Genomic DNA, 57,671 nt, shown 5'->3' with positions numbered 1-57,671 from the left:
CGGGCTCGACCCGTACGACGACGCGGCGAAGATCGTCGAGCATCTCGCGCTGCTCTGCGTGCAGCCGGTCGATCCGGTGGTGAAGGGCCAACGGGGGGTACCCCTGCAGTCGCACTGATGTGATCGGCCCCGCCGCTGCGGCGGCGATGCACCGGGGTGACGCCGCGCGGCGTCACCCCGTTCCGTGCGCCGGGAGGGGACCCCGGCCGGGTCAAGGCACTCCGGGCTGCCGCACCAGAAGCACAGAGAGGACCCCGGGCACGGCGACCAGGGCTGACGACCACAGGTTCGTGGTGGTCAGCCCTGGTGCCCCGATTGTCAGCGGCGAATGCCCGCCCAGTCGTGGTGCCGGCGGACGGTGGAGAGGATGAAGTCGACCACCCGCCGGGAGGTGTCCGGCACCTGGTAGTCGACCGGGCAGGGCACCCCCTCGGCGGCGACCTGGGCCACTGTCACCTCGACCGCCTCGACCACGCCCTGCGGGTCGAGGCCGGTCATGATGATGCCGCCGGAGTCGAGCGCCTCCGGACGTTCGATCGACTCGCGCAGCGTCACAGCGGGGAAGCCAAGGATGGCGGCCTCCTCGCTGATCGTCCCGCTGTCCGACAAGGTGCAGTACGCCTTGGTCTGCAGGTGCACGTAGTCGAGCAGGCCGAACGGCTCATGGAAGGCGATGCCGTCCAGGGCGGTGGCGTCCGGGGCCAACGCCTCCAGCCGTTTACGGGTGCGCGGATGGGTGGAGACCAGCACCGGGAGGGCCCACCTGTCCCGCACTGCGACAAGACAGTCCAGCAGCCGACGAAGCCGGTCGGGACGGTCCACGTTCTCCTCGCGGTGGGCGCTGACCAGGAAGTACCCGCCTCGATCGAGCTCCAGCCGCCGGAGAATGGTCGAGCTGGCGATCGGTGCACGATAATGCTCCAGCACCTCCCGCATCGGCGAGCCGGTGTGCAGGATCCGCCGCGGGTGCAGGCCCTCGGCGAGCAGGTTACGCCGGGCGTGTTCGGTGTAGACGAGGTTGAAGTCGGCCACGTGGTCGACCAGCCGCCGGTTGGTCTCCTCCGGCACGTTCAGATCGAAGCACCGGTTGCCGGCCTCCATGTGGTAGACCGGCACCCGCATCCGTCGCGCCATCAGCGCGGCGATGCAGCTGTTCGTGTCGCCCAGCACCAGCAGCGCATCCGGCCGCAGCTCGGCGATCGCCTGTTCCATGCCGACCAGAACGCCACCGAGTACCCGGCCGAGCGAGGAGGTGTCGACCTCCAGGAACCGGTCCGGCTGGCGCAGTCGCAGCTCGGTGAAGAACACGTCGGACAGGGTCGGGTCCCAGTTCTGCCCCGTGTGAATCAGGGTGTGGTCGACAGTGCTGTCCAGTCTGGTAAGCACCCGGGACAGTCGAATGATCTCCGGCCGGGTGCCGACCACTGTCATGATGCGGGTCATGCCCGTCCTCTCTGCGCTGCCACCTTGGTCAGGATGTCTTCGAACTGGTCGACGCCCACGCGCAGGGACATCCGATCGCGGTACACCTGGCGGGCCCGGTCCGCCATGGCCTGCCGCGTGGCGGCCGGCTGTTCGGACGCTTCCACGAACCTTTCGGCGAGCGCCCGCCAGTCCTCTGGCGGACAGACGAGACCGACCCCGGTCGACCGGACAAGGGCCCCGGTGTCGCCCCCGGCGGCAGCGATCACCGGAACACCGCAGGCCAACGCGGCCTGCAGCTTCGACGGGACGGCAGCGCGCAGGGCGGGTACGTCGCGTAGGCACACAAGTTGCCAGTGCGCTGCCGCGTACAGCTCCGCCATCTGTTCGGGCGGACGCCGACCGATGAACCGCACGTTGTCGGCGCCCAGGTCGGCGGCCAATCGGCGGGCGCCGTCCTCACCCGCGCCGGAGCCGACCAGCACCAGGTCCATCCGGTCACTGGCGGCGGCCGCCGCCCGGATGGCCGTCTCGATGCCCTGCAGGAGCCCGAGGTTGCCCGCGAACATCACGGTGCAGCGCTGGCGGTGACCGAGCGCCGCACGGGCCTCGTCGGTGACCGGCAGCGGCCGGAACAGCGCGTCGTCAGTCCAGTTCCAGACCACCCGCACCCGGTCCGGGTCGGCGCCGCCGGCCACCACCCGCTCAGCCATCGTCGGCGAAATCACCACGATGGCATCGGCCAGCCGGTACGTCCCACGCATCAGCGCCCCGATGGACCGCTCCAGCCATCGCCCGGCCCGGCCGGTCGGTGCCATCCCGGACTGCGTCACCGACTCGGGCCACAGATCCTGCAGGTGGAGCACGATCGGTGTTCGGCGGGCCGCACGCTGCAGGGCCGCAGCGGCGATGGCCGTGGGCGGCGGGTGGTAGACGTAGGTGACGTCGACGTCAGCGAGCCACCGCGCCCCAGCCACCGCGCTGGTGGCACCGAAGGAGAGGTGGCTCAGGGCGCGCCGGACGGTGGAGGTGTCGTGGCTGGGATAGGCGGGCACCCGCCGGACCATCACCGGCCCCTCGGTCTCCCGATGCCGCCAGCGCTGTTGCCAGCCAGGAAAGACTCGGCCGTACGGATAGCTCGGGAATGTGGTGAGGACCTTGACCTCGTGGCCACGGCCGGCCAGTTGGTGCGCCAGGTTACCCGGTATGAAGACGCCCTCCGGCGGATACCACTGGCTGATCAGGCCAATCTTCACGCCCCGACCGCCACCGGCGCCGGTCGGGCCGCCACCACCGCCTCAGGCCAGGTATCCGGTCGGTCCGGGTCGAAGATCTCGTTGGTCCAGAACATCGTCACCAGCTCATCCGGCCCGGTGTTCACCAACTTGTGTGCCCACATCGTCGGCATGTCCACGAGTACCGGCTCGTCGCCGCTCACCGGGAAGCGCAGGACTTCGGTGTCACCCACCCGCCGCAGGCTGATCTCAGCAGAGCCGCGCAGCACCACGAACCGCTCCACCTTGGCCAGGTGGAAGTGTTCGCCGCGGGTGATCCCGGGCAGCGTGGTGGAGCAGAAGGTCTGGCCGGCACCGCCGTGCGCCTTGACCGTCTCGACCAGCTCACCCCGGGCATCCGCGCGGCGGGGCAGCGCCAGGGGGTAGTGCGCCGGAAAACAGTGCGACCGGTATGTGTTGAAGAGCCGCACATCATGCCGCTTCAGCAGGTGCGGGATGTCCCCTGTCCGGTACGTCGCGGCGATCTCGGTGAGCCGGTGGGCCAGCCCCTGCACTCCGATGCGCAGCGGCGGCATGGCCGGATCCCATGAACCGCCGGCCGGCACACCGATGAGCCGGGCGGCCGCGTCGGTGACGTGCACGAGGCTCAACTCACGGTCGGCGTGCACCTCCGGCCGGCCACCCTCCGCGAGCACCCGACAGAACGTCGCCACCGCGGAGTTGTAGTATGGGCGTCCGTGCTCGCCGTAGAGGTTCGGCAGCGACACGTCATCGAGGTCGACGCCGGTATCCGCCAGCACTCGCGCAGCGGTGGCCTTGGCGTCGCCGTACGCAGTGCCGTTGCCGGCCTGCACCGAATTGGCGTAGACAACCCGCGTCGGCGGGTTCGCGCAGTGCTTGAGTCCCTCCGCGAGCTGCGCGGCGAGCAGGACGTTCCCGGCAGCGACATCGGCCGGCTCACCCCGGTTCACGCCGGCCAGGTGCAGCACCCGGTCGACTCCGTCCACCTTCGCCGCGACCAGGTCGGGATCGGCGAGGTCGCTCCGGGTCACCACGACCGGTTCCGGCCAACCCAGAGCGCGCAGCAGCACCCGGACGTGCCAGCCGAGGAAGCCGCCGGCACCGGTGACGGCGAGCCTCAGCACGCCAGCACCGGATCCCGCAGCGCCAGCTCCGCGCGCACCTCGGGCAGCGTCTTCAGCAGTTCGATGATCTCGGGTACGCCGAGCTGTGGCGCGTTCGACGAGTTGAAGTCCTCGGTCCGCCCGTCGCCGAGGCCGCCCTCGGAGACGTAGAGCGCGTAGTTGAGGTCACGGCCGTCGAGCGGCACCCGAAGGAAGTCACCGAAGTCCTCGGCATGAGCGAGTTCCTCCCGGCTGGCCAGCGTCTCAGCCTGCTTCTCCCCGTGCCGTACGCCGATCACGTCGAGCTTGGAGGGCACGTCGAAGAGTTGACAGAGCGCCTCGGCCAGGTCGCCGACGGTGCAGGCGGCGGCCTTGCGGATGAAGATGTCGCCGGGCCGGGCGTGCTGGAAGGCGTGCTCCACCAGCTCCACCGAGTCGGCCAGCGACATCAGGAAGCGGGTCATCCCCGGGTCGGTCACGGTAGGTGCCCGGCCCGCCTTGATCTGCTCGATGAAGAGCGGAATCACCGAGCCACGGGAGTACATGACGTTGCCGTACCGGACGCAGGAGACCGTGGTGGCGCTGTTCGGGTTGTTCCGAGCGTGTGCCTGGGCGACCTTCTCCATCATCGCCTTGCTCATCCCCATCGCGTTGACCGGGTATACAGCCTTGTCGGTGCTGAGCACCACGACCGAGCCGACGCCGTTGCGCTCGGCGGCCTCGACGACATTGCTGCTGCCCAGCACGTTCGTCCGGACCGCCTCAAGCGGGAAGAACTCGCACGAGGGCACCTGCTTGAGGGCGGCCGCGTGAAAGATGTAGTCGATGCCCCGGCTGGCCTTGAGCACCGAGTCGTAGTCCCGCACGTCTCCGACGTAGTAACGGGCCCGCTCGTCGCCGAGCAGCCGACGCATGGCGTCCTGCTTGGCCTCGTCCCGGCTGAGCACCCGGACCTCGCCAACTCCACGGTCGAGGAGTCGGCGCACCATCGTCTGCCCAAAGGAACCCGTACCGCCGGTGATGAGCACCCGGCGTCCGGTGGTCAAGTAACTCACTGACGCTCCGTTCGTTCATGGTGGCTCGCGTAGGCCGCGCTGGTTGGGGCCGTGGTGCGGCCACAACTGCCGCAACGAGTGGAATCCCGCGAGAGAAACGCCCACATCGGGACCAAAAGCACAATGGAGTTGCTCTAGATCCTGATGGTCCTGGTGCACCACCAGATGGTCAGGCGTCGGGCCCGCGTGCCGCCGTCATCGGGTGGGCGCCATCGGCCGCGCGGGGCGGGCCGCAGGCGTCCGGTAATTGCCGACCAGGTGGTTCGGCGCCACCGCCCCGGAAACCCGCCAACCAAGCAGCAGGATCACCGCGGCCAGCACCAGCAGTCGCCCACCTCCGCGCACCACGTAGGTGAAACTGCCCACCCAGAGGAGATCGAACAGACCGACCGCGGTGACGATCGCACCGGCGTAGACGCCCACGGCGTACGGCGTCGTCAGCGGGCCGGACGAGGCCCAGGCCAGGACCCTGTCGATGAACCGGACGGCCAGGCCGGTCACCGGCACCATCAGCCCCAGGCCCAGCAGGCCAAAGTTGTACAACCACTCCCCATGCGCGAGCGCCGCCGCGGAATGTCCCGTGCCGACCAGTTCAGGGCTCAGAAAGGCGACGAGGTCGGAACCGAAACCGATCGGCTTACCCTCCCACAGCGCGCGAGGCACCAGACCCACGGCGGCGTTGGCAAACGTCTCCCCCCATCCGCGCGGCAGCAGCCCCACCTCGTTCAGGCGCAGCAGCTGGGCGAACGAGTGAAGCGGGCTGATCGCGGACCCGAATCCGTCCTGGTCGACCATCGCAGCCGAGCCCTGTGAGCCGGTGGCGCGCAGCCCGGCGAGGAACAGCAGAGCCGGCGCCGCTCCACCGAGGACGAGGAGTTTGGTGTAGGGCCGCTGGTCCCGGTGGGCCGATATCACCAGCAACGCGAGCGCCAGCGTACCGACGACTATCCGCCCGAAGCCATTGAAGAGGTAGGTGAAGTAGAACGCGAAGGCGACCAGGAGAACCAGTCCCCAGACGAACGTGTGGCGTGCCATCGGGCCCCGCAACAACCCCACCGCGAGGAGCACGACGCCGACGAAGCCGATCGGGTTTGCCACCGGCGGTGAATTCGGTGCGACCGTTGCCATGCCCACTCCGAGCACCAGCAGGACCAGACCACACTTCACCGCCCACCCTGCCGTCCTGCCGTCCGCCTGGCCGGCAGCCGGTGGCAGCCGATGCGGCGCGGTGCTGCTCCAGAACAGCAACCACGTCACGACCTGTACGAAGTAGCAGATGGCAAGAGCGGTGAAGAGCGGGATGCCGGGATCGATCGTCCATGCCTTCACCGTTTGGTAAAGCCCGCTGAAGCCGACAAAGAATGCGAAGGCGAGGTTGTAGAGCCCTACGGCGGTGATGCGGCGACCGCCGTCGCGCCAGAAGACCCAGGCGCCGAAGAGGGTCGCCAGCAGGCTCATCGCGAGGTTTCCGTCCCTGCTCCACCCAACGGAGGAGTTTCTTTCCAGGAGCAGGCACGCCACGCCCAGCACGAGCCAGGCCAGCCCGGCGAAGCAGCGCCAGAGTCCGCTGGTCGGGAGCCTTGCCTCATCCTCGGGTACGCCGCGTGCGTGACGTGGACGCGCGCCTTGATTCCCACCTGCCATCGGGCGCGCCCCTGTCATTGACTCCATGACAGCGGAGCATATATCCGGACTTCCATTTCGGCCGCCTGTCTCGCGATTTCGGCGCCGATCGCCGCCACATCGCACAGACCGATCCTCCGTGGCGTCACCGATCCACACCGCCCATCGTTAGCCGGACGTGGCCGAACCCTTCGACGTGCTACACGACGACCTGACCCCCGCAGCCGCGAATGTCATTCGCGATTCGCCAATTCCGGTCCCCACACCGCCATATCGCGTGCTGTTGACGTGTGACTTCTTCGAACCGGGATTCCGCGCCGGCGGCCCTGTCCGTTCCGTTGCCCAACTGCTCGACGTCGTATCGCCAGCGATCGAGGTGACGATGGTGACGAGAGACCGCGATCTCGGCTCCGCGGAGCCGTATCCCGGTCACTCCGGTCACTGGATCGACCGGGGCCACGCTCGCATCTACTACCTCGATCCAGGTCGCCTCCGCCAGTGGTACGCCCTGCTGAAAGCGCTCCGATCAACCAGATTCGACCTCCTCTACGTCAACAGTCTCTGGGCGAGGTCATCGGTTCTGCCGATTCTCGCGGCGCAGGCACGCATCATTCGGGTCAAACAGATACTCGTCGCCCCTCGGGGTGAGCTGGCGGCGAGTGCGCTAGGGGTCAAGAGCTTGAAGAAGCGATTGTTCCTACGCGTTTGGCGACCCATTCTCAGACGGCTCAGGGTCCACTGGCACGCCACCAACCCGCACGAAGCGCAGCTGATCAGGAACCTCTTTCCGTGGGCCCGGATCGAGATGCGACCCAACGAGGTGTCGCTTCCGCCAGAGCCAATCCCACCCGAAGAGACCGGTGGTTCCTCGCGGCTCGTATTCATCGGTCGCATCAGCCCGATCAAGAATCTGGCGAAGGTGATCGAGGCCCTCGCGCTGGTGACGCGGCCGGTGGTTTTCGATATCTACGGCCCTATTGAGGACAGGTCCTATTGGGCCGAATGCCAACTGCTTGCCCAGCGGTTGCCGGCGTCCGTGACGCTCTCCTATCGGGGAGAGCTCGCGCCCCGCGCGGTCCGGTCCACCTTCGCGGAGTACGACATGTTCGTCTTTCCGACTCAGGGGGAGAACTTCGGCCACGTCATCGCGGAGAGCCTCTCCGCGTCGTGCCCGGTGATCTGTTCGGACGAGACCCCCTGGAGCCCGGTGCTCCGGGCCGGCGGAGGAGTCGTCCTGACGGATGCCACGGTGGCGACTCTGGCTCACCAGATTGACCAGTTCGCCCAGCGCAGCCAGGAGGAACGGCTCGCGGCACGCCGGGCGGCGGGGCAGGCCTATCGGTCCTGGCGGGCCGAGACCGAAGGGCCGAACATCCTCGACCGGATCAGGTTGACAGTCGCGGAGCGCTGACCCCCGCCCGTCGGCGGGCGGTGCCCAGCCGCCGTGAAAGGACCACGATTGAAGGAACGGTCGACTCCAGAGCAGACGCTCTCCGAGCCCACTGAGTCTGTCCGCCCCCAGGGAGGTCGCCGGTCGGGGGTGCGGTCCAATACCGTCGTGGCGTCGGCGTCCAGCCTGATGAGCGGACTGCTGAACGCCGGGATACTCGCGTACAGCGCGCGGCAGGGCCAGACCGCCGAAATCGCGGCTTACAGCGTGATGACGGCCGCGCTGACCTGGGTGGCGAACCTGGTCATGGGTGGATCATCCCTGCTGTATGTATCCGGCAATGACGAGGAACGCCGCGCGGCGCACAGTCAGCGAATCCTGGTGGCAGTGCCTGCCATGGCCACCGCCACCCTGGTGATCGCTGCGCTCTATGCTGGCCAGGGATACGGCGCGGCAGCCCTGATCAGCGCCGGCGGCGTGATGATCTTCAACAGCCTCGCCGACCTGCGCTTCGGCGACCTCGCCCGACAGATGCGCTTCATCGCGGCCTCGGCCGCGATGACCAGCACCCGACTCCTCGCCATGGTGCTGCTGATCGCCGGCACGCCACTGACGACCGCACTGCTGGTTGGTGCCGCCACCTACCTGCTCAGCACGGAGATACTGGCTTGTCGAGGCCCGGCCGGCCCGCCACCAATGTGGAGGGGACTGTCGCCGCGGGCAGCGGGGCGCGCCTTCCGGTTGAGCCGTCCGCTGTTCACCTACAGCCTTGCCGAGGCGTTCACCGGCCGTGCCAGCACTATCGCCCTCTCATTGGTGGCGAGCCCTCAGGTCGTTGGCTGCTACGGCGCCCTCGTCAGCATCTACCAGGCACTGGTCGCCGTCACGTTCAGCGGACTCCGGGTGCCGATGGCGATCCGGACCCGGCGACGACACAACCTCGGCCCCACAGTGGCGATCAGCCGGGAGAGCGAGATTATCGCCGTCATAGGTGCGACCGTCATCGCGGCCGCTGTCATCGCCACCGCGCCGTGGCTCACGACGAGCCTGCTCTCGCTGCCGATACCCGAGTCGGCGCTTTGGCTGCAACTGTTGGCGCTCGCCCTACCGTTCACGACCATGAACCGCGCCGTTGCGCTCAACCGCATCGGCGACGGGAACTACGTCGCCGCCAGTCGTCTCGCCCTGTCGATCGGTATGCTTTTGGGCGGCGCTCTACTCGTCCAGGCGGCGACACTCGGCCCGACAGGTGCCGCCGCCGCGACCACCGTCGCGGAGATGCTGGTCGCGGGGATCCTCGTGCTGGCCGCGGTGTCGCGTCGATACCGGCGGCGCGGATCTCATCGAGCAAGACATATCTCCCCTGAACAGGAGCGTCAGGCGGCGCCGCCCGTCGACCTCATCGGCAGGTGAGGCCGTAGTGCCACTCGGATCAGGAAACGAACAGGGCGTGCTTGCCTGCACGAGTGCGAGCCTGGTCGGCAACCTGGTGGAACGTTATCGACTCTGCGCGGAGGTCAGGGTGATCTTTCCGCAGCTCGCGAACGAAGTACAGACTCACCGCTTCCAGATCAAGCTCGTGGTCTGCCTGTAGGTAGATGTGCAGGGCGTCAGGTCGCTCCTGACGGAACTGAACGCCGACGATGTCCGGGAGGGTCTTGAGGATGTGCACCGGCAGGATCGGGGAAAGGTCGAGAATCCCGTGCGCCGAGCCGACCTGGACGATTTCCTGCTGTCGGCCGAGGACCGAGCGGATCTCGAACACGTTACCGTCGACGACGTCAGTTGGTTCGACCTGGTCCCCGATGGCGTAGTTGACCAGTGGAAACAGACGGTCGTCGAGGGTCGTGACCGCAAGCGAACCACCATCATCGACGAGACAGATGAAGCTGTCCCAGATGACCTGGATGGGCCGTGCCTCCTGGCGGGACATCGCCACCAGGCCGGTCTCGGCAGCGCCGTACTCGATGACCGCCCCTGCTCCGAAGACCCGTTCGATCAGTGCGATGTCCGCGTCACTGGCCGTCTCCGCGGTCAGGATCACCGCCCGCAGCCGACTCACGTCGCCCAGGTCCAGCGTGTTGCGCTCGATGTAGCGGGCGACCTTGAAGATTGCGGAGGTGTATCCGACCAGCAACACGGGTTGCCGGGACCGGATCGCCTCGTAGTGCCCTCGAAGCGCAGGATCACTGAGGTCGTAGGCGTTCAACCGAGTGATATTCACCAGGCGGTCGGCGACGCCGCGCCGCAACCGAGCGACTTGGCTGGCCAGCCCGTCGCCGAAGAGGTGCGAGTGCCCCCAGAGCAGGACCTGCGGCTCGAACGGCTGGACTCCCCGCCAAGCTCGCCCGAGATAGTTGTTCGCCCACCGGTCGGTCGACTCGCCCCGCCCCCGAGGAAACTTGGTGGGCTGGCCGGTGCTCCCGCCGGTGCTGTAGGCCTGCTTCGTCGAACCACCCGCGAAGACCTCGGCAGAGCGGCTGATCAGCAGCTCTTTGTCGAGCATCGGAAAGTGGCGAAGGTCCGACGGCCGCGAGATGCCACTGGGTAGATCGTGCTCCTTCCGCCATGACCGGTAGAACGGCACCCGTGTCAGGCAGTACGCCCACATCTTGTTGAAGCGTTCGACCTGGATCCGCTCGATCTCCGCGCGGGACAAGGGCTTGTTGTAGAGGGCGATCTTTCGTTCGAGGCGCCGACGGCGTTCCGCGAACAGCCACCCGCGCTCCATCAACGCACGCACGTCAAGTCGCCTCCTGGCTCCGCTACACCCTCCGAAGCAGAGCTGACGTCCATCAGCCCGCTCGTTCATCAGCACCCTTTCAACGATGCGACAAAATCCCAGTTACGAGGCAGGTCGTCCATCCATCACACACGGCACCGACACCAACACGGTCAGCAAACCTTGCACCCATCGACCTATTGACACTGATCACGCCGCACCGAAGGCTCGCGTCTACAGGTCCTTCACCCAAGGAGGCGCGATGAGACCGAGACGACTGGCGATCGCCGGCGTGGTCACCCTGCTCGGCGCACTGGCACTGACCCCACCGGCCAGCGCGCGGCCCCCGTCCGACCCGGGTGTCCGCGACGGCCTGGAGGTGTACGTCGGCGTTGTCGACGCGAAACAGCGGGAGCAACTGCGCGCGGCGGGGGTCGACCTCGGCCACGACGCGAAGGCGGACTCGTCCGGCCGCACGACTGTCGAGACGGTCCTCAGCCGACGGCAGGCGAAGCGGTTGACCGACAAGGGCGTACCGCTGTCGGTGAAGAAGGTGCGGGGCAAGGACGCGTCGCAGGCGCTGCGGGAGCAGGCCGCGGCCGGCTGGACGAGTTTCCGTCCCTACGGTGAGCCGGGCGGCCTGCGAGACGAACTGAACGCCACGGCGGCCCGGTATCCCAAGCTGACCAAGGTGGAGACGATCGGTCGCAGCCAGCAGGGGCAGCCGATCGTCGCGGTGAAGGTCACCAAGAACGCGCGGACCGTGGCGGACGGCAAACGACCGGCGGTGCTCTACGCCGGTGCCCAGCACGCCAGGGAGTGGATCACACCGGAGATGACCCGCCGGCTGATGCATCACGTGCTGGACAGCTACGGCACCGACCGGGAGATCACCCGTCTGCTGGACACCACCGAACTGTGGTTCCTGCCGGTGGCCAACCCGGACGGCTACGACTTCACCTTCACCCCCGGCAACCGGCTGTGGCGCAAGAACCTGCGGGACAACAACGGTGACGGGCAGATCGGCTCCGGCGACGGCGTCGACCTCAACCGCAACTTCAGCTACAAGTGGGGCTACGACAACGAGGGCTCGTCGCCGGAGCTGAACAGCGAGACCTACCGGGGCCCGGGCCCCAACTCCGAGCCGGAGACCAAGGCGCTGGACCGGCTCTTCAAGCGGGTCGGGTTCGAGTTCTTCGTCAACTACCACTCGGCGGCCGAACTGCTGCTCTACGGCCTGGGCTGGCAGGTGAGCACCCCCACCCCGGACGACGAGATCTACAAGGCGATGGCCGGTGACGACGCGCACCCAGCGGTGCCCGGCTACGACCCGGACATCTCCGCGGAGCTTTACACCACGAACGGTGACACCGACAGTCACGCCACCGTCAGGTACGGCACGCTGGGCTTCACCCCGGAGATGTCCACCTGCGAGGCCGCCTCGGCCGTCGACCCGGACGACCAGTGGCGCCCGGAGGACTGCGTCAGCGGCTTCATCTTCCCTGACGACGAGGCGCTGATCGCCGGCGAGGTGAGCAAGAACCTACCGTTCGCGTTGGCGGTGGCCCGGTCGGCGGCGGACCCGGACGACCCGGTCTCGGTGGTCGGTCGCAGCACTCCGGACTTCGTGGTGGACGCCTTCGACACCTCGTACGGGCGGACCCAGCAGGTCGCCGCGATCACCCGTCGGGCGCTGAGGAACGTGCGGATGCACTACACGGTCAACGGTGGGCGGCCCAAGACTGTCGCGGTCCGCGAGTGGCGCGGCGGCGAGCGGTACGGCAACACCCACGACGACTACTACGCCGAGCTACGGGGCACTGTCAGCGGCGCGAAGCCGGGCGACCGGGTGGAGGTCTGGTTCACCGGGAACAAACCGCGCGCCGGGGTGGTGGCCAGCGAACACTTCACCTATCGGGTGCACGACGACGTCGGCGGCGACGTGCTGGTCCTCGCTGTGGAGGACGTCACCGGCCTCAGCCCGGCGCAGACCGGCACCACGGCGAAGTACGCCGACGAGGTCGCGGCGTCGCTGGGCGCCGCCGGGCGCAGCAGTGACGTGTACGACTTCGACGCGATGGGCCGCAAGGCGCCGCACCCGCTCGGCGTGCTGTCGCACTACGAGGCGGTGGTCTGGGAGACCGGCGACGACGTGATCCTGCGCTCCCCCGGTCAGGTGGCCGGCACGACGGCCAGAGCGGCGCTGGACACCGAGCTGGCCGTTCGGGACTACCTGAACGAGGGCGGCAAACTGCTGGTCAGCGGCCAGTACGCGTTGTTCGCGCAGGGCGCCAACGGGTCGTACGTCTATCACCCGGACGCGCCACCGGAGTGCACCGACGCCGAGGCTGCCAGCTGTCTGCCGCTGTTCAACGACTTCCAGCAGTACTGGCTGGGCGCGCACACCTATGTCAGCGACGGCGGAACGAGCCCGGACGGGGAGCCGTACCCGGTCGCCGGCACCGATGCGGCGTTCACCGGCTTCGACGGGCAGCTGAACGCCTCCGGCTCGGCGGAGAACCAGGCGCACACCGCGTCGTTCCTGACCACGTCGAGCTTCCTGCCGCCGGACGAGTTCCCGCAGTTCGCCAGTTCCGCGCCGGTGGGCTGGTCCCGACCGGGCGGCGCGCCGTTCGATCCGCGTACCGGTGAGTGGTACCTCTACAGCGGGCAGACCGACGAGTCGTACAAGCGGCTCACGCGCACTGTGGACCTCACCGGGGCGAGCAGCGCGGAGTTGCGCTTCTTCACCTCCTACGAGATCGAGCAGGACTGGGACTTCATGTTCGTCGAGGCGCACGAGGTGGGTAGCGACGACTGGACGACACTGCCGGACGCCAACGGCAAGACCAGCACTGTCACCGGGGACAGCTGCCCCGAGGGTTGGGTGGAGCAGTTGCACCCGTTCCTCGCGCACTACCAGGGCGCTGACTGCTCCCCCACCGGGAGCACCGGCAGCTGGAACGCGGCGAGCGGGTCGTCGGGAGGCTGGAAGGAGTTCGTGGCCGATCTGTCGGGCTACGCCGGTAAGCAGGTCGAGGTGTCGATCACGTACGCCTCGGACTGGGGCACCCAGGGTCTCGGCGTCTTCCTGGACGACGCCCGGGTGCTGGTTGACGGGTCGACGGTGGCGGAGACCTCGTTCGAGTCGGCCGACCTGGGTGGCTGGACGGTGGCCGGCCCACCGCCCGGCTCCGCTGGCAACGCCAACGACTGGTCGCGCAGCCAGCAGGCGTTCGAGGAGGGCTCGGTGGTGGTCACCGGGGACACGGTGTATCTGGGCTTCGGGTTGGAGGGTCTGCCTCCGGCGGCCCGCGACGACCTGGTCGCCCGCTCGCTGACCCACCTCACCGGGCAGCCCCGCCCCTGATGGCGGCGAGGTGCGCCGACGGTCCGCGGACCGTCGGCGCACCTTCGGTGTACGCCGGGTACGGTCGCCGCCGATGTGGTGAGCTGTACGGGTGTCGGGGCTGGGACTTGTGCTGCACCCCACCCGGGATGTCACCGAGGTGGTGGGGATCATCGAACGGTGGGCGAAGCGTCACCACAAGACGTTGATGGTGCGCGAGGAGGACCAGCACCGCGTCTCGTCCTGCATCGTGCCGGTGCCGGCGGACGAGGTGGCGGCCCGCGCCGACGCCTTGATCAGCATCGGTGGCGACGGGACCATGTTGGGTGCGCTTCGATCCGCCGTCCTCGACCCGAAGCCGGTGCTCGGCGTACACCTGGGTCGTGTGGGTTTTCTCGTGGAGATCGAGCCGCCGGAGCTGCCTGAGGCGCTGAGCCGGTTGCTGTCCAAGGAGTTCACCGTCGAGTCGCACGCCTGCCTCGCCTGCGACGTGTGTGGCGACGACGTGGTGGCGTTCAACGACATCGCGCTGGTGCGCCAGCCCGGCTCCGGCTTCGTCAACGCCACACTCGCCATCGACGGCCAGCAGTACGGCTACTACCGGTGCGACGCCGTGGTGGTCAGCACCCCGATCGGCTCCACGGCGTACAGCTACGCCGCCGGCGGCCCGCTGATCTCCCCGGCGGCGGACTCGATGGTGGTCACGCCGTCGGCGCCGATGGCGGGCATCTCCCGGTCGGTGGTGCTCTCACCGGACGAGAAGATCCGGCTGGAGCTGGAGCCCGACTCGTCCCCGGTGGTGGTGGAGATGGACGGGTTGGTGTTCCGCGACCCGGCCACCGAGGGAGCGGTGGAGATCAGGTACCGCCGCAACGCCGGCCTGGTGGTGCGCTTCGACCCGCTGCGCTACCAGGAACGCAACCAGTTGAAGATGACGCTGCTCGACCTGCCGTTCCTGCCCGAGCAGCTCCGCGAACTGCTCCCCGAGGAGCTGCGCCGCACCCAACGAGAACTCCCGCCACCCTGCTGACCCCGCGGTTAGGGGGCCAGGGCTTGGTCTACCAGGGCTTTGGCCTCTTCCTGGATCTTCTTGAGGTGGTCGGGGCCCTGGAAGGACTCGGCGTAGATCTTGTAGACGTCCTCGGTGCCGGACGGACGGGCGGCGAACCAGCCGGACTCGGTGCTGACCTTGAGGCCACCGATCGCCGCACCGTTGCCGGGGGCGGTGGTCAGCGTCGCGGTGATCGGCTCACCGGCGAGCTCGGTGGCGGTGACCTGCTCCGGGGAGAGCTTGCCGAGCACTGCCTTCTGCTCCCGGGTGGCCGGGGCGTCGATCCGGGCGTACGCGGGCGCGCCGAAGCGTTCGGCCAACTCCGCCCAGTGCTCGCTCGGGCTGCGGCCGGTGGTGGCCTGGATCTCGGCGGCGAGCAGGCAGAGCAGCAGGCCGTCCTTGTCGGTGGTCCAGGTCGAGCCGTCGCGTCGCAGGAACGACGCCCCGGCGCTCTCCTCGCCTCCGAACCCGACCGCGCCGTCCAGCAGGCCGGGTACGAACCACTTGAAGCCGACAGGCACCTCCAGCAGCGGGCGACCCAGGTCGGCGGCGACCCGGTCGATCATCGACGAGGAGACCAGGGTCTTGCCCACAGCGGCGTCCGGCCCCCACTCGGTGCGGGTGCGGAACAGGTGACGAATCGCCACCGCCAGGTAGTGGTTGGGGTTCATCAGCCCGGCGTCCGGGGTGACGATGCCGTGCCGGTCGGCGTCGGCGTCGTTGCCCGTGGAGATCTGGTAGTCGGCCCGCGCGGCGATCAGCGACGCCATCGCGTTCGGCGAGGAGCAGTCCATCCGGATTTTGCCGTCGCCGTCCAGGGTCATGAATCGCCAGGTCGGGTCGACAGTCGGGTTGACCACTGTCAGGTCCAGGCGGTGCCGCTCGGCGATCTCACCCCAGTACGCCACGCTCGCCCCGCCCAGCGGGTCCGCGCCGATGCGGATCCCCGCGTCGCGGATGGCGTCGATGTCGATCGCGGCCGGCAGGTCGTCGACGTAGTTGGCGAGGAAGTCGTACTCCCCGGTGGTGTCGGCGGCCCGCGCCCGCGCGTAGGTGATCCGGCGGACCTCCTTGAGCCCTGCGGCGAGGATGGCGTTGGCCCGGTCCTGGATCCACCGGGTCACGTCGGTGTCGGCCGGCCCACCGTTTGTGGGGTTGTACTTGAAACCGCCGTCGTCGGGCGGGTTGTGCGACGGGGTGATGACGATGCCGTCGGCGAGCCCGCTGGTCCGCCCACGGTTGTGAGTGAGGATCGCGTGCGACAGCGCCGGGGTCGGGGTGTAGCCGTCGCGGCTGTCCACCAGCACTGTGACCCCGTTGGCGGCGAGCACCTCCAGGGCGTCCACAGCGGCCGGCGCGGAGAGCGCGTGGGTGTCCCGGGCGAGGAAGAGCGGCCCGTCCAGCCCCTGCTCACGCCGGTAGTCGCAGAGCGCCTGGGTGACCGCGAGGATGTGGTCGGAGTTGAACGCGTTGCGCAGGCTGGAGCCGCGGTGGCCGGAGGTGCCGAAGGAGACCTGCTGGGCCGGGTCCGCGGGGTCCGGATGCTCGGCGTAGTAGGCGGTCACCAGGCGCGGCACGTCGACCAGGTCGGCGGGCTCGGCGAGCTGGCCGGCACGGGGGTGGGTCACTGCGGGATCCTCCTCGGGGAGTGCCTGTCGGTCACGGCACGACCTTCTGGCCCTTGCCGATCACCACGATGCCGTTGTCGGAAACGGTGTAGCGCTGCCGGTCCTTCTCCAGGTCGACGCCGATCTCGACGCCCTCCGGGACGAACACGTTCTTGTCAAGGATGGCCCGCCGGACCACAGCGTGCCGGCCGATCTCCACACCCTCCATCAGCACCGAGCCCTCGACGTGCGCCCAGGAGTGCACCCGCACCTTCGGCGAGACGATCGAGTTCTCCACCAGCGAGCCGGAGATCACCACACCCGGGGAGACCATCGAGCCGACCGCCCGGCCGACCCGCTCACCCCACTGGTGCACGAACTTCGCCGGCGGCCACGGCGGCTGCTCCGTGTAGATCGGCCAGTCGAAGTTGTACATGTTGAACACGGGGTGCACGTTGATCAGATCCATGTGCGCGTCGTAGAACGAGTCGAGCGTTCCCACGTCCCGCCAGTAGCCGCGATCACGGTCGGTGCTGCCCGGTACCTCGTTGTCGCGGAAGTCGTAGACGTTGGCCTCGCCGCGCTCGACGAGCATCGGGATGATGCTGCCGCCCATGTCGTGCTTGCTGGACTTGTCCTCGGCGTCGCGCTCGACCGCCTCGCAGAGTGCCCGAGTGGTGAAGACGTAGTTGCCCATCGAGGCGTAGATCTCGTCCGGCGCGTCGGGCAGACCGACCGCGTCGGTGGGCTTCTCGCGGAACGCGCGGATCCGCTTGCCGTCCTCGCCGACCTCGATGACGCCGAACTGGTCGGCCATCGACAGCGGCTGGCGAATGCCGGCCACTGTCACCGCCGCGCCGGAGGCGATGTGGTCCTCCACCATCTGCCGCGGGTCCATCCGGTAGATGTGGTCGGCGCCAAAGACGATCACGTAGTCGGGCTGCTCGTCGTTGATCAGGTTGAAGCTCTGGTAGATGGCGTCGGCCGAGCCGGCGAACCACCACGGGCCACGACGCTGCTGCGCCGGCACCGGGGTGACGTAGTTGCCGAGCAGCGTGGACATCCGCCAGGTCTTGGTGATGTGTCGGTCGAGGGAGTGGGACTTGTACTGGGTCAGCACGACGATCTTGAGATAGCCGGCGTTGGCCAGGTTGGAGAGGACGAAGTCGACCATGCGGTACATCCCGCCGAACGGGACGGCCGGCTTGGCCCGATCCGTGGTGAGTGGCATCAGGCGCTTGCCCTCCCCACCCGCCAGGACGATCGCGAGCACCTTGGCAGCCATGCCCCGACGCTATCCACCCGCGTCGGACTTCACCACTCGTACGGGGAGTCTTCTGCACTAGGGTGCGGGGTCATGACGGAACCCACCCCGCTGCGCGTCGATCTGCTCACCCGCGAGTACCCGCCGGAGGTCTACGGCGGCGCGGGCGTGCACGTCGAGTACCTGGCTCGGGAGTTGCGCAGCCTCGCCGACGTACGGGTGCACTGCTTCGGCCTGCCGCGCACCGAGCCGGGCGTCACCGCGTACGCCGAACCGCCGGGCCTCACCGGCGCGAACGCCGCGCTGCGCACGATGGGTGTGGACCTGGAGATGGCCGCCGGCGCGGCCGGCACCGACGTGGTGCACAGCCACACCTGGTACGCGAACCTGGCCGGCCACACCGCGAAGCTGCTGCACGGGGTGCCGCACGTGGTGACCGCCCACAGCCTGGAGCCGCTGCGGCCGTGGAAGGCCGAGCAGCTCGGCGGCGGTTACGCGCTCTCCTCCTGGATCGAGCGCACCGCGATGGAGGCCGCCGACGCGGTGATCGCGGTCAGCGGCGGGATGCGCAACGACGTGCTCACCGCGTACCCGCAGATCGACCCCGACCGGGTCCGGGTGGTCTACAACGGCATCGACACCGTCCAGTACGCCCCGGATCAGGGCACCGACGTGCTCGACCGGCTCGGCGTCGACCCGTCCCGCCCCAGCGTGGTCTACGTGGGCAGGATCACCCGGCAGAAGGGGCTGCCGTACCTGCTGCGGGCCGCCCGGGAGTTGCCGGCGGACACCCAGCTCGTCCTGCTCGCCGGCGCGCCGGACACCGCCGAGATCGCCGCCGAGGTGGAGGAGTTGGTCGCCGAGCTGCGGGCCAACCGTTCCGGTGTGGTCTGGGTGGCCGAGATGCTGCCCAAGCCCGAGGTGATCCAGGTGCTCACGCACGCCACGGTCTTCGTCTGCCCGTCGGTCTACGAGCCGATGGGCATCGTCAACCTGGAGGCGATGGCCTGCGAGACGGCAGTGGTGGCGACCGCGACCGGCGGCATCCCCGAGGTCGTGGCCGACGACGAGACCGGCCTGCTGGTGCCGATCGAGCAGGCCACCGACGGCTCCGGCACCCCACTGGAGCCGGACCGCTTCGTGGCCGACCTGGCGGCCGCGATCAACACGCTGCTCGCCGACCCGGCGCGCACCGAGCGGTTCGGCCTGGCCGGCCGGCGGCGCGCGGTACAGCACTTCTCCTGGGACGCCATCGCCCGGCAGACCCTGGAGGTCTACCGCTCCGTCGGCGCGGCCTGAGGCAGACGGACGTCAGATCGCCGTGCCCGGCGGAGACTTGAGCAGCGACGTCGCCTCGGCAGCATGACCACCACGCCCGTTCCGTAGCGCGCTGGCCGCGATGCGGATGAGGTCGATGTTGACCCCGGCGGCGCCACTCGGGTCGTGCACCTTCAGCTTCACGTCGAGGCTCACCGCTGTCTCACCCCAACCCTGCGCCTCAAGGTTGAGGTGAGCCACCTTCTGCGACGCGAGATGTGGCAGGTAACCGAGCGGGGCCACCTCGACGCTGTCCGCCTCCGAGAGGGCGTTGAGCTTGGACTGCTTCTTGGTGTTGGGGTTCTCGACCAGGTTGCGGAAGTCCTCGGTGCCGCCCAGATTGACCTGGTAGGAGCTGACCAGCGTCAGGCCGCGCTCCTTCAGGAGCCGCAGCAGCGCGTTGTGCAACACCGAGGTGCCGAACTGGCTCGCCAGGTCGTCGCCGAGCAACGGCAGACCGGCAGCCTCGAAGCTGTCCAGCAGCTGTGGATCGCGGGCGACCGGGTCGGCGGTGGTGTTGATGAAGGCGACGCCCGCCGTGTGGGCCGCCTCGGCGTACGCCCGGGCAGTCTCCGGTCGGCCACTTGGCGCCGAGTAGAGCAGCACCTCCGCCCCTGCCAGCGCCGCTGCCACCCGCTGCACCTCGCTCGCGTCGACGAGGCCCTTCGTGACCGGCACACCCGCTCTGGGCAGGTCGCAGTTCAGCCGGGGGAAGTTGTTGGGCGCCAGGAAGATCGCCTCGGTCAGGTCCCGACCGATCTTCTCCTCGGAGGTGGCGAAGGCCGCCACGATGTCGATGTCCCCCACCCCGAGGCCGTCGATCATCGGCCTGCGGATTCCGACCAGGCTGCCGCCCTGGCGGTAGAGAGCAAGCCCCTGCACCAGTGCGGAGGTGTTGTTACCGACACCGACGACCGCGACCTTCACCCGTTCGATCATGGCGGGAGGCTACGTCACCTCCGGTTCGGCGGTCCGCCCCGGCGAGACCGTCAACGGTGCCGAAAGTTCGGTCACGACGGCCAATCCCCCGAAGGTCCACCGCGCTGACTGGTTCCCCCCGCACCGGCCCGCCACCATCCGCCAGGGAGACCAGGTGGCGGCCGTCAGGCGACACCGAGGGTGGTGGCGAGCTGGACGATGCCGGCGGGCGCGTCGGCGGAGCGCCACACGACGGTGACCAGCTTTCGTACCGCCGGCCGGTCGTGCACCTCACTTCGGGCGGTGCGCTCCGCGTCGAGGACCGCCCGGCCCGCGCGGTGCATCTCGCCGGCCAGGGCGTACACCCGGGCCACATCGAGGAGGTATGCGGCCCGGTGCTCGGGCGACAGGCTCCGCCACTCGTCGCCGGTCACCAGCCGCTCGTGCCGGGCCGTCGCCACGGTGACGTCGCCGAGGGCCGCATCGGCCACCACCCGGGCCGCCTCGACCGCCGCCTGACCGAAACCCCCGACACCGAAGACCGCACCGCCAGAGCCCGAACCCTCGGAGCCAGCACCACCCCCGGAGCCGTCCGGGCCGACGGCTCGGGCGATCATCTCGGCCTGGTCGAGTGACTGACGGGCGACGCGTCCGTCTCCCCCGCCTGCCGCGGCGAGGGCGGCTTGAAGAAGCAGCGTCCCGCGTAGTCCCACGCTGGCTGGGGACACACCGCCGACCCCGTGCGCGCCGATGCGGTCCGCGGCGACGAGCGCGGCGTCCAGCGCGGAGCGCCGTCGACCACGGGACCGCAGGGCCTGACTCAGTGACACGGTGGCGAGGCCGGCCAACTGCGGGTCGTGGGTCGCCAGGGCGGCGGTCATTCCACGGTCGGCGGCCAGCCAGGCCAACTCCCCCTGGTCGACCTTGACCAGCACCAGCGCGACGAGTGCGTACACCGACACGAGCAGCGCGTCCGTCGCGATGGGGCGAGCGGCGTGCGCTTCGCGGACGGCGTCGAGCAGACCGGGCAGCAGTGCCAGCAGGGCCGGGTACCGCGCGTGCCGATAGCTCTGCTCGGCATGCTCCAGCCGAGCAGCCAACTCCTCCACCAGCGGCGGTCGGTCCGCGCCCGGTAGCTGGTAGCGGGCCAGCGCCGTCCGGACCCCGTCCAGCCCGGCAACCGGAGTCGGCCGCGCGGGCCGGGCCGCCAGCAGGACCTCCACGTCGATGCGCAGCGTCTCGGCGACCTCCCGGAGGTTGGACACCCGCTCCAACCGGCGTACCCCACGCTCGACCTTGTCCACCCAACTCTTCGACTTGCCGAGCCGGTCGGCGAACTGCTGCTGCGTCATGTTCCGCCGGACCCGCCACTGCGCGACCCGGCGACCCACCGGCAGCTCGTTCACCGCCGGCCCGTCGCGCTCACCGCAGGACCCCAATCACAACCAGCACGAGTACGACCACCGCGATCGCGATGCCGTAGGCGTACTGCCGCCGGGTGAGCGGCGCCCGCGTCGGCCGGGCTGGAGCGCGCACCCGATCCCCGTCCGGCTGCGGAGGTCGCGCCCCGGCAATGGGGTACGCGGGCGGCAGCGGCCCGTCCGGCAGTCGCTCGTCCAACTGTGCCTCCTCGGGGCGCGACGAATTGATGGGTGATGGAGGTACCGACTGCTGGGAGTGGTTGGTGATGGGGGATGCAGGTCAGAGGCGGTATGACACGGGAAGCCACCCGCCCCTGATGAGGCACTCCGCTGCTGACGAGAGGACCTCCGACATAGTCCAACTTAGGACCCTAAGTAGCCAGGGTCAACACAGGGTCCAGACTGTGTCGCGCGTGGTGAGACTCTGTACAGGCTGACGAGAGGTGGTCCCACCATGCCCCGCAAGCCTGTCTACGAGCAGGTCGTCGATGACATCACGACGTCGATCCGAAGCGGCACCCTCAAGCCCGGCGACAAGCTGCCAACCATCGCTGAACTCGCCCGCCAGTACAACTCGTCCGACAACCCGATCAAGCGGGCTCTGTGGATCTTGGATGAGCGGGGCTGGATCGAGGTGCACCAGGGCAAGGGGTCGTTCGTGGCGCCGAACCCGCCCGCCTGACTCCGTTCTGCCCCTCACCCGGCCTAGATCCACTCGGGTTTCAGGAAACCGTCGCATCTGGGTCGCGCCGACACCGCCGCTGCATGACGCTGGAGTGGCTGTTCGTCAACGCCCGCACCGCCTCGTCGATCATGGAGTTGTGGTGGGTGACGAAGTGCTAGTTATAGCGTCAAAACAGGCACCACAACTCCATGATCGACGGGACCAACCTCGATCTTGCACTTTCTGTCGTCGAAATGCGCGGAATGCTCTTTATATCGCGACAGAAAGTGCAAGATCGCGGAAAGGACGGAGCGAAGGAAGTCCTCCGCCGGCAACGCCTCGTCCAGCTCCTCGATCCGGTCGAAACGGACCGACACCTCGGCGTACACGATGGGGTTGATCACCAGGTTGCCCGCGGCCCCGGGTTTCGGCACCGTGGACTCGAACGATGCGGAGGGCACCGCCCTCCTCGACCACATCAACCTCGTCGCCCTCGTGCAGGTTGTATCGAGCCCGCAGCGCCGCCGGGATCGTCACCTGGCCCTTGCTGTTCAACCGCATGCTCTGCACCTCCGTCACGTAATACTGCCGATACGTGACACTTCTCGACGCGCGGTCTGAGCGATGTCGCCGCGGGGAGCTGGGAGGAGTAGCGGGTGGGGTGCTTGGCCGCGCGCGAACGGATCTCGCGCAGTAGGTTGGCGGGGTGACTGGACGGTTCCCGATCGAAGACGTCTCCCCTGTCGTCTCGTGCGGGCGATACCCGGCCAAGGCGGTGGTCGACGAGCCCGTTCCGGTGTCGGCGCGCGCCTACCGGGAGGGGCACGACGCGCTGGGCTGCAACGTGGTGTGGGCTGGTCCGGACGGCGCGAGCCGGCCGTTCACCCGGATGCGCCCCGGCGAGCCCGGCCAGGACCGCTGGCACGCCACCATCGCACCGGACGCCGTCGGCTCGTGGACCTTCTCCGTCGAGGCGTTCCAGGACCCGTACCTGACCTGGCAGAACGCGGTGACCAAGAAGATCGCCGCCGGGCAGGGGCCGGAGGACCTGGCCAACGACCTGGCCGAGGGCGCGCGGGTGCTCGCCGCCGCCCGGGGCCTCGTGCCGACCGCCGATCGGCCCCGGGTCGCCGACGCGCTCACCGCGCTGGTCGACACCGACCTGCCGCTGGCGCAGCGGGTCGACAGGGCGCTGGCCCTGGCCGACCTGCTCTGGGAGCACCCGGTGCGGGAGCTGGTCACCGCCGGTGACACGTACTCGATCTGGGTTGACCGCAAGCGGGCGCTCTACTCGGCCTGGTACGAGTTCTTCCCCCGCTCCGAAGGAGCGGCAGACGGCCGGTCCGGCACCTTCGCGACCGCCACCGAGCGGCTGCCGGGGGTGGCCGCGATGGGCTTCGACGTGCTCTACCTGCCGCCGATCCACCCGATCGGCCGGGTCAACCGCAAGGGCCCGAACAACGCGCTCACCGCCGGGCCGACCGACGTGGGCTCGCCGTGGGCGATCGGCGCCGCCGAGGGCGGCCACGACACGATCCACCCCGATCTGGGTACGCCGGCGGACTTCCGGGCCTTCATCCAGGCGGCGGCGGCACAGGGCCTGGAAGTGGCGATGGACCTGGCGTTGCAGTGCGCGCCGGACCACCCCTGGGTCACCGAGCACCCGGAGTGGTTCACCACCCGGGCCGACGGCAGCATCGCGTACGCGGAGAACCCGCCGAAGAAGTACCAGGACATCTACCCGGTCAACTTCGACAACGACCCGGAGGGCATCCGGGCCGAGGTGCTGCGGGTGGTGCTGCACTGGGTCGGCGAGGGCATCCGGATCTTCCGGGTGGACAACCCGCACACCAAGCCGTTCGACTTCTGGCACTGGCTGATCGCCGAGGTGAAGGCGGTCGACCCGGACGTGCTGTTCCTGGCCGAGGCGTTCACCCGGCCGGCCATCATGCACGGCCTCGGCAAGATCGGCTTCACCCAGTCGTACACCTATTTCACCTGGCGCACGACGGCGGCCGAGATGCGGGCGTACTGCGAGGAGCTGATCGAGGCGGCCGACTACATGCGGCCGAACTTCTGGCCGAACACCCCGGACATCCTGCACGAGTCGCTGCAGCACGGCGGCCCACCGATGTTCAAGATCCGGGCGGTGCTGGCCGCGCTGCTCTCCCCCTCCTGGGGCCTGTACGCGGGCTACGAGCTGTTCGAGCACGTGGCCCGACCGGGCGCCGAGGAGTACCTGGACAACGAGAAGTACCAGCTGCGACCCCGGGACTGGGCCGGCGCCGAGGCGCAGGGCCGCTCGCTGGCGCCGTTCCTGGCCACCCTCAACCGGGTACGCCACCACAACCCGGCCCTGCACCAGCTCCGCAACCTGCGCTTCCACGAGATCGACAACCCGGCGCTGCTCTGCTGGTCGAAGCACGACCCGGAAACGGGCAACACCGTCATCGTGATCTGCTCGTTCGACCCGCGCGTCGTGCAGTGGGGCAACACCACCCTCGACATGCCGGCGCTCGGCTTCGACTGGCACGAACGGTTCACGGTGCACGACGAGCTGACCGGCACCAGCTACGACTGGGGTCAGCGCAACGCGGTACGGCTCGACCCGTACCTGCAACCCGCGCACGTGTTGACAGTGCGTCGCCCGACCCCGCCGACCCCGCCGGAGCCGGCGGGCGCCGAGCCGGCCGACCTCACCGTCGCCGAGGTGCCGGACGACCTTTCCGGCGGCACCGCGCCGACAGCTCCCGTCCCGACACCTCCTGCGCCGACACCTCCTGCGCCGACAGCTCCTGCGCCGACAGCTCCTGCACCGACGCCTCCTGCTCCGGCGCCTCCTGCGTCGACAGCTGCCGCGTCGACAGCTCCCGTTCCGACTCCGCCCCGCCGGTCGGGCCCGGTTCCGACCCCACCGCGCCGAGCGGCCACCCGCCCGTCCGCCCCCGTACCGACCGACGCCGCTCCGAAGGACGACCGATGGACCAGCTGATCTCCGGCGCGACGCACGACCCGCACGCGCTGCTCGGCGCGCACCCCGCCGACGGCTCGACGACGATCCGCACGATGCGCCGGGGCGCCGGCGACGTCGCCCTGATCGTCGGCGACGAGCGGCACCCGATGAAGCGGGTGCACGACGTGGGTGTCTTCGAGGCGCAGGTCGACGGCACCGTGCTCGACTACCGGGTGGAGGTCGACGGCACCGCCCACGACGACCCGTACCGCTACCCGCCGACCCTCGGTGAGCTGGACCTGCACCTGATCCGCGAGGGCCGGCACGAGCGACTGTGGGAGGCGCTCGGCGCCCGGGTCTTCGACGAGGGCGTGGCGTTCAGCGTCTGGGCGCCCAACGCCCGTGGGGTGCGGGTGATCGGCGACTTCACCGGCTGGGGTCCCGACGACGGCTGGCCGATGCGGTCGCTCGGCTCCAGCGGGGTGTGGGAGCTGTTCGTCCCCAACGCCCGGGCCGGGGCCCGCTACAAGTACCGGGTGCTGGGCGCCGACGGGCAGTGGCGGGACAAGGCCGACCCCCTCGCCGCGTACGCCGAGGTGCCGCCGGCCACCGCCTCGGTGGTGCACCACTCGACGTACCGGTGGGACGACGCGGACTGGCTGGCCCGGCGGGCCGAACGACAGCCGCACCAGGAACCGATGAGCGTCTACGAGGTGCACCTTGGTTCGTGGCGGCCCGGCCTGGGCTACCGCCAACTGGCCGAGCAACTCACCGCGTACGTGACCGAACTGGGCTTCACGCACGTGGAGTTCCTGCCGGTGATGGAGCACCCGTTCGGCGGCTCCTGGGGCTACCAGGTGACCGGCTACTACGCGCCGACCTCCCGATTCGGCGACCCGGACGAGTTCCGCCACCTCGTCGACCGGCTGCACGCCGCCGGCATCGGCGTACTCCTGGACTGGGTGCCCGCGCACTTCCCGAAGGACGAGTGGGCCCTCGCGCGCTTCGACGGCACCCCGCTCTACGAGCACCCCGACCCGCGGCGCGGCGAGCACCCCGACTGGGGCACGTACGTCTTCGACTTCGGCCGCAACGAGGTACGCAACTTCCTGGTCGCCAACGCGCTCTACTGGTGCGACCAGTTCCACGTCGACGGGCTGCGGGTCGACGCGGTCGCCTCGATGCTCTACCTGGACTACTCCCGCAACCACGGCGAGTGGGCCCCGAACAAGTACGGCGGCCGGGAGAACCTGGAGGCCATCGCGCTCATGCAGGAGGTGAACGCGACCGTCTACAAGCACCACGCCGGCGTCGTCATGATCGCCGAGGAGTCCACCGCCTGGCCGGGCGTCACCCGCCCCACCGCCGACGGCGGGCTGGGCTTCGGGTTCAAGTGGAACATGGGCTGGATGCACGACACCCTGCTCTACACCTCGAAGGACCCGATCTACCGCCAGCACCACCACCACCAGCTCACCTTCTCCCTGGCGTACGCCTGGAGCGAGAACTACGTGCTGCCGATCAGCCACGACGAGGTGGTGCACGGCAAGGGCTCACTGGCCGGCAAGATGCCCGGTGACACCTGGCAGCGGCTGGCGAACGTGCGGGCGCTGCTGGCGTACATGTGGGCCCACCCCGGCAAGCAACTGCTCTTCATGGGCTCCGAACTGGCCGACGACCGGGAGTGGAGCGAGGAGCGCGGCCTCGACTGGTACCTGCTGCACGACCCGGCCCGCGCCGGCGTGCAACGACTCGTCGGTGACCTCAACCGGGTCTACCGGGAAACTCCGGCGCTCTGGGCCCAGGACACCGAGCCGGCCGGGTTCCGCTGGATCGCCGGCGACGACGTCGCCAACAACACCGTGTCGTTCGTCCGGATCGCCCCGGACGGCTCGACGCTGGTGTGCGTGGCGAACTTCTCCGCCCAGCCACTGCACGACTACCGGATCGGCCTGCCGGCCGGCGGGACGTGGACCGAGGTGCTCAACACCGACGCCCACCACTACGGCGGTTCCGGGGTGGGCAACATGGGTGCGGTGCACGCCGAGGACGTGCCGTGGCACGGAATGGTCGCCTCGGCGGCCCTCCAGGTCCCCCCGCTCGGTGCCATCTGGCTCCGCCAGGGCTGACCCGTGCCGCCACCGGCACCGGCCGAACACCCGGCCGGCCTGGACCGTGGCGACGACAAGCTCGGGGGAAAGAGCCTTACGGCAGATATGTCTCTCGCTGTACTAGCGTTGGTGGTGTGAACAGTCGTCCTGCGAGGTATGAGCCGTTGACGATGGCGCGTATGGGCGTCCTGCTCGTCGGCCGCGACGACACACAACGGTGGCGTCTGGTGGCGGAGTTCCTGGAGGAGTATGGCTGGGAACCGCCCGAGCGCCGCGTTGACCTGCTCACCCAAGAGCCACCGTCTACGGGTGACGAGCGTTGGGACGTGTTCCTTGCGGCAATGACGGAGCACCTTGCCGCCAAGGACGGGTGTGGCGCGCCTGCGTGGGTTGAGCGGCGGACGCTGCGGCGGTTCTGGTTCCCCTTCAACACGCCCGCTGCCCGGGTCGACGCGGTCGTTCACGCGCCTGCGGCGTTCCGGCGGCGAGGCGTGTTCGTCTCTCCGCAGGAGTTGAAAGTCGCATGAGCCTCGACGACCCCCTGCTGGATCGGGCGGCGATCGAAAACGCCCTACGCAGACTCGGCGACCGGTTAGCCAAGAGAGGTGTGGTCGCTGACCTGTACATCTTTGGCGGGGCTGCCATGGCGCTGGCATACGACGCGCGGCGAGCAACCCGGGACATCGACGCGGTGTTCCAACCACACGGCATCGTGCTCGATGAAGCGCGGGCTGTCGCGGATGAACTCGGCCTACCGCATTGGTGGCTGAACGAACAAGCCAGCGCATACGTCGCCGCCGGGGGCGACGCAGCAGCGCCGCGCGTCTTCGACCACCCAGGCCTACGGGTCTCGGCAGCGTCCCCGGAACACCTGCTCGCCATGAAAGTGCTCGCCGCGCGACGTCGGGACGCCGAAGACATCCGATTCCTGGTGGAGCATCTCGAGTTGACCACTACCGAGCAGGTGCTCAGCCTCTGTGCCGAGATCTTCCCTGAAGAAGAGGTGCCAGGCCGGGCAAGACTCGTGCTTGAGGACGTGTTCGAAGGCCGGTAACTCGTCTTCGTGGCCAACGGGCGTGGTCAGACCAGGCCGGCGTCGCGCAGCAGCTGCCACAGGCCGGCGCCGTCCGGGGCGGAGAGCCACTTCTGCCCCACCGGTCCCGCCGACGACGCACCTGCCGGGGCAGGCAGGCTACCGGCCAGCACCGACTGCGTCGGGGAGAGCCGACGGATCGCCACCCCGGCGACGTTCTCCGGGTGGGCGGCGGCGAACTCGCGGTAGATCTCCTGGTCGTGCTGCCCGTCGTCGCCCACCAACAGCCACTTCACGTCGGGAAACTCCTTGGCCATCCGGGCCAGGGTGACCCGCTTGTGCTCCCGCCCGCTGCGGAACCACCGGTCGGCGGTCGGACCCCAGTCGGTGAGCAGCAGCGGCCCGGCCGGATAGAGGTGCCGGGACAGGAAGCGGGTCAGCGTGGGCGCCACGTTCCAGGCCCCGGTGGAGAGGTAGAACACCGGTGCGCCGGGGTGCGCGGTGACCAGCCGCTCGTAGAGCACCGCCATGCCGGGCACCGCGTTGCGGGCGTGCTCGTCGAGCACGAACGTGTTCCATGCGGCGAGCAGCGGCCGGGGCAGCGCGGTCACCATCACCGTGTCGTCGATGTCGGAGATGATGCCGAACTTGACCTCCGGGTCGAGGATGCGCACCGGGGCGTCGACCGGCTCGGCGTCCGGGACACTGAGCCGGACCGTACCCCAACCGGGCGGCAGGTCCGCCTCGACCAGGGTGTCGACGAAGCCGCTGCGGTCGGCCCGCGTCTCGTGCCGCACCCCGCCGGCCTCGATGGTCACCGTGACGTGCTTGTTCGGCAGCGTCGTGAAGCTGCGCCAGCCGCGAACCTTGTCCAGCCGACCCCGCTGGCGGGTGTCCGGACGGCCCAGCAGCACCCGACACATCACGCGCACCCAACCCGGCGCGCCGTAGCCGGTGTACGCGACGATGTTGACCCGCCAGCCGGTGCGCCGCAGCCGGCGCTCGACGAGCTGGTGAACGGCGTCCTCGATCCGCGCAGCCCGGTGCAGGTTCGGAACGGCCAGTTGGCCGGCGGGAGTGGGTGGCACGCGCCAACCCTGCCACACGTCGACAGCCACGGCCACGCGAGCCGAGCCCGGCAGCGCGCTGCGGCCCGGCCACCGTGGAGACGATCCAGCCCCACCCCGGCTACGCCGATCCACCTCGGCGACCCGGCCGAACGTGAAACACTCCGGTCGGGACGACGACGGGGGCGTTGGTCGTGTCGCATCCAGAGCACCACCGTGGGCGATGGCGCCCGCGACTCGATCGGCCGGCGCTCGTCGCGCTGCTGTTCGGGCTCGCCGGTGTCGTCTACCGGCTGGTCCTGACGCTGTTCACGGTGCCGGTGTCGAACAGCGACGAGGCGACCTTCGGGCTCGCCGCGCTGCACATCGGGCAGGGCCGGGAACACCCGGTCTTCCTCTACGGCCAGCACTACATGGGGATGCTGGAGTCGTACCTGGCCGCTCCCCTGGTGGCGGTGGCCGGGCCGAGCTGGCCGGTGCTGCGCCTGCCGATGCTCGCCCTGTACGCGATCTTCCTCTACCTGATCCACCGGTTGACCCGTCGGCTCGGCACCCCGTGGTTCGCCGCCTTCGTGGTGGGTCTGCTCGCGCTCGGGCCGGAGCGGGTGGTGCGCGACCAGCTCACCGTCGTCGGTGGGCGGCCGGAGGTGAAGCCGGCGGTGCTGCTGATGCTGTTGATCACAGTGGGGTTGGCGGCCGGCACTGTCCACCGCCGACGGCTCGCGATCGGTCTGTTCGGGCTGCTCGTCGGACTGGCCGTCTGGTCGGACTGGCTGATCCTGCCGTACCTCGCGGTGGCCGGGTTGGCACTGGTCTGGGCGGTACGGCGGGAGTTGCTCGGCTGGTCCGGTCTGATGCTGGTGGCGGGGGTGGTCGTCGGTGTGGCCCCGATGATCGTGGACAACCTGCGGGCCGGGCCCGGTGAGGACTCGCTGTCGGTGTTCCGGGAGATCAGCACCAAGGCCGGGCCGCAGCCGCCGTGGTCCGACCGGATCCGGGGCGGCCTGCTGGAGGGGGTGCCGCTGGCGCACGGGCTCTGCCCGGTGGACGGCTGCGGACGCTGGCAACAGTGGTTCGGCGTGCTGTACCCGGTGCTGCTGCTGGCCGGCGCGGCACTCGCTGTGCTCGCGTACCGTCGCGCCGTCGGGGCGCCCCACGGGGAGCGGGTCGGACGCGGGGCCGGGGCGCTGCGTGGGGAGCGGGTCGGGCCGGTCGTGCAGCTCGCGCTGATCGCCGGCGCGGCGTTGACACTGCTGTCGTACGTGCGCAGTCCGCTCGCCGCGACCAGCCCGCTGGACAACGCCCGCTACCTGTCGGTGCTGCAACTGTCGCTGCCGGCGGTGCTCTGGCCGCTCTGGGTGGCGGCGCTCACCGCCTGGCGGGGCACCAGCAGCGTGCTGGGACGGCTCACCGGCGCGCTGTCCGCCGCCGTGCTGGCCGCACTGACCGCGACCACCCTGGTGATCACCGTGCTGTTCGCGGCCACCGGCACCGCGGCGTCGCGGACCGAGGAGCGCCAGGCCCGGGAGTTGGCCGCCGCCCTACGCGCCGACGGACCCCACGAGGTGTACGGGGACTACTGGACCTGCAACCGATTGATCTTCAACACGGATGAGTCGGTGGTCTGCGGGGTGCTCGACGGGGACCTGTCGCCGGGACAGAACCGCTACCGGCCGTACTGGCGGCAGGTGGGGCGAGCCGAGCGGCCGGGCTACGTGGTGGAGATCGACTCGCCGATGGACCGGCGGCTGCGCCGGCTGCTCGCCGACCGGGCCGACACCGCGCCGGCGCGGGAGGTCGGCGGCTATCGCGTGTACCACCCCGACACCCCGGTGCGGCCCTGGCGGTAGGGGCTGGTCGTACGCTGGCCGGGCCGGCGCGTGGGCGCCGCAGTTTCGCCCGTCGAGGAGACCCATGCTCATCCTGTTGCCGCCCTCGGAGGGGAAGGCCGACGCCGGCACCGGACGGCGTTGGGCCCCGGACCGGCTCTCGCTGCCCGAGCTGAACCCGGCCCGCCAGCGGGTGCTGGACGCCCTTGTGGCGCTGAGCGCCGGGCCGGACGAGGAGGCCGCGCGGGCGGCGCTCGGCCTCAGCGAGGGCCAGCGGGGCGAGCTGCGGCGCAACGCCCGACTGCGGGAGGCTGCCACCGCGCCGGCCGAGCGGCTCTACACCGGGGTGCTCTACGAGGCGTTGGACCTGGCCTCGTTGCCGGCCACGGCGCAACGGGCGGCCCGCCGGTCGATCCTGATCAGCTCCGGGTTGTGGGGCGCGGTCCGGTTGGCCGACCGGATCCCGCCGTACCGCTGCCCGATCGGCGCCCGCCTGCCCGACGTCGGGGCGCTGTCGACGTACTGGCGCAGGGAGCTGACGCCGGCGGTGGACGGCGCCGCCGGGCGCGGCCCGGTGCTGGACCTGCGCTCGGGCGCGTACGCCGCCACCTGGACGCCGCGCGGTGAGCTGGCCGAGCGCACGGTCACCGTGCGGGTTCTGCACGAACGGGAGGTCGACGGCGTGCCGGTCCGCTCGGTGGTCAGTCACTTCAACAAGGCGACAAAGGGGCGTCTGGTCCGGGACCTGCTCGTCGCCGGCGCCCGGCCGCGCACCGCCGCGGAGCTGGTGGGCGCCCTGCGGGAGTTGAAGCACACAGTGCTGGAGCACGACACCGCCGCGGGCCGGGTGCGCCAGCTGGATCTGGTGGTCACCGACCTGTAGGGGCACCGCAGCCGCAAGATTTGCTCAAGGCTGGGCCGGACCGGTTCCGTAACGGCGTGCCAGGGGCCACGGTAGGGCAACCCAGACTCCGACAAGGGAGCCTCCGTTGACCCACGAACCCGCAGTGCTCGACCGGCCCCACACCCCGACCGCCCCGTCCCCGCTGGGCTGGCTGACACTGGGCGACGCGTTCGAGGCTGCCTGCCTGCTGCGTTGCACACCACCACCGACCGCCGCCCGGCCCAGCGCGGTCCGTGCCGAGCACACAGCCGGGGTGGAGTTCAACCGGGAGGACGCCGCGCAGCGGATGCGGCAACTGCTCAACCGGCTCGACATCCCGGTCACCCACGAGGTGGCCGTCGGTGGCCTGCGTCGCCGCTACGAGCTGCACCGGCTGTGGGTGCCCCGGGAGCACCAGGGCGCGTACACCCGGATGTTGGACGCGGGCTGGTGGCAGGGGCGACGCGAGCTGCTCGGCGGGCCGCTGCCTGGCGCCTCACCGGCCCGTCGGCGGTTGGTGACCCGCCTGGCGGAGGCGGCCTGGCGTTCGGCGTTGCTGGCCGCCGGGCGGCACGTCCGCCGGCACATCCTCGGTGTCCGGCTCACCGACCGGGAGCTGGCCGCGGTGCTGATCCGGGGCGCGGCCGTGCTCGACGTGCCGGCCCGGCTCCGCCCCGGCACCGGTTGCTTCCTGGTCAGCGTGGCCGACGGCGCGGACCGGCAACGGATCCTGCGCAGCGCGGCGTTGGAGCCGGCGCGCGGGCCGATGGCGGAACCCGGGACGGCGCCCGGGGTGACCCCGGCGTCGGCACGGGGCGCGGGCGTGGCGCCGGCAGGTCGCGCCGCCTGCTGAGCGGGTTCCGACCGTCCGGGACACCGCCAACCCGGGCTTGCGCGCACCCGCCCGACGGCGCACAGTGCACCGCGTGAGTCGTACCTCGTCCCGCCGCGCCGGCCTGGCCACCCTGTCGACGGTCCTGCTGATCGCGAACCTGGCCGTCGCCAGCTGCCGGGACACCCCGACCGACCCGACGTCGATCCGGATCGCCACCGGCAGCCCCACCGCTGTCTACTACGCGTTCGGGCAGTCCCTGGCGGCCATCCTCAACCGGGAACTCCCCGACGTACGGGCCAGCGTGGTGGTCACCGCCGCCTCGGCGGAGAACGTTCAACTCGTCGGCTCCGGCGGGGCCGAGCTGGGCTTCACCCAGGCCGACGTGCTGCCCACCAGCACGACGGGAAGCCCCACTGTCGACGCCGTCGCCCGGGTGTACGACGACCAACTGCACCTCGTCACCACGAGCGGCGGCCCGGTCCGTACTGTCGCCGACCTGCGGGGCCGGCGAGTCTCCGTCGGCGCGGCCGGCTCGGGCACCGAGATCACCGCGACCCGGTTGCTGGAGGTGGCCCGCCTCGGTGGTGACGAGGTGCGCCGGGAACGGCTCGGACTGGACGATTCGGTGACGGCGCTGCGGTCCGGGCGGATCGACGCGTTCTTCTTCTCCGGTGGGTTGCCGGTCCGGGGCATCGAGGAGTTGGCCGAGGCCAGCGCCATTCGGATCGTGGACCTCAGCGAGTGGACCGAGCCGCTGCGCTCGCGCTACGGCCAGGTGTACGTCTCCCGGGACATCCCCCGCTCGGTGTACGGGGTGGACGCGGTGACCACCGTGGCCGACCCGAACTACCTGATCGTCCGGGCCGACCTGCCGGAGCCGTTGGTCCGTGAGGTGACCCGGCTGCTGATGGAACGCCGGGCCGAGCTGGCCGCCGCCCATCCGGCGGCGGGACGGATGAGCCCCCGCTCGGCGATCGTCACCGCGCCGCTGTCGCTGCACCCGGGCGCGGCGTCCTGGTACCGCGCCACCAAACCGTGACGGCCGGGCCTCACCGCGCCGGGGAGGGTCGCAGGTCGGCGGCCGGTTCCTCCTCCGCCGACTCCACCGCAAGGGTCGGCGTCGGGAACCACAGGGCGGCGATCAGCCCCCGCGACTCCCCCGGGCGCATGGTGAGCCGCCCGTCCGAGGCGTCCACCAGCACGGCGGCGATGGTCAGACCGAGCCCCGCCCCGTCCACGTTCTGCGCGTCCGGGGCCCGCCAGAACCGCTCGGTCGCCTGACCGAGCTGACTCTCGGTCATGCCGGGGCCGGAGTCGCGAACCTCCAGCGCCACCCCGCCGTCGCGGCGGGCCACCGTCACCGTCACCGCCCCGCCCGCCCCGCTGAACTTCACCGCGTTGTCGATGAGCGCGTCCAGCGCCTGGTCGACGGCGGTCGGCACGGTCTGCGCGTACGCCGGGGCGTCGGTCGTGGCCAGCCGCAACGCGACCGACCGGTGCCGGGCCAGCGGCGCCCACGCGGCCACCCGGGAGGCGGCCACCGCGGCGGCGTCCACCGTGACGCGCTCGTTCTCCTCCCGTTCGGCGCGGGCGAGGGTGAGCAGCGCGTCGAGCACCAGCGCGAGCCGGTCGGTCTCCTCCAGGGCCAGCCGGTGCTCGGACCGACCGTCCGGGTCGGTGAGGCTGGGCCCCAACTCCTCCACCCGCAGCCGCAGCGCGGTGAGCGGGTTGCGCAGTTGGTGGCTGGCGTGCGCGACGAAGGCACGCTGCCGGTCCATCACGTCGGAGACCACGTCGGCCATGTGGTTGAAGCTGGCCGCGAGGCGGCGCAGCTCCGGCGGTCCCAGCCGGTGCTGCACCCGGGCGCCCCGGTCGCCCTCGGCGATCTCGTGGGTGACCGCGTCCAGTTCGGTGACCGGTCGCAGCACCCAACCGGCCAGCCCGAACGCGGTGAGCACGCAGGCCAGCACGGCGAGCAGACCGGCCAGGGCGAGCAGCAGCCACCACGCGACGACGGCTCGGCGGATCGGGCCGGCCGGGGTCACGATCACCACCGCTCCGAGCACCTCACCTCCGTCGTTTATCGGCACCGCCACCACCACGGGGTCGGTCGTCCAGGGCCAGACCGACTCGGGGGCGCTGGTCTGCTGCCCGGACAGCGCGACGTCCAGCACCGTCGCGGTCCCCGGGCTGGCCTGCCACCTTGGCGACGAGACCGGGATGTTCCGGTCCCGGTCGACGATCGCGGCGCTGATCGCGTACAGGTCGTCGTAGCTGGTCAGCTCCGACTCGATCGGGCCAGGGCCGCCGTCACGCAACGCCGGACCGGCCAGCGAGGCGAACCGGGTGGCGTCGGCGAGCCGGTCGGCGCGGACCCGTTCGGTCTCGCGGCTGGCCATGGTGGCGGCCAGTGGGGTCTCCAACGCGATGAGGACGAGGACCATCAGCAGCAGATAGCTGATCACCAGGCGACGGCGCACGTCAGCTCCTCACGCGTCGCGCAGTCGGTAGCCGACGCCGCGTACGGTCTCCACCAGGCGGGAGTCGCCGAGCTTGCCGCGCAGCGAGCCGACGTGCACCTCTACGGTGTGCCGGTCGGCCCAGGTGGTGCCCCAGGCGTCGAGCAGGATCCGGTCGCGGGGCACCGCCACCCCGGGCTGGCGGGCCAGCGAGAGCAGCACGTCGAACTCCTTGCGGGTCAACGTGACGGCACGGCCCTCGACGGTCACCGTCCGCGCTGCCACGTCGATGCGGACCGGCCCGGCCTCGATGAGGTGCCGCTCGGGCGCCGCGTTCGCGGCACGGCGCAACACCGCCTCGATGCGGGCCTGCAACTCCACCATCGAGAACGGCTTGACCACGTAGTCGTCCGCGCCAAGGCGCAGACCCAGCACCCGGTCACGTTCCTCACCCCGGGCGGTCACCGCGATGATGCCGAGCTGACTGCTGCGCCGACGCAGCTCCCGGCACAGGTCCGTGCCGTCCCCGTCGGGCAGCGTCAGGTCGAGCAGCACCAGGTCACAGGGTGCGGCGGAGAGCGCGGCGGCAACGGTGGCGGCGTGCTCGACCTCGTACCCCCGGCGGGTGAGGGCGGAGGACAGCGCAGCGGCCACCCGGCGGTCGTCCTCCACCAGCAGGATCCGCACCCGTGCCCCCGTCCCTCGCAGCGCTGTTCTGCGAATGGTGGCAGAAGTGCGCGCGGACCGGGAGGCCGCCCACCCGCGCCGGGCGGGCTACCGGCCGCTACAGGCCGAAGGTGTCGTCGGCGGTGGCGTCCCGGACGCCGTCGGTGAACCCGCGGAAGCCCGGGTCCTCGTGGCTGGCCGGCACGCTGGTGACGCTGACCCCGCTGGCCTGGGTGACAGCGTCGACCAGGGCCGGATAGTCGATCTCGGCGTCCTGGAAGGCGTCGTCGTCCGCCTCGGCCAGGTTGATCACGTGCTGCACGTCGTCGGACGACGTGTCCGGGTCGTCGGCCCACTCGCCGCCAGCCTGGTAGCACTCGTCGTACAGCGCGCGCTGGCTGTCGGTCCAGTCATCGTCGTAGCTCTGCATCGCCCATCCCTCCGCGGCCCTTGACCTGAGCATGCCCGGCGGGAGGCGACGGGCGCGGCGGTACCGGCGAAAACCGGGCGGGCGCGCCGACCACGGCCCCGTACGCTGCTGTGGTGATCTACAAACTGCTGTCGAGCGCCGAATGGGACGACGCCCTCGCCGCCGGTGCCTTCACCGGCTCCGCGGTGGACCGGCAGGACGGCTTCATCCATCTCTCCGGCTCCGACCAGGTGGTCGAGACGGCACGGCGGTACTTCACCGGGGCGACCGGGGTGACAATGCTCAGCGTCGAGGAGGAGCGGCTGGGCGACGCGCTGCGGTGGGAGCCGTCGCGCGGCGGGCAACTCTTCCCGCACGTGTACGGCCCGCTGCCGGTCGCGGCGGTGGTGGCGGCGCGGGCGCTGCCGGCGGACCTTCCGGCCGCCGACGCGGTGGCCGCTCTGCTGGCCTGATCCGGTGGCCGCTCTGCTGGGGTGATCCGGTGGCCGCTCTGCTGGCCTGATCCGTGGTCGCCCTGCTGGCTGACACGGACGCGCCCGACCCGACAGTGTCGGGCCGGGCGCGATGCCGTACGGACGGAACTCAGTGGCAGAGCCGGTCGATCTCCTGCTGGAACCGGTCCATCGGGTTCGCCTCGGCCGGGCCGAGCAGGTAGGTCTTCAGCTCCCGGCGGGCCTCGGTCATCGGGTCGTCACCGGCCCGGGTGACCGACACGATCTTCTCCAGCTCACCGCAGTCCTTGGAGAGCAGGTACGCGGCCCGAGCCGTCGGGTACTCGCGGCGGAAGTCGTCCTCCGACAGGCCGGCCGGGTTGGCCACCACGTACGGCCGCTGGCTCTGCACGAAGTCGGACACCACACTGGACACGTCGCTGATCAGCAGGTCGGTCTGGTTGAAGCAGTCGAACAGCGCCGGCGTGCGGCCGGTGACCACCAGGTGCGCGGTGCCGTCCAGCGAGGACGCGTCCGGGTTGCCGCCGGCCGCGCGGATCGCCGTGACGATCCGGTCGTGCACGGCCTTCGCCGCCTTGGACCGCGACCCGGTGAGCGGGTGCGGCTTGTAGATCAGGCGGACCCGGGGATTCGTGGCGAGCAGCCCCTTGACGATCCGCTCACCCATCAGCACCAGCGAGGTGTGGTACGGGTCGTCGTCGAGCCAACCCTCCCAGGTGGGCGCGTACAGCACCGTGAACGGCCGGTCCACCGACTCGGCACCGAAGGTGTGCACCCCGGCGAGCTGCGGCCGGCCGATCTCGACGATGTCCGAGTCGAGCACCCCCACGCCGGCCCGCGCGTAGCGCTCCCGGCCGGCCAGGCCGGCGACCCAGACCTCGTCGTACACCTTGCTGTAGGGGTTGACGCTGGCCTGCTTGTCGCTGTCGCCGTGCCCGACGAAGACGTGCTTCGTACCCGGCTCGCGGAGCATGTGGATGTTCGCGCCGACGTTCGCGGAGTAGAGCGCCGCGCGGATGCCGCCGAGGTCGAGGTTCATGAAGTCGACGCCGGCCGGTACGCAGATCACCGGCAGCCGGGTGTCGGCCAGCTCCAGGAACGCCTCCCGGCTGCGCATCAGCACCACCGCGCGCTGTTCGAGCGCCTCGGTCGGGGCGAGCCACATGTTCGCCTGGTAGACGTCCTTGGCCGGGCCGGCGAAGTAGAGCGCCACCTCCGGCCGGTAGTTGTCCAGCCAGCGCTGGACCGCCGGCAGCAACGGACCCTGCCCGGCACCCCGACCCCGCAGCCAGGTCAGCGCGATGATGGCGCCCACCAGACCGGTCGCCACGACCGCCACCGCGCCGGCCACGAAGAACGGCGTCGGATCGTGCTGCACCGCGGCGGCCACGCCGGCCGGCACCAGCAGCAGGTTGAGCAGCGGCATCCGGTCACCGGCAACCGCCGCCGCCCAGGCGGGCGGCTGTGGGGCGCTGGACAGTGGACCCAGGTCGATGTTGCGCACCATGGCGGAGAGCGGGTTACGACGCTCGATCATTGTGGAGAGCGCACCCGCGAAGACCGACACGACCCACACCACGGCCGGTAGCACCAGCAGGAGGGTCAGCTCGCCGCCGCTGAGCCGCACCTCGGCGACGACCAGCAACACGGCGGCGAGGTCGCGGGTCAGCTGCCGGTACGACCAGTGCAGGCCCACCTTCTCCAACAGCAGTTGCGACGGCGGTGACCAGCGGGCGACGGCGAATTCGCCGATGATGGCGGCCAACCCGGCGACGGCGAACAGGCCGATCCAACCGAATACGCCACCGACGAGCATGACCAGGTAGGCCAGTACCAGCAGCGCACTCTGGGCGGCCACCCCGAGGCGTCCTGTCAACGTGCCGAACAAACGAGTTCGCTCCCTACGAGATTTCGTTGCGGGCGGTGCCCGTGATGGACCGACGTCACTCCCCCGTCGCGCAGCGGCTCAGTCGCGGCCGGCTCCGTGTGACTGCGACCTTAACGCGAGGGGACAGCTCGGTGTCGCTCGGGTATCCGGCACCATTTCGGGCAAAGTTCCGAACCGGGGCGCGCCCGACCCCACCACGGGGCCGGGCGCTCGGTGCGGGTGAAGCGCTCAGCCGACCCGCCGGAAGCAGGTCATCGCGCCGGGCGCCTTGCGCTTGGCGAACTCCTGGTAACCCAGCTGCGGCGCGGTGTCGCGGGCGTAGCGGTTGCCGTTGTAGACGCAGATGGTGCCCACGTCGAGGCGGTCCAGTGCCGGCGTCAACTCGGCCGGCGTCGGGCTGGCGGCGCCGTCCGCGAAGCCGGCGAGCAGCAGGCGGTCCTTGGCGAACTGGGAGCTGAGGTCGTACTCGACGAGGTAGAAGTCGCGGGGCAGCACGACCCGGACCTCGCTGGTGACGATCGGCGTGGTGCGCATGATCGTCTTAGGGGCGAGCAGCAGGCCCTGCGGACGGTCCAGGTCCTTGATCCAGAACGCGATCGCCTGACGCTGCTGCGGAAGCTTCCAGGTGGGGCGGTCGTGCACGTCGACCCAACTCTTCGGCGACCACATCGGGGTGGCGAACAGCGCGAACGAGGCGACCAGCAGCACCGCGATCCCCCCGGACGCCGCCCGGCGCAGCGCCCGGGTCGGTGCCGGCACGCGCACCGTGCAGAGCAGACCGATCAACGTCGGCAGGGCGAGCAACCACGGCACGCGCCAGAGCACCACCGAGATGCCGCTCAACGCGCTCAGCAACTCCAGCACGCCGGGCACGAACAACACGCTCAGCGCGAGGGCGGCGCCGGCGGCGAGCAGCGCGGGCGTACGCCGACGGGCGAGCAACGCGCCGCACCACAGCGCCAGACCGCTGATCACCCCGACCACGCCGAACAGCAGGGTTCGCCGGTAGGTGTACGCGGCGTCGAAGAAGGCGTCGTCCGCGCCCGTCGCGCTCATCCCGCCGAGCACCAGGCGGGAGACCACCAGCGAGCCGATCGGGTACGCGAGGGCGGCGACCGCCGCGACCACGGCCGCCTTCCACCGGCCGACCAGCAGCATGGCGAACCCGGCGGCGCCGACGAGCATCGGCAGGATGATCGCCGCGGTGTTGGTGAGCCCGATCGCGGTGATCGAGAGCGCCACGATGAGCAGCAGGCTGCGCCGCGACCGGTTGTCGAACCACTCGGTCAGGTAGAGCCACATCAGCGGGATGACCGCCGAGACGAACATGCCCTTGCCCTCGTGCAGCCGGGGAAGGTGGAACGTGCCCAGTGCGGCGTCCCCGCCCGCGACGAGGTAGAGGTACGCGATCGCCACGCTGAAGGCGAGCACCGGACGGCGCGGGGCCCACCGGTGCGTCAGCCGCCACAACGCCAGCGCTGCGAGCACCGCCATGATCGGCAGCAGCACGTACCAGAGTGCCGAGCTGGCGTGGATGCCGACGACGTTGGCGAACGCGCCGTCGAACACCTCGATCGACGGGATGGGCGGCTGCGAGCCCATCGACGGCAGCACGTTCTCGGAGAACAGGAAGTCGTTGAGCGGGATCAGGTCACGCTCGGCGATCCACACCGACTTGCCGACGTAGTAGACGTCGTCCGGGGTGTTGCGAGCCATGAAGAACGACGAGATGCCGACCAGGACCGACACGACCAGCGCGTACGCCGACTGCGCCGGGGTGGGTGCCGGGGCGGCCGGGGTGGGCGTCGGGCCACTCAGCCAGGACTGGCGCACCAGCAGCATCCCGCCGACGGCCGCGAGCAGGCCGGACACGGCCGGGATCCACCAGGAGACGTTGACGCTGGTGTTGGCCAGACCGGCGGAGACGGCGGCAACGGCGGCGGCGACCAGCACACCGATCAGCAGGCGACGGTCGGCGGCGGGCCGCGCGCTGACGGGCTCCTGTGCCGCCGGCGCGCTGTCGGCCGGGGTGCTGTCGGCCGGGGTGCGGCGGCGGGCGCGCAGCACGGCCACGACCGCGAGCACCACACAGGCCAGCAGCCAGATCCGGAAGGTGACCGACGGACGCAGGTCACCCAGGAAGGCCAGGTGGTAGAGCACTGTGAAGAGCGCGAACGCGATCACCGCGCCATCGGTGAGCACCGCCGGGGCGACGGCCACCAGCGCGCGTACCCGGGACAGCCCGGCGCGGGCGGCGGCGGGCCGGGATGCCTGCCCGGGCCGCGGCGTCGGATCCGGTTCGGCGGGCGCTACGGCGATGCTGTCGACGTTGGCCACGGGCGTCCTTACTCGTCAGGCGGATCAGGGGCATCGGCACGGTGACGGCCGGGTGTCAAGGGGGCAGCGTAGCGGAATCGGGCAGGGCGGCCGCTGCTGCCGGCGACCGAGTGTCGGAGGGCTGGTCAACCCGCCATCGGTGCCGCCCGGGGGCGGGGCAGCACGCTGTCGGCGCCGAGCCCGGCGGCCACGGATTCGACCAGGTTGTCGAGGTAGCCGTCGGTGAGTGGGAGACGGGCGATGGCGAGCCGCCAGTAGAGCGGCCCCACGATGAGGTCGACGGCGGCGTCCAGCTCCGTGTCGGCGGGCAGTTCGCCACGCTGCACGGCCCGGGTGACCAGGTGACCGCCGATCTCCTGCTGCCGGGCGCGCAGCACCTGACGCAGGGTCGCGTCGATGCTGGGGTTGCGGGCGGCCTCGGCCAGAAGATCCGGAATGATCTGCGACGCCAGTGGGTGGCCCAGCGCGTGCGCCACCGCCTGGAACAGCAGCGCGAGATCACCGCGCAGCGTGCCGGTGTCCAGTACGGGGAGCTTGCCGTGTGCCGCGGCGGCGACGACCTCCAGCACCAGATTGAGCTTCGAGCTCCACCGTCGGTAGATCGCCGTCTTGCTGACGCCGGCCCGCCGGGCCACCGCCTCGATGGAGAGCCTGCCGTAGCCGACCGCGGCGAGCTCCTGCATCAGCGCCCGGCGGATCGCCGTGGTGATCTCGTCGCGCAGCACCGCCGCGCCGGCCGGCGCCCGCCTCTTCTCGGTGGTCATCGAGGGCTCTTATCGCAGGTCACGCCGGACAGCGTAGCGCAACGACGGTACGGTTGCGTCCCGACGTGTTTCGGACTACTGTCCTCGCAGCGACGAGGCGGCGCCCCGCGCAAATTTCCCACTAGGATTCGATCGTCGCGAGCAACCCCCGTCTGCACGAAAGATCGGAGCGCCATTTCCATGGCCACCACCGCGCTGGTCGACCCCGACACGGGCCTGACCCAGGCGCAGCTGGCCGCTCGGCACGGGCTACGGGTCGCCGGTGAGCGACCCAGCCTCGTCGAGTACAGCCGCCGACTCTGGGCCTACCGGCACTTCATCGCCGCGTACGCCAACGCCAAGCTCGTCGCCTCGTACAGCAACGCCAAGCTGGGTCAGCTCTGGCAGGTGCTCACCCCGCTGACCAACGCGGCGGTCTACTACCTGATCTTCGGGGTGGTACTGGCGCAGAACGACAACATCCCGAACTTCATCGCCTACCTGACCACCGGGCTGTTCATCTTCAACTTCACCCAGAGCGCGATCCTGGCCGGCACCCAGTCGATCAGCAGCAACCTGGGGTTGATCCGGGCACTGCACTTCCCCCGGGCCAGCCTGCCGCTGTCCACCACGATCACCCAGTTCCAGCAACTGCTGGCCTCGATGGTGGTGCTGGTCGGCATCGTGCTGGTCACCGGTGAGCCGCTCACCTGGAAGTGGCTGATGCTGCTGCCCGCGCTGCTGCTGCAGGCGGTGTTCAACGCCGGCGTGGTGCTGTTCGTCGCCCGGCTGGGCGCCAAGGCGAGCGACCTGAAGCAGGTCATGCCGTTCATCATGCGGACCTGGATGTACGGCTCCGGCGTCCTCTACAGCGTCAGCCTCTTCGACCGGCTGCCCGGCTGGGCGACGACGCTTGTGCAGTACAACCCGCTGCTGGTCTACATCGAGCTGGCCCGGTACGCGCTGCTCGAGGAGGCGCCGCTGCTCAACGAGTCGCTGACCCAGCTCTGGCTGGTCGGCGCCGGGTGGGCGCTGGTCGCCGGCATCGGCGGTTTCATCTACTTCTGGCGCGGCGAACAGGAGTACGGCCGTGGTTGATCACTTCGACGCCCCCGTTGAGGCGAGCGCGACGATGACCCGAACCCAGGAGCGCATCCCGACAGTGGTCGTGGACGACGCGCACATCATCTACCGGGTGCACCAGGGCGCCGCCGGTGGCACCACGCCGGTGGCCGCGCTGCGCCGGCTGGTGAAGCGCACCCACGCGCCGAACGTGCGGGAGGTGCACGCCGTCAAGGGCGTCTCCTTCACCGCGTACCGGGGCGAGGCGATCGGGCTGATCGGCAGCAACGGCTCCGGCAAGTCCACCATCCTGCGGGCCATCGCCGGCCTGCTGCCGGTCAACCGGGGCGCCATCCACACCCAGGGGCAGCCGTCCCTGCTCGGCGTGAACGCCGCCCTGCTCAACGACCTCTCCGGGGAGCGCAACGTCACCCTCGGCTGCCTGGCCATGGGCATGCACCCCGATGACGTGGCCAAGCAGGCCGCGGGGATCATCGACTTCTCCGGGATCAACGAGCGGGGTGACTTCGCCAGCCTGCCAATGCGGACGTACTCGTCCGGCATGGCGGCCCGGCTGCGGTTCTCCATCGCCGCCGCCAAGAAGCACGACGTGCTGCTCATCGACGAGGCGCTCGCCACCGGCGACAAGGGCTTCCGCAAGCGCAGCGAGCAGCGGGTGCGGGAGTTGCGGGAGGGCGCGGGGACGGTGTTCCTGGTCAGCCACCAGCTCTCCTCCGTACGGGACACCTGCGAACGGACGATCTGGCTGGAATCGGGCCTCATCCGGATGGACGGTCCCACCGACGAGGTCATCCGGGCCTACGAGGCGTACGCGAACAGCAAGTAGAGTTCCGGCGAACGTCCGGCATCGACACGGCACCTGAGGACCGCGTCGCCCGCGTTGGGGCGACGCGGTCCGCGCGTTAAGGTTCATTCCGTCGCCGCTCGGGCGGAACCTTCCGTTAACGCATCCCTGAGAGTGAGGATCCGGCAATGACGCAGGACCAGACCCCTGGCCCGGACGCCGAAGCGGAGACCCCGACGCCGTGGCGGCCCTCGCGGACAGTGGCGGTGGTTCTGGCCGGCGGCACCGGGACCCGGCTGGGCCTCGGCATCCCGAAGCAGCTGCTGAAGATCGCCGGTAAGCCGATCATCGAGCACACCCTGGCGGTCTTCGAGGCGGCACCGGAGATCGACGAGATCATCGTGCTGATGGCCACCGGCCACGTCGAGGACGCCCGGCAGATCGTCGAGAAGGCCGGCCTGCGCAAGGTCACCAAGGTGATCGAGGGCGGTGACACCCGCAACGCCACCACCCGGATCGCGCTGGACGCGGTCGGCCCGGAAGACTGCAACATCCTCTTCCACGACGCGGTACGCCCGCTGCTCAGCGGCCGGATCGTGCGCGAGTGCGTCAACGCGCTCTGGAGCTACGACGCCGTGGACGTGGCCATCCCCTCCGCGGACACGATCATCCAGGTCGACGAGAACGACTGCATCACCGACATCCCGGTGCGCTCCCGGCTGCGCCGTGGCCAGACCCCGCAGGCGTTCCGCTCCCCCACGATCCGGGCGGCGTACCAGATCGCCGAGGACGACCCGGACTTCGCCGCCACCGACGACTGTGGCGTGGTGCTGCGCTACCTTCCCGGCACCCCGATCAAGGTGATCGACGGTTCGGACGAGAACATCAAGGTCACCCACCCGGTCGACGTGCACCTGGCGGACAAGCTCTTCCAGCTCGCCGCCGCGCAGGCACCCCGACTGACCGACCACCGCAGCTACAGCGAGGAGCTGACCGGCCGGACCATCGTGGTGTTCGGCGGCAGCTACGGCATCGGTCACGAGTTGACCGAGCTGGCCCGGCGCTACGGCGCCCAGGTCTTCCCGTTCAGCCGTTCCAGCACCGGCACCCACGTGGAGCGGGCCGAGGACGTCGAGGCCGCGCTGACGACCGCCTTCGAGGCCACCGGCCGGATCGACCACGTGGTGGTCACCGCCGGCATCCTGGAGAAGGGCGCCCTCGCCGAGATGGACGAGGAGACCATGGACCGGCTGCTCCAGGTCAACTTCGTCGGCCCGGTGACCATCGCCCGCCAGGCCCTCCCGTACCTGCAGCAGACCAAGGGCCAGTTGCTGCTCTACACCTCCAGCTCCTACACCCGGGGCCGGGCCCGCTACGCGCTCTACTCGGCCACCAAGGCCGCCCTGGTCAACCTCACCCAGGCGCTCGCCGACGAGTGGGCCGACGTGGGTGTCCGCGTCAACTGCATCAACCCGGAGCGCACCGCCACCCCGATGCGGACGCGGGCCTTCGGCGAGGAGCCGGAGCACACCCTGCTCGCCGCGGAGGCCGTCGCCCAGTCGTCGCTGGACGTGCTGATCTCCGACCTGACCGGTCAGGTGATCGACGTACGCCGGGCACCCGGCGACGGGCCCACGCCGAGCGTGCCGGCGCAGTCCGGGTCGGGTCGGGTCGAGGCACCGGCCGGCGCGACGTCGGCCAACTGACGCCGACGGCTGCGGAACCACGAACGGAGCGACATGCGCGGCGACCTGGTCCGAAAGCTGGCCGCCCGGTGCCTGACCACCGGGTTGGCCGTGCTGGCCTTTGTCGTGCTGGCGCTGACCGGCGCCACCGGCTGGGGGCTGGCGTTGGCCGTCGCCGCGCTGGCCGCCTCGGCCGCTGAGCAGCGGATCCGGCCCAGCGCCGACCTGGTGGCGGAGACCGCGTTGATCGCCGCGGCGATCCTGGTCGGTTACTCCCGGCGACTGGACGACGGGCTCAGCCTCGCGCTGGTCGCCACCGGGCTGGTCCTGCTGGGGCTGGTGCTGCTGGTGGGGCCGCTGCGCACCGCCGGCAGTCTGGAGATCCGGGCGGCCAACCTGCCGGTACGCGCCCGCACGCCGATGATCGCCGACCGGCTCGGCACGGCCCTGCTCGGGCTGCTCGCCGCCCTGGCGCTCGCCGCCGCGCTCGCCCTGCCGGCCGGTGTGGCGCTGGCCGCCAGCCTGCTGGTCGGCGCGGGCGCCGGTGCGGTCGCGCTGGACCTGGCCCGGCGACGGTTCCGGCCACGGTCCGGCGGCGGGTCGGTGGCCGCCGCGCTGCGCCGGCACCAGCCGGAGTTCCTGCTCTACTTCTCCGCGCCTCCCGGCTCGGAATACCAGGTCACCATGTGGCTGCCGTACCTGGAACGGATCGGCCGGCCGTTTCTGGTCGTGCTGCGTGAGCCGGAGTTCCTGGCCCCGATCGCGGCGGCCACCGACGCGCCGGTGGTCTACTGCCCCACCCTGGGGGCGATGGACGAGGCGTTGGTGCCGAGCCTGCGGGCGGCGTTCTACGTCAACCACGGTGCGAAGAACAGCCACTGCGTCCGCTTCACCCAGCTCACCCACATCCAGCTGCACCACGGCGACAGCGACAAGGCGCCGAGCGCCAACCCGGTGTCGGGGATCTTCGACCGGATCTTCGTGGCCGGGCAGGCGGCGATCGACCGGTACGCCCGCGCCGGAGTGCAGATCCCGGCGGACAAGTTCGTGGTGGTGGGTCGCCCACAGGTCGAGTCGATCGAGGTGCGCCCGGAGCCCGCGCGAGGGTTGGCGCACCCGACCGTGCTCTACACGCCGACCTGGACCGGGCACCACGCCGACGCCGACTACTGCTCGCTGCCGGTGGCCGAGAGCCTGCTGCGCCGGCTGTTGGAGCGCGGCGCGACGGTGATCCTGCGAGCCCACCCGTACACCAGGCAGAACCCGGCGTCGGCCCGCCAACTGGGCCGCCTGACCGAGCTGCTCGTCGCCGACCGGGCCCGCACCGGCCGCCAGCACGTGGTCGGCGCGGCGGCTCGGGAGCTGAGCCTGACCGAGTGCGTCAACTCCGCCGACGCGCTGGTCTCCGACGTGTCCGGCGTGATCTCGGACTTCCTCTACTCCGGAAAGCCGTACGCGGTCACCGACATGGGCGACGAGGGTGACCGGTTCGTGGAGCGGTTCCCGCTGGCCGGGTCGGGTTACGTGCTGCGCCGGGACATGTCCAACGTGGACGAGGTACTGACCGCCCTGCTGGACACCGACCCGCTGGCCGAGGCCCGCTGGGCCACCCGCCGCCGCTACCTGGGTGACTTCCCGGCCGAGGCGTACGCCGAGGCGTTCCTGACCGCCGCCCGCCGGGAGCTGGCACCGGCTGGGACACTGACCGCGTCCACACCTGCCTGACCGCTCAGCGGTACGGGTCGAGCAGCGCCAGCACCGCCGCCGGGTCCTCCACGTGCGCGTTGTGCCCGAGGCCGGGCAGCGTGGCGACCGGTACGCCGTACTCCTTGAGCTGTTCGTCGGTGACCATCGGGTCGTTCTCCCCGCGTGCCAGCAGCACCGGCACGTCGGTCGCCGCGAGCAGCGCGGCCAGGTCGGGCTCGCCGACGGCGAAGGCGGCCGGGTCCATGGCGAGGCGCCACCGGCCGTCGACCTGGCGCAGCCCGGCGTCCACCACCGGGTGGTCCGGCGAGACCAGGCCGGCCAGCCCGGAGACCCGCAGGTAGCGGCGAGCCGCCTCGGTGCGGCTGGCGAACCAGCTCACCGGGCGGGCGGCGACTTCGGCGGCGCGGGTCAGCTCAGCGGGTGACCAGAGTGCCTTGATGCCCAGCCCGACGACCGCGTCCACCGGCGTTCCGGCGTCGCGGGCGGCAAGCGCGAGACCGACCACCCCGCCCAGCGAGTGCCCGAGCACCACCAACCGGTCGTCGGGGGCGAGCGCCTGCGCGACCTGCTGGGCGAAGCCCGGGAAGGAGTACGACGGCAGCGGCGACGCCCAGCCGTGGCCGGCGAGGTCCGGTGCCAGCCACCGCCCGGGCCAGTGCTGCTCGAGGTACGGGGCCCAGGGCAACCACACGTCCCCGGTCGCTCCCATGCCGTGCAGCAGCAGCAGGACCGGCCTGCGGCCGGCGTGACCACCCGTCTTCTCCACCACGGCCGCAGTCTCCCACGGTTCACGGTCGGGTACGAGAGCCGTCGATGACGGGACCACGCGGACAGACGCCGCGGGCGCCGGCCCCTTGTGGAGGACGGCGCCCGCGGCGGTCAGCGTGCCCGGGTCAGGCGGAGTAGCCCCGGCTGGTGATCCAGTTGGCCAGGTCGATCGTGGTGATCCAGTACGACGGGTCGGCCGGGTTCGCCGAGTCGGCGATGCGTACGGTGCGGCCGTTGTCCTTGTAGCCCACGACGGCGATGTAGTGCCCGCCGCCGTAGGAGTGCCAGCCGCCGTCGGTGTCGGTGGCGTCGCCGACGACGTTGGCCACCACGCCCCGGCCGTCGGTGATGGCCTTCACCACGTCGGCCTGGAGCCGGTCCATCTGGGCCGGGCTGGGCGCGCCGGGGAACATCCGGGTCCGGTACGGGGAGCCCTTCACCTCGGCGTTGAGCACCCGGGTGGTGTCCTCAGCCGAGTTGGTGCCCATCTCGGTGGTGCCCAGCTCGGCGCCGAGCTCCTCCTGGGTGCGGTCGATGCCGGCGGCGCTGAGCGCGTTCCGGGTGGCCGCCGGGCCGCAGTTGTAGTAGGTGTTCTGCGCCTCGTAGTCGTAGTCGAGCACCTTGGTCGCGGGCGGCTTCGGCCGCTCCGGCTTCCGGGTGAGGTCCGGGTTGCTGCTGGCCTTGGCGGCGGGCGACGCGGCGCTGGTGGCCGGGGCGGCAGTGGTCGGTGCGGCGCTGGCCGAGGGGGAAGCCTCCCGAGCCTCGCCGCGGGAGGCGGCGACGTCGCTGCGCATCTCGGCGACAGTGGTCGCGGTGCGCTGGCCGGCCGGGGCGTCGTCGGCAGTGGTGAGCAGGGCGCCGGTGGTGGTGGCGATCGCGAGGGCCGCGGCGGAGGCGGCGACGATCTGGTACGGGCGCTCGGTGGCGAGGCGGCGGAGCTGACGCTGCAGGGTGTGCTTCACGGGGTCCTCCACGGATCGGGGGGAGAGCGGCACACCGGGGCCGGACCGGTATCCGGGCAGGCGCCAGCGCGCGGACCGTGGTCCGCGGATGGTGAACCGCTCAGGGGAACGCTCGGCGTGGCCGGGCGGGGAAGGCGATGACCCGGGGGTCAGCTCACCGTCACTGGACGGATGAGCGGGTGCACCGCCGCGCCGTGGAGGCGAGGGAACAACCGAGGGGTGGAAAGGTGCTGCACGAGGATGGGACTCCTTCCGACACCGCCTACCGGGTTAGCTGACGGATTCGGGCGGGAAGACGCCCTACCGCGGGCCGTGGCTCGCGGATTCACCCCGGACTTACTGGTGGGTCCCCGGTTCGTTGATCACGATTAAGCGGGTCGGTGCGGCGTCGCGTCTTGCGATCGGTTACCGCACCGGACGGGACGACACTACTGGCGTCTCAACGCCCTGCCAAGCCAGGTTCACCTGCGTAAACCCCAATTGGCGCGACAATTTCTGCGCGTATTGCCGATGATGTGACTCGATGGGACAACCGGTTACGGCGACGCCTGCGGGCGACAACCGGACAGGCCGCAAAGAACGCGGCCACAATCGCGGGATCAATGCCGCCGATCGCGTCGGACGTCCGATTTCCCGATTGGGTGACCGGCCTCACATCACGGATTGGGCTCAACCCACCCGGGCCGGGCGCCACAGTGCCACGACGGCGGGACGCAACGCCCCGGCCACCGTGCGGCGCGCGGGTACCAGGGTCGGGCGGAGCCGGGCTGCCGCCGCGTACGCCTCCTCGGCGAGGGCACGAGCCGACTCGGCGGCCAACTCCGCGTCACGCCAGGCGGCCCGCTCACGGCCGGCGGCCACCTGGTAGTCGGCCAGCCGCGCATCCCGGACCACCCGGCTGATCAGCACCTCCTGCTCGACCGGGTGCCGCCGGGGATCCCAGCCGCGCCGATGCCCGAACACGTCGCCGAGCTGCGCCATGGTCAGCTCCCCCCGCCAGTACGCAGCCATCACCGCCCGGTGCAGATAGCGCTCCCGGGCGGCGTACTCGGCGGGGGTGTGCGGGGTCTGCGGGGTGGGCAGCGCACCGGCGCCAGCGAAGCGACGCGCTGCGGTGTCCGCCTCGTCGTACCCGATCCAGGCCCGCTCCAGCTGCTCCTGAGCAGTCAGCCAGGCGGCACGCCGCCGCTTGGCGGTGGTGGCCGCGCCGGCCGCGGCGACGGCCACCTCCTCGGCGTAGCGGCGCAGGTCCACGGCCTCGGCGGCGGCCACCTCCCGAGGAGTGGGCCCGGCCGGGAGCGGGTCGTCAGTGGGCCGGTCCCGTTCGGGGCGGGCGGCCAGCACGGAGAGCAGGCCCAGGGTCAGCAGGAACAGCGTCGACCAGATGGCGGCGGCCCGCGGCACCTCGGTCACGAACTGGTAGAAGACGACTGTCTCCATGGTCGGCACCTCGGGGAGGATGAGCAGTGCGATGGGGAGCCGCGCCGATCAGCGGGCCACTGTGGGCCACGGGTCGGCGGGTCAGGGAGCGGGTGGGTCGACAGGGCACGGTGGCGGGACGGTCGTCCCGGTGGCTCAGCGCCCGGGTGGGGCCCGGGAAGCCCGACCGCTCGTACCGTCGAGGAGGGGCAGCCGGCCGAATTCGGCCGCGCGGACCGGCAGCACGCCGGCCGCGATGGCGCCCTGATCATCGGGGAGCGCCACCGGCGTGTCGACCGACCATGTCGGGACCGACTCCTCGGCGGCCTCCGGCGGTATCGCCGCGGCCGGGCGGGCAGCACCGGGTGCCGCGGAGTGCCGGCAGGAGGCCGCCAGCGGGCCGGCGGCGACAGAGGCCGGCACCGCGCTCGACGTCGGCACCGGGCCGGGTGTTGCCGTGGTGGCCGTGGCCGGGCCTGCGCCGAGCGCCAGGGCCGCGACGACGGCGAGGCTGGTCAGCACCCGAGTCGCCCAGCGCGCCACCCACCACAGCGGACAGGTGAACGCGACCGGAAGCACGCCCCAACGCTACCGTCGCGCCGAGCCGGGCGCACCGACCACGGGCGTGTCGGATCGCGCCGCGCCGACCCGTTGACCAGGGTGGACGTTGTCAGCGCAGGTCGACGTACGGTGATCGCCCGCCGGCCTGACCGACCTCGTCGGCAGGTCCGTCGACCTTGCCGCGGGCGCTGCTCGCGGGGTCCCGTGCGTCGTCGTCGCCGGCCGCGCGTTGTCGGGGAACGGGCGCCGGACGGGCCGCACGGCGCGGCGCGAGCCGGCGCATCATCGGGGTTTCGACGAAGCGGTGCAACAGCCCGGCGAGGATCAGGTTCGCCGCCAGGAAGCCGAGCACCACGGCCGGGCCACGCCAGCCCGCGAAGCCGATCCCCCAGGTCCCGCTCCAGCGCAGCACGCTCGTCATCACCAGCACGTGCACCAGGTAGAAGGCGAACGAGACCTCACCGAGCCAGACCAGCGGCCGGGACCGCCACGGCGAGCGCCGACCCCGCACGTCCGCGTCCGCGGCCGCGGTGATCACCAACAGGTACGCGACCGCGAGCAGCGTGGTCCACAGCTCGGCGCGGATCCACTGCGCGGCCGCCACCCAGGTGACCAGGAAGATCCCGCTGGCCACTGTCAGACCGGGACCGCGCCACAGCCCCCGGCGCATCAACTCGGCAGCCACCGCGCCCAACCAGAACTCCAGCGACCGTACCGGCGGGAAGATCTGGGTGAACCACCAGCGGCTCACCTCCGGCACCAACTCCTGCGCCGGCCAGAGCGCGAGGATCAGCAGCGGCAGCGCGACGATCAGCGTCCAGAGCAGCTTCGGTCGGGCCCGGCGCAGCAGCGGCAGCGCCAGCGGCAGACAGAGGTAGAAGAAGAACTCGCAGGACAGCGACCAGCTGACGGTGTTGATGCTGTAGAACCAGCCCGGCCGGGGGTCCCACGCCTGCAACAGCAGCAGGTTCTCCAACGCCGCCGCCGGCAGGACCGGGTCGGCGAACCACCAGGCGACCACCAGCGTCGCCGCGAACAGCACCAGGTGGTTCGGGTAGATCTTGGCGATCCGTCGCCGCCAGAAGGTACGCCGGGAGTCGCCCTCGCGGGCCGACCAGACCAGCACGAAACCGCTGAGGATGAAGAAGAACTGCACCCCGGAGAGACCGAGGGTGAACAACGCGTCGATGACGGCCTTGTAGTCCGGCTCGGCGATGATCCGCATGGTGCCGGCGTGAAAGCCGAAGACCAGCAGAGCGGCGATCCACCGCAGCCCGGTCAGCGAGGGCAGCCGGGGCAGGGCCGGTGCCGGCCGGGCGGCCGACGTCGCGGCGACGCTCGTCATGCCGGGATCCCGGCGCTCGGCAGGGTCACCAGCACGGTCGTAGCCTCCTCGTCGCGGCGTCGGACGGCGCGACGGCGACGCCCACGACGACCCGGCAGGGCCGCACCGAGGCACCCTACCGGGTCACTCCCGGGTGAACCGGACGCATCCCACCCGCCCCGCGAGCCCACGTTCCCCGGGCCGGAAACCGACCACCGGCCCGGCGTTAACCTTCCGCTGGGCTGGAGTTCAGAGAGTCCACCATCGGCGGCAACGTCAGGTTCCGGGGCCGGCCACCCGGGTCGTCGAAGGTGGCGGACGTGGTCAATGAGCCGACGCCCGCACCGCTGCTGAGCATCGTCGTGCCCGTCTACGGCGTTGAGGCGTACCTGTACCAGTGCCTCGAGTCGATCCGGGCCGACATCCCGGTGGGCGAGTCGGACACTGTCGAGCTGATCGCCGTCGACGACGCCTCCCCGGACGGCTGCGGCGACATGCTCCGCTCGTACGCGGTCAGCCGCGACGGCGTGCGCGTCGTGCACCTGAGCAGCAACGTGGGTCTGGGGCTGGCCCGCAACGCCGGGCTCGACGTGGCCACCGGCCGGTACGTCTGGTTCGTCGACAGCGACGACTGGTTGCCACCGGGCACGATCGCGGCGGTGCTGGACCGGCTTCGCCAGCACCAGCCCGACGTGCTGATGCTCGACCACCTGCGGGTACACGAGGACGGTCGGCGGGAGATCGACGCGAGCAGCCCGCTGCTACGCGGGATCACCGGCGTGACCCGGTTGACCGACCAGCCGCAGCTGCTGCGGGTGCAGCACACCGCCTGGAACAAGGTGGTCCGCCGCGACTTCATGGACGAACTGGAGCTGCGGTTCTTCCCCGGCTGGTACGAGGACATCCCGTTCAGCCACCCCCTGTTGATCGGGGCCGAGAAGATCTCCGTGCTGGACCGGGTCTGCTACCTGTACCGCCAGGGCCGTCAGGGCGCGATCACCTCCACCCGCAGCGGCCGGCACTTCGACGCCTTCGCCCAGTACGAGCGGCTGATGGACTGGGTCGCCCGGAAGCACCCGGACGAGCGGTTGCAGGCCGAGCTGTTCGAGCTGATGATCAGCCACTACCTGGTGGTGGTGGGCAACGACGGCCGGCTGCACCCACACCTGCGGCGCGACTTCTTCCACCGGGCCGCCGCGCACTACGGTCGGTACCTGCCCACCGGCGGCTACCCGCTGCCCCCGGGCGTGGCCGGGCTCAAGCACCGCCTCGTCGGGCGGGGTGACTGGGTGGCGTACTCGGCGCTGCGCCAGGCCCACCGGGTCGCTGGTCGCCTGCGTCGGTCCGGCCCGGTGGGCGGCGCCGAGGGCGGTTCGGTCGCCGCCGACGAGGACCCGGGGCGAGGGGCGAGCGCCGGGCCCACCCGCGACGGTGGGCTCGCGCCGGAGCGGCGCGACACGCTGGCCGTCGGCCGGCTGCCGTGATCGACCCCACCGCGGAGCACGCCGGGAGCCGGGGCGGCTCCCGGTGCCCTGATTTCCCAGGTCGTCCGCCCGCCGGGTGGACGACGACAGCACCACCGCACCCCGGTGCGGGCGTACCTGAGCAGAGGCCGGAATGACAGCGACAATCAAGATCGGACCGCACGCGGTCGGTGCCGGGGAGCGACCGTTCGTGGTCGCCGAGATGTCCGGCAACCACAACGGCGATCTGAACCGGGCGCTGGCCATCGTCGACGCGGTGGCCGCGAGCGGGGCGCACGCGCTCAAGCTCCAGACGTACCGGCCGGACACCATCACCATCGACGTCGACACCCCGGCGTTCCGAATCTCCAGCGGGCACGAGCTGTGGGGCGGGGAGAACCTGTACCGCCTCTACGAACGGGCGCACACCCCGTACGAATGGCACGCCCCGATCTTCGAGCGGGCCCGCGAGCGTGGCCTGACCGTCTTCTCGTCGCCGTTCGACGCGACCGCCGTGGAGCTGTTGGAGTCGCTGGACGCGCCCGCGTACAAGATTGCCTCGTCGGAGCTGGTCGACCTGCCGCTGATCCGACTGGTGGCCAGCACCGGCAAGCCGATGGTGATCTCCACCGGGATGGCGACGGTCGCCGAGATCGACGCCGCCGTGCGCACCGCCCGGGCCGGCGGCGCGGCGAGCATCGTCCTGCTGGCCTGCACCGCGTCCTACCCGGCCCCGCCGGCCGACAGCAACCTGCGCCGGTTGCCGGTGCTGGCCGGCGCGTTCGACGTGCCGGTCGGGCTCTCCGACCACACCCCCGGCATCGGGGTGGCGGTCGCCTCGGTGGCGCTCGGCGCCTGCTTCATCGAGAAGCACGTGACGCTGGACCGGGCCGACGGCGGCGTGGACTCGGACTTCTCCCTGAACCCGGCGGAACTCACGGCCCTGGTCGCCGAGTCCGGGCGCGCGTTCGAGGCGCTGGGCGGCACCGCGATCGGGCCGACCCCCGCGGAGCGGGAGGGGCTACGGTTCCGCCGGTCGCTCTTCGTGGTCGAGGACGTCCGGGCCGGCGATCCGGTGACCGCGCACAACGTCCGCTCGATCCGGCCGGCCGGCGGGCTGGCGCCCGTGGAGATCGACCGGGTCGTGGGCCGCACCTTCACCACCGACGTCCCCCGAGGCACCCCCCTGAGCTGGGATCAGATCTAACCCCGCCCCGCCCCGCGATCTTGCACTTACTGCCCCGATTGAAGGCGCGAAAGCCGCGATTCGGCGTCAGAAAGTGCAAGATCGCGGGACGGGAGGGTCGGGGCGAAGCCGACGGTGACCACCAGGTCGGCCACCCGGAGGGTCCGCCAGACCGCCGATCCGTCGGCCGGCGTACCCAGACCATGGCGCCGCCACCAGACCGCCACCGACACATCGGCCAACTTGCACCAGCATTCGGCCCGGGTCCAGCGGGCCCAGAAGTCCGCCGTACCGAACCGGCGGGCCAGCGCCGGGGGCACCGGGGCGTCGGCGCGCTCCGCGTCGACGGCCACCCGCCAGCCGGGCGCCGGTGGGCCGTACCAGCCGACGCACCGTCCATCATCAAGGTGACTGCGGGTGACCGCGTCGGCCGTCGCGGCCGGCGACCCGATGCGCAGATGCTGCTCGGCGGCGGCGAGCAGCCCCGGCACCGGACGCGGCACGGCCGCCCCGCCGTGTCGTGCTGGTCGCACCGGCAGGGGAACCGGCCGCAGGTCAGATGGCGGCGGCACCGTCCACCACGATGACCTGGCCGTTGATGTTGGTGTGCTCCCGCAGCAGCATCCGCACGACCGGGGTGACCTCCACCGGCTCGGTCAGGTGACCGGTCGGGGTGCGGCGCACGATCTGGTCGAGCTGGGTCGGACCGAGCACCGCGGACATCTCCGAGGCGAAGAACCCGGGCGCCACCGAGTTGACAAGCATCCGGCCGCCCAGTTCGCGGGCGAGCGAGCGGGTGGCGGCGTCCATGCCGCCCTTGGTGGCCGAGTACGCGACAAGGCCGGGGAAACCGCGCTGCCCGCAGATCGAGGTGATGTTGACGATCCGCCCGCGCAGCCCCTTGGCGAGCATCCGGCGGATCACCAGCCGGGTCAGCTGTAGCGGGGCCGTCAGGTTGGTCTCGATGATCCGGGCGATGTCGTCGGTGGCGGTGTGCGCGTGCAGGGAGTCCTGCCCCATGGCGGCGTTGTTGACGATGCCGTCGATCGGGCCGAGGCGCTGCTCCACCTCGCGGACGAAGCTCTGCGCGGCGCGCAGGTCGGTGACGTCCACCGAGCCGACGTGCACCCGGTCGGGGTGCTCGGCGGCGAGCTTCTCCAACTCCGGGGTGATGGTGCGGGCGAACGCGGCCACGCGTACGCCCGCGTCGAGCAGGTCGGTGACGATGGCCAGGCCCAGGCCACGGGAACCGCCGGAGACGAGGACCACGGAGCTGGGCGGGACGAGCTGGGTGTCGACGGGCTCAGACATCGCTCTTCAGGGTCTCCTTGACGGGAATGTCGGTCAGGACGCGAATGCGGCGCGGCACCGCGTGCTCGGGGAGCCGGTCGGCGCACCAGCGGACCAGCGCGGCCTCGTCCGGCACACCGGTGTCCACGCCGGACGGGTCGGCAGCGGCGAGGACCACCTCGGCGACCACCATCCGCCCGAGCACCGGGGCGCGGCGGCCGGTCACCCTGGCCCAGGCCACCGCCGGATGACCGGCGAGCACGCCGCGGACCACACCGGCGGAAACCTTGCTACCACCGACGTTGATCTCGTCGGAGTCCAGTCGGCCGGTGATCAGCACCCGGCCGTCGAGCACCTGCACCCGGTCCCCGGTGCGGATCGGGCCGGCGAGACCGGCCCCGTGGTACGGGGAGGTGACCACCAGCTCGTCGTCGCGGACGGAGAGCGTCGGCCGGCCCGGGGTTTCCCGGTCCAGCCAGTCGACCGGGAACCCGGCCCGCCCGTCGTGCACCACAATGGACGCCCCCACCTCGGAGGACGCGTAGATCCAGGAGATCCGTGCCGCCGGGAAGACCTCCCGCAGCTGGTCCAGGATCGCCTGGTCCACCGGTTCCCCACCGAGGGTGATCTGGCGCAGCGGCACCCGGCCCAGCGCCTCGGCGTCGCGGTAGAGGGTGCGCCGCCAGAAGGTCGGGGTGCCGGAGGCCGCGTCCACACGGTGGGTGGCCGCGACAGTGGGCCAGTCGTCCAACTCGTCGGGCTCGACCACCACCAGGTGCTGACCGGGCTGGGTCAGCGACAGGGTGACGACCTGCCACCAGGCGTACGTCCCGGGGGCGTACGGGCAGAGCCAGGTCCGGTCGGGCTGGTCGGCCCGCACTGTGGTCAGCGTGTCGAGGGTGTGCCCGACCCGCTTCGGACGCCCGGTGGAGCCCGAGGTCAGCAGCCAGAGCCGGCCCGGCTCGGCGGCTCGCGGCCGGGCCGGTGCGCTCGGGTGCACGCCGTCGCCGTCGAGGACGCCGACGGTGAACCCGGCCTCCAGCAGCTCGGCGCGCATCACCGCGTCGACTCGACTCGCGGTGCTGAGCAGCAGCTCGGTGCCGTGCACGGCGTGCTGCCGCGCCGCGGTGAGCGCGTGCACGGCCGAGCGGGCGAGCACCGCCGCCGGGTCGGGCAGGGTGGGCGTCGGCAGCGAACGCCAGGTCAGCGCGGTGCCACCGACGACGAGCCGGTTGTCGACACCGGCCGGCTCCGGGCTGGCGGGGACGGGGTGGCGCGACGTCGCGACGGTCACTGGTGTTGAAGCTCGACGAGGAAGTCGAGGACGTCCCCGACGGTGGCGATGCGACGCAGCCCGGGGGCGTCGAAGTTGAGCTCCTCCCCCGTCTCGTCCTCCACCCGCAGGGCCAGCTCGGAGAAGTCGAGCGACCGGAAGCCGATCTCCCGCAACTGCGCCGCGTCGTCCGCGGGCAGCTCCTTGTCCTGATTCTTCAACACCTGAGCCATGAGGTCGCGGATCTGCGCGCGACTCAATTCGTTCATGCGCCGCAGTCTACAACCCAACGAATGCATATCTGATTTCCCGGTAGGC

At 70.9% G+C, this 57,671-nt stretch carries 50 protein-coding genes, 1 pseudogene and 1 riboswitch (1 of these 52 only partly in view); of the genes and pseudogenes, 22 read left to right on the top strand and 29 right to left on the bottom strand.

The features are described 5' to 3' along the window. On the top strand, positions 1 to 118 hold the 3' end of the coding sequence (locus PSH03_RS02040; RefSeq protein WP_210781343.1) for a nucleoside-diphosphate sugar epimerase/dehydratase. It extends 1,757 nt beyond the left edge of the window; 118 of the gene's 1,875 nt are visible here — the last part of the coding sequence; its start codon lies beyond the left edge, outside the window; its stop codon occupies positions 116 to 118. Positions 119 to 318: 200 nt separating this feature from the next. On the opposite strand, the gene wecB is transcribed toward PSH03_RS02040, so the two are convergent. The 5 genes from wecB to PSH03_RS02015 form a co-directional block, all read right to left on the bottom strand. Next, positions 319 to 1,443: a non-hydrolyzing UDP-N-acetylglucosamine 2-epimerase gene (gene wecB, locus PSH03_RS02035; protein WP_238688077.1), complete on the bottom strand. Its 1,125-nt coding sequence runs from the start codon at positions 1,441 to 1,443 to the stop codon at positions 319 to 321. After that, on the bottom strand, positions 1,440 to 2,678 hold the full coding sequence (locus PSH03_RS02030) for a glycosyltransferase family 4 protein (RefSeq protein ID WP_238688076.1): 1,239 nt from the start codon (positions 2,676 to 2,678) through the stop codon (positions 1,440 to 1,442). Before PSH03_RS02030 ends, wecB begins: the two co-directional genes overlap by 4 nt. Further along, positions 2,675 to 3,802, bottom strand: coding sequence for a polysaccharide biosynthesis C-terminal domain-containing protein (locus tag PSH03_RS02025; protein WP_210781340.1), 1,128 nt, complete (start codon positions 3,800 to 3,802; stop codon positions 2,675 to 2,677). The genes PSH03_RS02030 and PSH03_RS02025 overlap by 4 nt, the downstream gene beginning before the upstream one ends. Continuing rightward, positions 3,796 to 4,836: an SDR family NAD(P)-dependent oxidoreductase gene (locus PSH03_RS02020; RefSeq protein ID WP_307850444.1), complete on the bottom strand. Its 1,041-nt coding sequence runs from the start codon at positions 4,834 to 4,836 to the stop codon at positions 3,796 to 3,798. The genes PSH03_RS02025 and PSH03_RS02020 overlap by 7 nt, the downstream gene beginning before the upstream one ends. Before the next feature lie 195 nt (positions 4,837 to 5,031). Beyond that, entirely contained in the window at positions 5,032 to 6,294 is a 1,263-nt protein-coding gene (locus PSH03_RS02015) for a hypothetical protein (protein ID WP_238688075.1), read from the bottom strand. Between the two features lie 343 nt (positions 6,295 to 6,637). Between PSH03_RS02015 and PSH03_RS32750 the strand changes: the two genes are divergently transcribed. Further along, entirely contained in the window at positions 6,638 to 7,870 is a 1,233-nt protein-coding gene (locus tag PSH03_RS32750; RefSeq protein ID WP_210781338.1) for a glycosyltransferase, read from the top strand. Between the two features lie 147 nt (positions 7,871 to 8,017). Beyond that, positions 8,018 to 9,262 (top strand): hypothetical protein, encoded by a 1,245-nt coding sequence (locus PSH03_RS02005; protein ID WP_238688074.1) that lies wholly within the window; start codon positions 8,018 to 8,020, stop codon positions 9,260 to 9,262. 19 nt (positions 9,263 to 9,281) lie between these two features. Here PSH03_RS02005 and PSH03_RS02000 read toward each other — a convergent pair whose 3' ends face one another. Next, entirely contained in the window at positions 9,282 to 10,592 is a 1,311-nt protein-coding gene (locus PSH03_RS02000) for a phenylacetate--CoA ligase family protein (protein WP_238688073.1), read from the bottom strand. A gap of 241 nt (positions 10,593 to 10,833) precedes the next feature. Here PSH03_RS02000 and PSH03_RS01995 point away from each other — a divergent pair, with 241 nt between their 5' ends. Together PSH03_RS01995 and PSH03_RS01990 are read left to right on the top strand one after the other, a co-directional pair. Continuing rightward, positions 10,834 to 13,941, top strand: a complete 3,108-nt coding sequence (locus PSH03_RS01995) for a M14 family metallopeptidase (protein WP_238688072.1) — start codon at positions 10,834 to 10,836, stop codon at positions 13,939 to 13,941. 100 nt (positions 13,942 to 14,041) lie between these two features. Next, a complete protein-coding gene (locus tag PSH03_RS01990) occupies positions 14,042 to 14,950 on the top strand; it encodes an NAD(+)/NADH kinase (protein ID WP_255749967.1) in 909 nt (302 codons plus the stop codon). An 8-nt stretch (positions 14,951 to 14,958) separates the two neighbouring features. Here PSH03_RS01990 and pgm read toward each other — a convergent pair whose 3' ends face one another. Next, positions 14,959 to 16,599 carry a phosphoglucomutase (alpha-D-glucose-1,6-bisphosphate-dependent) gene (gene pgm, locus PSH03_RS01985; RefSeq protein WP_238688070.1) on the bottom strand — a complete coding sequence of 547 codons (1,641 nt, stop codon included), beginning with the start codon at positions 16,597 to 16,599 and terminating at the stop codon, positions 14,959 to 14,961. Between the two features lie 31 nt (positions 16,600 to 16,630). Beyond that, on the bottom strand, positions 16,631 to 17,863 hold the full coding sequence (gene glgC / locus PSH03_RS01980; protein WP_091401467.1) for a glucose-1-phosphate adenylyltransferase: 1,233 nt from the start codon (positions 17,861 to 17,863) through the stop codon (positions 16,631 to 16,633). A gap of 72 nt (positions 17,864 to 17,935) precedes the next feature. On the opposite strand from glgC, the gene glgA reads away from it, so the two are divergent. Next, positions 17,936 to 19,141 carry a glycogen synthase gene (glgA, locus tag PSH03_RS01975; RefSeq protein WP_238688069.1) on the top strand — a complete coding sequence of 402 codons (1,206 nt, stop codon included), beginning with the start codon at positions 17,936 to 17,938 and terminating at the stop codon, positions 19,139 to 19,141. Positions 19,142 to 19,153: 12 nt separating this feature from the next. On the opposite strand, the gene PSH03_RS01970 is transcribed toward glgA, so the two are convergent. The 3 genes from PSH03_RS01970 to PSH03_RS01960 form a co-directional block, all read right to left on the bottom strand. Then, positions 19,154 to 20,098: an inositol-3-phosphate synthase gene (locus PSH03_RS01970; RefSeq protein ID WP_238688068.1), complete on the bottom strand. Its 945-nt coding sequence runs from the start codon at positions 20,096 to 20,098 to the stop codon at positions 19,154 to 19,156. Between the two features lie 164 nt (positions 20,099 to 20,262). Further along, complete coding sequence (locus tag PSH03_RS01965; protein ID WP_238688067.1) at positions 20,263 to 21,483, bottom strand: helix-turn-helix domain-containing protein; 1,221 nt, start codon at positions 21,481 to 21,483, stop codon at positions 20,263 to 20,265. Positions 21,484 to 21,499: 16 nt separating this feature from the next. Further along, a complete protein-coding gene (locus tag PSH03_RS01960; protein WP_238688066.1) occupies positions 21,500 to 21,697 on the bottom strand; it encodes a hypothetical protein in 198 nt (65 codons plus the stop codon). Between the two features lie 255 nt (positions 21,698 to 21,952). Between PSH03_RS01960 and PSH03_RS01955 the strand changes: the two genes are divergently transcribed. Next, positions 21,953 to 22,180: a winged helix-turn-helix domain-containing protein gene (locus tag PSH03_RS01955; RefSeq protein ID WP_112731238.1), complete on the top strand. Its 228-nt coding sequence runs from the start codon at positions 21,953 to 21,955 to the stop codon at positions 22,178 to 22,180. Positions 22,181 to 22,341: 161 nt separating this feature from the next. Here the strand turns inward: PSH03_RS01955 and PSH03_RS32745 are convergent, their stop codons facing one another. Together PSH03_RS32745 and PSH03_RS32740 are read right to left on the bottom strand one after the other, a co-directional pair. Beyond that, complete coding sequence (locus PSH03_RS32745; RefSeq protein WP_238688100.1) at positions 22,342 to 22,623, bottom strand: hypothetical protein; 282 nt, start codon at positions 22,621 to 22,623, stop codon at positions 22,342 to 22,344. 34 nt (positions 22,624 to 22,657) lie between these two features. Then, positions 22,658 to 22,723, bottom strand: a pseudogene (locus tag PSH03_RS32740) (AbrB/MazE/SpoVT family DNA-binding domain-containing protein); the annotation flags it as partial. A gap of 145 nt (positions 22,724 to 22,868) precedes the next feature. On the opposite strand from PSH03_RS32740, the gene PSH03_RS01940 reads away from it, so the two are divergent. The 4 genes from PSH03_RS01940 to PSH03_RS01925 all read left to right on the top strand — a co-directional run bounded on the left by PSH03_RS01940 (position 22,869) and on the right by PSH03_RS01925 (position 28,280). Next, positions 22,869 to 25,154: an alpha-1,4-glucan--maltose-1-phosphate maltosyltransferase gene (locus tag PSH03_RS01940; RefSeq protein WP_238688065.1), complete on the top strand. Its 2,286-nt coding sequence runs from the start codon at positions 22,869 to 22,871 to the stop codon at positions 25,152 to 25,154. Continuing rightward, positions 25,142 to 27,244 carry a 1,4-alpha-glucan branching protein GlgB gene (glgB, locus tag PSH03_RS01935; RefSeq protein WP_238688064.1) on the top strand — a complete coding sequence of 701 codons (2,103 nt, stop codon included), beginning with the start codon at positions 25,142 to 25,144 and terminating at the stop codon, positions 27,242 to 27,244. The genes PSH03_RS01940 and glgB overlap by 13 nt, the downstream gene beginning before the upstream one ends. Before the next feature lie 161 nt (positions 27,245 to 27,405). Continuing rightward, positions 27,406 to 27,753: a hypothetical protein gene (locus PSH03_RS01930; RefSeq protein WP_210781327.1), complete on the top strand. Its 348-nt coding sequence runs from the start codon at positions 27,406 to 27,408 to the stop codon at positions 27,751 to 27,753. Next, entirely contained in the window at positions 27,750 to 28,280 is a 531-nt protein-coding gene (locus PSH03_RS01925; RefSeq protein WP_210781326.1) for a DUF6036 family nucleotidyltransferase, read from the top strand. Before PSH03_RS01930 ends, PSH03_RS01925 begins: the two co-directional genes overlap by 4 nt. A 26-nt stretch (positions 28,281 to 28,306) precedes the next feature. Here PSH03_RS01925 and PSH03_RS01920 read toward each other — a convergent pair whose 3' ends face one another. Next, on the bottom strand, positions 28,307 to 29,347 hold the full coding sequence (locus tag PSH03_RS01920; protein WP_210781325.1) for an App1 family protein phosphatidate phosphatase: 1,041 nt from the start codon (positions 29,345 to 29,347) through the stop codon (positions 28,307 to 28,309). Positions 29,348 to 29,520: 173 nt separating this feature from the next. Between PSH03_RS01920 and PSH03_RS01915 the strand changes: the two genes are divergently transcribed. From PSH03_RS01915 to PSH03_RS01900, 4 genes are all read left to right on the top strand, one after another. Then, complete coding sequence (locus PSH03_RS01915) at positions 29,521 to 31,176, top strand: ArnT family glycosyltransferase (protein ID WP_238688063.1); 1,656 nt, start codon at positions 29,521 to 29,523, stop codon at positions 31,174 to 31,176. 64 nt (positions 31,177 to 31,240) lie between these two features. Next, positions 31,241 to 32,038: a peroxide stress protein YaaA gene (gene yaaA / locus PSH03_RS01910; RefSeq protein ID WP_238688062.1), complete on the top strand. Its 798-nt coding sequence runs from the start codon at positions 31,241 to 31,243 to the stop codon at positions 32,036 to 32,038. A gap of 106 nt (positions 32,039 to 32,144) precedes the next feature. Beyond that, a complete protein-coding gene (locus PSH03_RS01905) occupies positions 32,145 to 32,891 on the top strand; it encodes a hypothetical protein (protein WP_238688061.1) in 747 nt (248 codons plus the stop codon). Positions 32,892 to 32,955: 64 nt separating this feature from the next. Continuing rightward, the gene (locus tag PSH03_RS01900; protein WP_238688060.1) at positions 32,956 to 33,912 is read left to right on the top strand and encodes a TAXI family TRAP transporter solute-binding subunit; all 957 of its coding nucleotides are present in this window, start codon (positions 32,956 to 32,958) and stop codon (positions 33,910 to 33,912) included. Between the two features lie 10 nt (positions 33,913 to 33,922). On the opposite strand, the gene PSH03_RS01895 is transcribed toward PSH03_RS01900, so the two are convergent. The 3 genes from PSH03_RS01895 to PSH03_RS01885 all read right to left on the bottom strand — a co-directional run bounded on the left by PSH03_RS01895 (position 33,923) and on the right by PSH03_RS01885 (position 36,428). Further along, positions 33,923 to 35,353: a sensor histidine kinase gene (locus PSH03_RS01895; RefSeq protein ID WP_210781321.1), complete on the bottom strand. Its 1,431-nt coding sequence runs from the start codon at positions 35,351 to 35,353 to the stop codon at positions 33,923 to 33,925. Between the two features lie 9 nt (positions 35,354 to 35,362). Continuing rightward, positions 35,363 to 36,019, bottom strand: coding sequence for a response regulator transcription factor (locus PSH03_RS01890; RefSeq protein ID WP_210781320.1), 657 nt, complete (start codon positions 36,017 to 36,019; stop codon positions 35,363 to 35,365). A 97-nt stretch (positions 36,020 to 36,116) separates the two neighbouring features. Beyond that, the gene (locus PSH03_RS01885; RefSeq protein WP_210781319.1) at positions 36,117 to 36,428 is read right to left on the bottom strand and encodes a hypothetical protein; all 312 of its coding nucleotides are present in this window, start codon (positions 36,426 to 36,428) and stop codon (positions 36,117 to 36,119) included. Between the two features lie 113 nt (positions 36,429 to 36,541). On the opposite strand from PSH03_RS01885, the gene PSH03_RS01880 reads away from it, so the two are divergent. Continuing rightward, positions 36,542 to 36,880, top strand: coding sequence for a DUF952 domain-containing protein (locus PSH03_RS01880; protein ID WP_210781318.1), 339 nt, complete (start codon positions 36,542 to 36,544; stop codon positions 36,878 to 36,880). 130 nt (positions 36,881 to 37,010) lie between these two features. Here PSH03_RS01880 and PSH03_RS01875 read toward each other — a convergent pair whose 3' ends face one another. The 3 genes from PSH03_RS01875 to PSH03_RS01865 form a co-directional block, all read right to left on the bottom strand. After that, positions 37,011 to 38,768, bottom strand: a complete 1,758-nt coding sequence (locus tag PSH03_RS01875) for a CDP-glycerol glycerophosphotransferase family protein (protein ID WP_210781317.1) — start codon at positions 38,766 to 38,768, stop codon at positions 37,011 to 37,013. Between the two features lie 228 nt (positions 38,769 to 38,996). Beyond that, a complete protein-coding gene (locus PSH03_RS01870; RefSeq protein WP_238688059.1) occupies positions 38,997 to 41,105 on the bottom strand; it encodes a DUF6077 domain-containing protein in 2,109 nt (702 codons plus the stop codon). A gap of 125 nt (positions 41,106 to 41,230) precedes the next feature. Continuing rightward, positions 41,231 to 41,869, bottom strand: coding sequence for a TetR/AcrR family transcriptional regulator (locus PSH03_RS01865; protein WP_238688058.1), 639 nt, complete (start codon positions 41,867 to 41,869; stop codon positions 41,231 to 41,233). A gap of 180 nt (positions 41,870 to 42,049) precedes the next feature. Between PSH03_RS01865 and PSH03_RS01860 the strand changes: the two genes are divergently transcribed. From PSH03_RS01860 to PSH03_RS01845, 4 genes are all read left to right on the top strand, one after another. Then, positions 42,050 to 42,946, top strand: coding sequence for an ABC transporter permease (locus PSH03_RS01860; protein WP_210781314.1), 897 nt, complete (start codon positions 42,050 to 42,052; stop codon positions 42,944 to 42,946). A gap of 34 nt (positions 42,947 to 42,980) precedes the next feature. After that, on the top strand, positions 42,981 to 43,757 hold the full coding sequence (locus tag PSH03_RS01855; RefSeq protein ID WP_210781399.1) for an ABC transporter ATP-binding protein: 777 nt from the start codon (positions 42,981 to 42,983) through the stop codon (positions 43,755 to 43,757). 146 nt (positions 43,758 to 43,903) lie between these two features. Next, on the top strand, positions 43,904 to 45,421 hold the full coding sequence (locus PSH03_RS01850; RefSeq protein WP_210781313.1) for a bifunctional cytidylyltransferase/SDR family oxidoreductase: 1,518 nt from the start codon (positions 43,904 to 43,906) through the stop codon (positions 45,419 to 45,421). A gap of 33 nt (positions 45,422 to 45,454) precedes the next feature. Next, positions 45,455 to 47,125 carry a CDP-glycerol glycerophosphotransferase family protein gene (locus tag PSH03_RS01845; RefSeq protein WP_238688057.1) on the top strand — a complete coding sequence of 557 codons (1,671 nt, stop codon included), beginning with the start codon at positions 45,455 to 45,457 and terminating at the stop codon, positions 47,123 to 47,125. A 4-nt stretch (positions 47,126 to 47,129) separates the two neighbouring features. Here PSH03_RS01845 and PSH03_RS01840 read toward each other — a convergent pair whose 3' ends face one another. The 5 genes from PSH03_RS01840 to PSH03_RS01820 all read right to left on the bottom strand — a co-directional run bounded on the left by PSH03_RS01840 (position 47,130) and on the right by PSH03_RS01820 (position 52,162). After that, positions 47,130 to 47,876 carry an alpha/beta hydrolase gene (locus tag PSH03_RS01840; RefSeq protein WP_210781311.1) on the bottom strand — a complete coding sequence of 249 codons (747 nt, stop codon included), beginning with the start codon at positions 47,874 to 47,876 and terminating at the stop codon, positions 47,130 to 47,132. A gap of 124 nt (positions 47,877 to 48,000) precedes the next feature. Next, a complete protein-coding gene (locus tag PSH03_RS01835) occupies positions 48,001 to 48,849 on the bottom strand; it encodes a C39 family peptidase (protein WP_238688056.1) in 849 nt (282 codons plus the stop codon). 232 nt (positions 48,850 to 49,081) lie between these two features. Further along, a riboswitch (cyclic di-AMP (ydaO/yuaA leader) is annotated at positions 49,082 to 49,222 on the bottom strand. A 284-nt stretch (positions 49,223 to 49,506) separates the two neighbouring features. Then, positions 49,507 to 50,277, bottom strand: a complete 771-nt coding sequence (locus PSH03_RS01830) for a hypothetical protein (RefSeq protein ID WP_238688055.1) — start codon at positions 50,275 to 50,277, stop codon at positions 49,507 to 49,509. 135 nt (positions 50,278 to 50,412) lie between these two features. Next, positions 50,413 to 50,835, bottom strand: coding sequence for a hypothetical protein (locus PSH03_RS01825; protein ID WP_238688054.1), 423 nt, complete (start codon positions 50,833 to 50,835; stop codon positions 50,413 to 50,415). A 91-nt stretch (positions 50,836 to 50,926) separates the two neighbouring features. Next, positions 50,927 to 52,162, bottom strand: a complete 1,236-nt coding sequence (locus PSH03_RS01820) for an acyltransferase family protein (RefSeq protein WP_210781307.1) — start codon at positions 52,160 to 52,162, stop codon at positions 50,927 to 50,929. A gap of 299 nt (positions 52,163 to 52,461) precedes the next feature. On the opposite strand from PSH03_RS01820, the gene PSH03_RS01815 reads away from it, so the two are divergent. Both PSH03_RS01815 and pseI read left to right on the top strand, forming a co-directional pair. After that, positions 52,462 to 53,625, top strand: a complete 1,164-nt coding sequence (locus PSH03_RS01815; RefSeq protein ID WP_238688053.1) for a glycosyltransferase family 2 protein — start codon at positions 52,462 to 52,464, stop codon at positions 53,623 to 53,625. A gap of 133 nt (positions 53,626 to 53,758) precedes the next feature. Next, positions 53,759 to 54,811: a pseudaminic acid synthase gene (gene pseI, locus PSH03_RS01810; RefSeq protein ID WP_238688052.1), complete on the top strand. Its 1,053-nt coding sequence runs from the start codon at positions 53,759 to 53,761 to the stop codon at positions 54,809 to 54,811. 26 nt (positions 54,812 to 54,837) lie between these two features. On the opposite strand, the gene PSH03_RS01805 is transcribed toward pseI, so the two are convergent. From PSH03_RS01805 to PSH03_RS01790, 4 genes are read right to left on the bottom strand one after another with little or no spacing between them, the layout of a single operon-like run. Further along, on the bottom strand, positions 54,838 to 55,293 hold the full coding sequence (locus PSH03_RS01805) for a hypothetical protein (RefSeq protein WP_210781304.1): 456 nt from the start codon (positions 55,291 to 55,293) through the stop codon (positions 54,838 to 54,840). Positions 55,294 to 55,345: 52 nt separating this feature from the next. After that, complete coding sequence (locus PSH03_RS01800) at positions 55,346 to 56,101, bottom strand: SDR family NAD(P)-dependent oxidoreductase (protein WP_210781303.1); 756 nt, start codon at positions 56,099 to 56,101, stop codon at positions 55,346 to 55,348. Continuing rightward, positions 56,094 to 57,374, bottom strand: coding sequence for an AMP-binding protein (locus tag PSH03_RS01795; protein WP_238688051.1), 1,281 nt, complete (start codon positions 57,372 to 57,374; stop codon positions 56,094 to 56,096). The genes PSH03_RS01800 and PSH03_RS01795 overlap by 8 nt, the downstream gene beginning before the upstream one ends. Then, positions 57,371 to 57,622: an acyl carrier protein gene (locus PSH03_RS01790; RefSeq protein WP_091401397.1), complete on the bottom strand. Its 252-nt coding sequence runs from the start codon at positions 57,620 to 57,622 to the stop codon at positions 57,371 to 57,373. The genes PSH03_RS01795 and PSH03_RS01790 overlap by 4 nt, the downstream gene beginning before the upstream one ends. Positions 57,623 to 57,671: the final 49 nt, after the last annotated feature.

The organism is Micromonospora salmantinae, from assembly GCF_022230905.1.
In the GTDB taxonomy this organism is placed as follows: Bacteria; Actinomycetota; Actinomycetes; order Mycobacteriales; family Micromonosporaceae; genus Micromonospora; species Micromonospora salmantinae.
This window is presented reverse-complemented; position numbering and strand designations above follow the sequence as displayed.

Excerpts from the sequence above, each read along its gene's own strand:
- wecB (WP_238688077.1), bottom strand. The coding sequence starts at position 1,443 with ATGACCCGCATCATGACAGTGGTCGGCACCCGGCCGGAGATCATTCGA.
- PSH03_RS02015 (WP_238688075.1), bottom strand. The coding sequence starts at position 6,294 with ATGAGCCTGCTGGCGACCCTCTTCGGCGCCTGGGTCTTCTGGCGCGAC.
- PSH03_RS01995 (WP_238688072.1), top strand. The coding sequence starts at position 10,834 with ATGAGACCGAGACGACTGGCGATCGCCGGCGTGGTCACCCTGCTCGGC.
- glgC (WP_091401467.1), bottom strand. The coding sequence starts at position 17,863 with ATGGCTGCCAAGGTGCTCGCGATCGTCCTGGCGGGTGGGGAGGGCAAG.
- glgA (WP_238688069.1), top strand. The coding sequence starts at position 17,936 with ATGACGGAACCCACCCCGCTGCGCGTCGATCTGCTCACCCGCGAGTAC.
- PSH03_RS01970 (WP_238688068.1), bottom strand. The coding sequence starts at position 20,098 with ATGATCGAACGGGTGAAGGTCGCGGTCGTCGGTGTCGGTAACAACACC.
- PSH03_RS01955 (WP_112731238.1), top strand. The coding sequence starts at position 21,953 with ATGCCCCGCAAGCCTGTCTACGAGCAGGTCGTCGATGACATCACGACG.
- glgB (WP_238688064.1), top strand. The coding sequence starts at position 25,142 with ATGGACCAGCTGATCTCCGGCGCGACGCACGACCCGCACGCGCTGCTC.
- PSH03_RS01930 (WP_210781327.1), top strand. The coding sequence starts at position 27,406 with ATGGGCGTCCTGCTCGTCGGCCGCGACGACACACAACGGTGGCGTCTG.
- PSH03_RS01925 (WP_210781326.1), top strand. The coding sequence starts at position 27,750 with ATGAGCCTCGACGACCCCCTGCTGGATCGGGCGGCGATCGAAAACGCC.
- yaaA (WP_238688062.1), top strand. The coding sequence starts at position 31,241 with ATGCTCATCCTGTTGCCGCCCTCGGAGGGGAAGGCCGACGCCGGCACC.
- PSH03_RS01885 (WP_210781319.1), bottom strand. The coding sequence starts at position 36,428 with ATGCAGAGCTACGACGATGACTGGACCGACAGCCAGCGCGCGCTGTAC.
- PSH03_RS01865 (WP_238688058.1), bottom strand. The coding sequence starts at position 41,869 with ATGACCACCGAGAAGAGGCGGGCGCCGGCCGGCGCGGCGGTGCTGCGC.
- PSH03_RS01860 (WP_210781314.1), top strand. The coding sequence starts at position 42,050 with ATGGCCACCACCGCGCTGGTCGACCCCGACACGGGCCTGACCCAGGCG.
- PSH03_RS01855 (WP_210781399.1), top strand. The coding sequence starts at position 42,981 with ATGACCCGAACCCAGGAGCGCATCCCGACAGTGGTCGTGGACGACGCG.
- PSH03_RS01850 (WP_210781313.1), top strand. The coding sequence starts at position 43,904 with ATGACGCAGGACCAGACCCCTGGCCCGGACGCCGAAGCGGAGACCCCG.
- PSH03_RS01845 (WP_238688057.1), top strand. The coding sequence starts at position 45,455 with ATGCGCGGCGACCTGGTCCGAAAGCTGGCCGCCCGGTGCCTGACCACC.
- PSH03_RS01830 (WP_238688055.1), bottom strand. The coding sequence starts at position 50,277 with ATGGAGACAGTCGTCTTCTACCAGTTCGTGACCGAGGTGCCGCGGGCC.
- PSH03_RS01820 (WP_210781307.1), bottom strand. The coding sequence starts at position 52,162 with ATGACGAGCGTCGCCGCGACGTCGGCCGCCCGGCCGGCACCGGCCCTG.
- pseI (WP_238688052.1), top strand. The coding sequence starts at position 53,759 with ATGACAGCGACAATCAAGATCGGACCGCACGCGGTCGGTGCCGGGGAG.
- PSH03_RS01800 (WP_210781303.1), bottom strand. The coding sequence starts at position 56,101 with ATGTCTGAGCCCGTCGACACCCAGCTCGTCCCGCCCAGCTCCGTGGTC.
- PSH03_RS01790 (WP_091401397.1), bottom strand. The coding sequence starts at position 57,622 with ATGAACGAATTGAGTCGCGCGCAGATCCGCGACCTCATGGCTCAGGTG.